The 57671-nt window shown below is 42.3% G+C and carries 50 protein-coding genes and 1 pseudogene (2 of these 51 cut by a window edge); 29 read left to right on the top strand and 22 right to left on the bottom strand.

The window, feature by feature from the left end; translation table 11 throughout:
• The 6 genes from DW205_RS02125 to DW205_RS02100 all read left to right on the top strand — a co-directional run.
• Nucleotides 1-1120, top strand: the 3' portion of a protein-coding gene (locus tag DW205_RS02125) for an ABC transporter ATP-binding protein (RefSeq protein WP_005868423.1). Its footprint begins 680 nt before the window's first position; only the last 1120 of its 1800 coding nucleotides appear in the window; the start codon falls outside the window, past its left edge; it ends in the stop codon at nucleotides 1118-1120.
• Nucleotides 1121-1238: 118 nt separating this feature from the next.
• Nucleotides 1239-1478 (top strand): hypothetical protein, encoded by a 240-nt coding sequence (locus tag DW205_RS02120; RefSeq protein ID WP_002560578.1) that lies wholly within the window; start codon nucleotides 1239-1241, stop codon nucleotides 1476-1478.
• A complete protein-coding gene (locus tag DW205_RS02115; protein ID WP_008778329.1) occupies nucleotides 1468-1851 on the top strand; it encodes an RteC domain-containing protein in 384 nt (127 codons plus the stop codon). The genes DW205_RS02120 and DW205_RS02115 overlap by 11 nt, the downstream gene beginning before the upstream one ends.
• Nucleotides 1852-1980: 129 nt before the next feature.
• The gene (locus DW205_RS02110) at nucleotides 1981-2331 is read left to right on the top strand and encodes a helix-turn-helix domain-containing protein (RefSeq protein ID WP_005868427.1); all 351 of its coding nucleotides are present in this window, start codon (nucleotides 1981-1983) and stop codon (nucleotides 2329-2331) included.
• 255 nt (nucleotides 2332-2586) lie between these two features.
• On the top strand, nucleotides 2587-3171 hold the full coding sequence (locus DW205_RS02105) for a BfmA/BtgA family mobilization protein (RefSeq protein ID WP_005868429.1): 585 nt from the start codon (nucleotides 2587-2589) through the stop codon (nucleotides 3169-3171).
• A 6-nt stretch (nucleotides 3172-3177) separates the two neighbouring features.
• The gene (locus tag DW205_RS02100) at nucleotides 3178-4113 is read left to right on the top strand and encodes a DUF5712 family protein (protein WP_005868432.1); all 936 of its coding nucleotides are present in this window, start codon (nucleotides 3178-3180) and stop codon (nucleotides 4111-4113) included.
• A gap of 185 nt (nucleotides 4114-4298) precedes the next feature.
• Here the strand turns inward: DW205_RS02100 and DW205_RS02095 are convergent, their stop codons facing one another.
• Genes DW205_RS02095 through DW205_RS02060 form a run of 8 tightly spaced genes read right to left on the bottom strand, consistent with a single transcriptional unit; the run spans nucleotide 4299 to nucleotide 13899 of the window.
• Nucleotides 4299-4736: a hypothetical protein gene (locus DW205_RS02095; RefSeq protein WP_223382230.1), complete on the bottom strand. Its 438-nt coding sequence runs from the start codon at nucleotides 4734-4736 to the stop codon at nucleotides 4299-4301.
• Nucleotides 4737-4744: 8 nt separating this feature from the next.
• The gene (locus DW205_RS02090; protein ID WP_005868436.1) at nucleotides 4745-6238 is read right to left on the bottom strand and encodes an LA2681 family HEPN domain-containing protein; all 1494 of its coding nucleotides are present in this window, start codon (nucleotides 6236-6238) and stop codon (nucleotides 4745-4747) included.
• Between the two features lie 19 nt (nucleotides 6239-6257).
• The gene (locus DW205_RS02085) at nucleotides 6258-7244 is read right to left on the bottom strand and encodes a hypothetical protein (RefSeq protein WP_008778330.1); all 987 of its coding nucleotides are present in this window, start codon (nucleotides 7242-7244) and stop codon (nucleotides 6258-6260) included.
• Nucleotides 7241-10537, bottom strand: a complete 3297-nt coding sequence (locus DW205_RS22220; RefSeq protein WP_008778331.1) for a hypothetical protein — start codon at nucleotides 10535-10537, stop codon at nucleotides 7241-7243. The genes DW205_RS02085 and DW205_RS22220 overlap by 4 nt, the downstream gene beginning before the upstream one ends.
• Nucleotides 10530-11195 carry a hypothetical protein gene (locus DW205_RS02075; protein ID WP_005862058.1) on the bottom strand — a complete coding sequence of 222 codons (666 nt, stop codon included), beginning with the start codon at nucleotides 11193-11195 and terminating at the stop codon, nucleotides 10530-10532. Before DW205_RS02075 ends, DW205_RS22220 begins: the two co-directional genes overlap by 8 nt.
• Complete coding sequence (locus tag DW205_RS02070) at nucleotides 11165-12475, bottom strand: hypothetical protein (RefSeq protein ID WP_005862059.1); 1311 nt, start codon at nucleotides 12473-12475, stop codon at nucleotides 11165-11167. The genes DW205_RS02075 and DW205_RS02070 overlap by 31 nt, the downstream gene beginning before the upstream one ends.
• 27 nt (nucleotides 12476-12502) lie before the next feature.
• A complete protein-coding gene (locus tag DW205_RS02065) occupies nucleotides 12503-13552 on the bottom strand; it encodes a DUF4917 family protein (RefSeq protein ID WP_005862060.1) in 1050 nt (349 codons plus the stop codon).
• Nucleotides 13549-13899: a hypothetical protein gene (locus tag DW205_RS02060; RefSeq protein ID WP_005862061.1), complete on the bottom strand. Its 351-nt coding sequence runs from the start codon at nucleotides 13897-13899 to the stop codon at nucleotides 13549-13551. The genes DW205_RS02065 and DW205_RS02060 overlap by 4 nt, the downstream gene beginning before the upstream one ends.
• Nucleotides 13900-14271: 372 nt before the next feature.
• Here DW205_RS02060 and DW205_RS02055 point away from each other — a divergent pair, with 372 nt between their 5' ends.
• The 3 genes from DW205_RS02055 to DW205_RS02040 all read left to right on the top strand — a co-directional run bounded on the left by DW205_RS02055 (nucleotide 14272) and on the right by DW205_RS02040 (nucleotide 18055).
• Nucleotides 14272-14889, top strand: a complete 618-nt coding sequence (locus DW205_RS02055; protein WP_005862062.1) for a hypothetical protein — start codon at nucleotides 14272-14274, stop codon at nucleotides 14887-14889.
• Nucleotides 14886-15674 (top strand): nucleotidyl transferase AbiEii/AbiGii toxin family protein, encoded by a 789-nt coding sequence (locus tag DW205_RS02050; protein ID WP_005862063.1) that lies wholly within the window; start codon nucleotides 14886-14888, stop codon nucleotides 15672-15674. The genes DW205_RS02055 and DW205_RS02050 overlap by 4 nt, the downstream gene beginning before the upstream one ends.
• A gap of 959 nt (nucleotides 15675-16633) precedes the next feature.
• Nucleotides 16634-18055, top strand: coding sequence for a PLP-dependent aminotransferase family protein (locus DW205_RS02040; protein WP_005862067.1), 1422 nt, complete (start codon nucleotides 16634-16636; stop codon nucleotides 18053-18055).
• Here DW205_RS02040 and DW205_RS02035 read toward each other — a convergent pair.
• On the bottom strand, nucleotides 18043-19239 hold the full coding sequence (locus DW205_RS02035) for a PLP-dependent aminotransferase family protein (protein ID WP_005862068.1): 1197 nt from the start codon (nucleotides 19237-19239) through the stop codon (nucleotides 18043-18045). The genes DW205_RS02040 and DW205_RS02035 overlap by 13 nt on opposite strands.
• A 117-nt stretch (nucleotides 19240-19356) precedes the next feature.
• On the opposite strand from DW205_RS02035, the pseudogene DW205_RS22780 reads away from it, so the two are divergent.
• Nucleotides 19357-19640, top strand: a pseudogene (locus DW205_RS22780) (response regulator transcription factor); the annotation flags it as partial.
• Between the two features lie 223 nt (nucleotides 19641-19863).
• Here the strand turns inward: DW205_RS22780 and DW205_RS02020 are convergent.
• Nucleotides 19864-21072: a hexokinase gene (locus tag DW205_RS02020; RefSeq protein WP_005862069.1), complete on the bottom strand. Its 1209-nt coding sequence runs from the start codon at nucleotides 21070-21072 to the stop codon at nucleotides 19864-19866.
• Between the two features lie 215 nt (nucleotides 21073-21287).
• On the opposite strand from DW205_RS02020, the gene DW205_RS22215 reads away from it, so the two are divergent.
• Nucleotides 21288-21461: a hypothetical protein gene (locus DW205_RS22215; protein WP_005856636.1), complete on the top strand. Its 174-nt coding sequence runs from the start codon at nucleotides 21288-21290 to the stop codon at nucleotides 21459-21461.
• 202 nt (nucleotides 21462-21663) lie between these two features.
• Here DW205_RS22215 and DW205_RS02015 read toward each other — a convergent pair whose 3' ends face one another.
• Nucleotides 21664-22182, bottom strand: coding sequence for a cupin domain-containing protein (locus DW205_RS02015; protein ID WP_005862070.1), 519 nt, complete (start codon nucleotides 22180-22182; stop codon nucleotides 21664-21666).
• A gap of 200 nt (nucleotides 22183-22382) precedes the next feature.
• On the opposite strand from DW205_RS02015, the gene DW205_RS02010 reads away from it, so the two are divergent.
• Complete coding sequence (locus tag DW205_RS02010) at nucleotides 22383-23000, top strand: helix-turn-helix domain-containing protein (RefSeq protein ID WP_005862072.1); 618 nt, start codon at nucleotides 22383-22385, stop codon at nucleotides 22998-23000.
• Nucleotides 23001-23006: 6 nt separating this feature from the next.
• The gene (locus DW205_RS02005) at nucleotides 23007-23282 is read left to right on the top strand and encodes a zinc ribbon domain-containing protein (protein ID WP_005862075.1); all 276 of its coding nucleotides are present in this window, start codon (nucleotides 23007-23009) and stop codon (nucleotides 23280-23282) included.
• Here the strand turns inward: DW205_RS02005 and DW205_RS02000 are convergent.
• Nucleotides 23244-24332 (bottom strand): winged helix DNA-binding domain-containing protein, encoded by a 1089-nt coding sequence (locus DW205_RS02000; RefSeq protein ID WP_008778333.1) that lies wholly within the window; start codon nucleotides 24330-24332, stop codon nucleotides 23244-23246. The genes DW205_RS02005 and DW205_RS02000 overlap by 39 nt on opposite strands.
• Before the next feature lie 111 nt (nucleotides 24333-24443).
• Between DW205_RS02000 and DW205_RS01995 the strand changes: the two genes are divergently transcribed.
• Nucleotides 24444-25043 (top strand): recombinase family protein, encoded by a 600-nt coding sequence (locus DW205_RS01995; RefSeq protein ID WP_005856646.1) that lies wholly within the window; start codon nucleotides 24444-24446, stop codon nucleotides 25041-25043.
• A 9-nt stretch (nucleotides 25044-25052) separates the two neighbouring features.
• Here the strand turns inward: DW205_RS01995 and corA are convergent, their stop codons facing one another.
• Genes corA through DW205_RS01980 form a run of 3 tightly spaced genes read right to left on the bottom strand, consistent with a single transcriptional unit; the run spans nucleotide 25053 to nucleotide 30059 of the window.
• Nucleotides 25053-26129, bottom strand: a complete 1077-nt coding sequence (gene corA / locus DW205_RS01990) for a magnesium/cobalt transporter CorA (protein WP_005862079.1) — start codon at nucleotides 26127-26129, stop codon at nucleotides 25053-25055.
• A 15-nt stretch (nucleotides 26130-26144) separates the two neighbouring features.
• Nucleotides 26145-28613, bottom strand: a complete 2469-nt coding sequence (locus DW205_RS01985) for an endonuclease MutS2 (protein ID WP_005862081.1) — start codon at nucleotides 28611-28613, stop codon at nucleotides 26145-26147.
• Between the two features lie 15 nt (nucleotides 28614-28628).
• Nucleotides 28629-30059, bottom strand: coding sequence for a DUF4136 domain-containing protein (locus DW205_RS01980; RefSeq protein ID WP_005862083.1), 1431 nt, complete (start codon nucleotides 30057-30059; stop codon nucleotides 28629-28631).
• Between the two features lie 216 nt (nucleotides 30060-30275).
• Here DW205_RS01980 and DW205_RS01975 point away from each other — a divergent pair, with 216 nt between their 5' ends.
• From DW205_RS01975 to DW205_RS01965, 3 genes are all read left to right on the top strand, one after another.
• The gene (locus tag DW205_RS01975) at nucleotides 30276-30860 is read left to right on the top strand and encodes a nucleotide exchange factor GrpE (protein ID WP_005862085.1); all 585 of its coding nucleotides are present in this window, start codon (nucleotides 30276-30278) and stop codon (nucleotides 30858-30860) included.
• 30 nt (nucleotides 30861-30890) lie between these two features.
• The gene (gene dnaJ / locus DW205_RS01970; RefSeq protein WP_005856657.1) at nucleotides 30891-32045 is read left to right on the top strand and encodes a molecular chaperone DnaJ; all 1155 of its coding nucleotides are present in this window, start codon (nucleotides 30891-30893) and stop codon (nucleotides 32043-32045) included.
• Nucleotides 32046-32185: 140 nt separating this feature from the next.
• Nucleotides 32186-32758, top strand: a complete 573-nt coding sequence (locus DW205_RS01965; RefSeq protein WP_005862087.1) for a cob(I)yrinic acid a,c-diamide adenosyltransferase — start codon at nucleotides 32186-32188, stop codon at nucleotides 32756-32758.
• On the opposite strand, the gene DW205_RS01960 is transcribed toward DW205_RS01965, so the two are convergent.
• The gene (locus tag DW205_RS01960; RefSeq protein ID WP_005862089.1) at nucleotides 32755-33600 is read right to left on the bottom strand and encodes a histidinol-phosphatase; all 846 of its coding nucleotides are present in this window, start codon (nucleotides 33598-33600) and stop codon (nucleotides 32755-32757) included. The two genes, DW205_RS01965 and DW205_RS01960, sit on opposite strands and share 4 nt — an antisense overlap.
• Nucleotides 33601-33678: 78 nt before the next feature.
• Nucleotides 33679-34869: a glycine C-acetyltransferase gene (kbl, locus tag DW205_RS01955; protein WP_005856664.1), complete on the bottom strand. Its 1191-nt coding sequence runs from the start codon at nucleotides 34867-34869 to the stop codon at nucleotides 33679-33681.
• A gap of 179 nt (nucleotides 34870-35048) precedes the next feature.
• Between kbl and DW205_RS01950 the strand changes: the two genes are divergently transcribed.
• Entirely contained in the window at nucleotides 35049-36002 is a 954-nt protein-coding gene (locus tag DW205_RS01950) for an NAD-dependent epimerase/dehydratase family protein (RefSeq protein ID WP_005862091.1), read from the top strand.
• An 87-nt stretch (nucleotides 36003-36089) separates the two neighbouring features.
• On the opposite strand, the gene trmD is transcribed toward DW205_RS01950, so the two are convergent.
• Nucleotides 36090-36764, bottom strand: a complete 675-nt coding sequence (trmD, locus tag DW205_RS01945; protein WP_008772076.1) for a tRNA (guanosine(37)-N1)-methyltransferase TrmD — start codon at nucleotides 36762-36764, stop codon at nucleotides 36090-36092.
• A gap of 254 nt (nucleotides 36765-37018) precedes the next feature.
• On the opposite strand from trmD, the gene pheT reads away from it, so the two are divergent.
• From pheT to DW205_RS01915, 6 genes are all read left to right on the top strand, one after another.
• Nucleotides 37019-39481, top strand: coding sequence for a phenylalanine--tRNA ligase subunit beta (gene pheT / locus DW205_RS01940; RefSeq protein ID WP_005862093.1), 2463 nt, complete (start codon nucleotides 37019-37021; stop codon nucleotides 39479-39481).
• A gap of 39 nt (nucleotides 39482-39520) precedes the next feature.
• Nucleotides 39521-40252, top strand: a complete 732-nt coding sequence (locus DW205_RS01935; protein WP_005856672.1) for a YebC/PmpR family DNA-binding transcriptional regulator — start codon at nucleotides 39521-39523, stop codon at nucleotides 40250-40252.
• Between the two features lie 145 nt (nucleotides 40253-40397).
• A complete protein-coding gene (locus DW205_RS01930) occupies nucleotides 40398-41162 on the top strand; it encodes a hypothetical protein (RefSeq protein ID WP_005856675.1) in 765 nt (254 codons plus the stop codon).
• A 133-nt stretch (nucleotides 41163-41295) separates the two neighbouring features.
• Complete coding sequence (locus DW205_RS01925) at nucleotides 41296-42354, top strand: DUF4621 domain-containing protein (RefSeq protein ID WP_005862095.1); 1059 nt, start codon at nucleotides 41296-41298, stop codon at nucleotides 42352-42354.
• A 36-nt stretch (nucleotides 42355-42390) separates the two neighbouring features.
• Nucleotides 42391-43797, top strand: a complete 1407-nt coding sequence (locus tag DW205_RS01920) for a DUF5723 family protein (RefSeq protein WP_005862097.1) — start codon at nucleotides 42391-42393, stop codon at nucleotides 43795-43797.
• Nucleotides 43798-43938: 141 nt separating this feature from the next.
• Nucleotides 43939-45123, top strand: coding sequence for a glycosyltransferase family 87 protein (locus tag DW205_RS01915; RefSeq protein WP_005862099.1), 1185 nt, complete (start codon nucleotides 43939-43941; stop codon nucleotides 45121-45123).
• 90 nt (nucleotides 45124-45213) lie between these two features.
• On the opposite strand, the gene DW205_RS01910 is transcribed toward DW205_RS01915, so the two are convergent.
• From DW205_RS01910 to yaaA, 3 genes are all read right to left on the bottom strand, one after another.
• On the bottom strand, nucleotides 45214-48456 hold the full coding sequence (locus DW205_RS01910; protein ID WP_121963048.1) for a S41 family peptidase: 3243 nt from the start codon (nucleotides 48454-48456) through the stop codon (nucleotides 45214-45216).
• A gap of 85 nt (nucleotides 48457-48541) precedes the next feature.
• Complete coding sequence (locus DW205_RS01905) at nucleotides 48542-49612, bottom strand: 6-bladed beta-propeller (RefSeq protein WP_005862103.1); 1071 nt, start codon at nucleotides 49610-49612, stop codon at nucleotides 48542-48544.
• A 97-nt stretch (nucleotides 49613-49709) separates the two neighbouring features.
• Complete coding sequence (gene yaaA, locus DW205_RS01900) at nucleotides 49710-50474, bottom strand: peroxide stress protein YaaA (RefSeq protein WP_005862105.1); 765 nt, start codon at nucleotides 50472-50474, stop codon at nucleotides 49710-49712.
• Between the two features lie 151 nt (nucleotides 50475-50625).
• Between yaaA and DW205_RS01895 the strand changes: the two genes are divergently transcribed.
• Nucleotides 50626-51258, top strand: a complete 633-nt coding sequence (locus DW205_RS01895) for a DUF4858 domain-containing protein (protein WP_008778334.1) — start codon at nucleotides 50626-50628, stop codon at nucleotides 51256-51258.
• A gap of 342 nt (nucleotides 51259-51600) precedes the next feature.
• Nucleotides 51601-54189 (top strand): ATP-dependent chaperone ClpB, encoded by a 2589-nt coding sequence (gene clpB, locus DW205_RS01885; RefSeq protein WP_005862109.1) that lies wholly within the window; start codon nucleotides 51601-51603, stop codon nucleotides 54187-54189.
• 122 nt (nucleotides 54190-54311) lie between these two features.
• On the opposite strand, the gene DW205_RS01880 is transcribed toward clpB, so the two are convergent.
• On the bottom strand, nucleotides 54312-55394 hold the full coding sequence (locus DW205_RS01880; protein ID WP_224202333.1) for a HAMP domain-containing sensor histidine kinase: 1083 nt from the start codon (nucleotides 55392-55394) through the stop codon (nucleotides 54312-54314).
• Nucleotides 55395-55824: 430 nt separating this feature from the next.
• On the opposite strand from DW205_RS01880, the gene DW205_RS01875 reads away from it, so the two are divergent.
• From DW205_RS01875 to DW205_RS01865, 3 genes are all read left to right on the top strand, one after another.
• The gene (locus DW205_RS01875) at nucleotides 55825-56148 is read left to right on the top strand and encodes a hypothetical protein (RefSeq protein WP_005856696.1); all 324 of its coding nucleotides are present in this window, start codon (nucleotides 55825-55827) and stop codon (nucleotides 56146-56148) included.
• A gap of 46 nt (nucleotides 56149-56194) precedes the next feature.
• Nucleotides 56195-56875: an OmpA family protein gene (locus DW205_RS01870; RefSeq protein ID WP_005856698.1), complete on the top strand. Its 681-nt coding sequence runs from the start codon at nucleotides 56195-56197 to the stop codon at nucleotides 56873-56875.
• Nucleotides 56876-56982: 107 nt separating this feature from the next.
• Nucleotides 56983-57671, top strand: the 5' portion of a protein-coding gene (locus DW205_RS01865) for an endonuclease/exonuclease/phosphatase family protein (RefSeq protein ID WP_005862111.1). 373 nt of this gene lie beyond the right edge of the window; only the first 689 of its 1062 coding nucleotides appear in the window; its start codon is at nucleotides 56983-56985; its stop codon lies beyond the right edge, outside the window.

Here is a 57671-nt window from a genome sequence, read left to right as displayed (position 1 = left end):
ATCGACTAATGCCTATCGCAAACTCAATGACGACATCAAGGAGTACCGCAAATTTGCCAACGAGGTAAACGTACAATACCAACCCACATATGTAGGTTTCCTTACCATACTCTCTTCGGCACTGCTCTTCATCATTCCCGTGGCAGTGTGGCTGTTTGTGGGGAGTGCCTCGTATGCCACTTTCGTGCCGGTGCTACTCATGTTCCTGTTTTTCGGCGTGGCTGTTTTCTTTCCCGTGCTTAAACTCTTGTGGATAGGCAGCTTTCTGAATCAGAACAACATGGGTGTACAGAAGATTGATGACATTCTCTATATGGACGAAATCGAAGAGCCTGACATTCCCCGACACCCCAAAGACGCTTCAGTGGAATTTCGCAACGTCTCTTTTGCCTACGACACCACGCCGATACTCAAAGCGATATCTTTCATCTCCCATCCCGGTACGATAACTGCATTAGTCGGTCCTTCGGGAGCCGGTAAAAGTACCGTTGCTATGCTTGCCGCCCGCTTTTGGGACGTTCAAAGCGGAGAAATCTTAATAGGAGGAGTGCCAGTCAAAGAGATTCCCACTTCGGTGTTGATGGACAACGTCGCTTTTGTCTTTCAGGATAATATGCTCTTCTTCGATACCATCGAGGAGAATATCCGTATGGGTAACAAGACTGCAACCTTTGAGGAAGTGGCACGGGCTGCCTGTGCCGCTCAATGCCATGAGTTTATAGAATCCTTGCCCAATGGTTATCAGACATTGGTAGGCGAAGGAGGCATCTACCTCTCTGGTGGTGAAGCACAACGCATAGCCTTGGCTCGCGCCATATTAAAAGACTCCCCTATTATCTTGCTGGACGAAGCCACCGCCTTTGCCGACCCCGAAAACGAAGGTAAGATTCTGGCAGCATTCTCTCATCTCATCAAAGGAAAGACGGTATTGGTCATCGCTCACCGATTGTCTACAATCACCAATGCCGACCGAATTCTGTATGTAGATAAGGGTGTGATAGCCGAGCAGGGAACACATGAGCAGCTACTTGCTCTTAAAGGAGAATACGCTCGTATGTGGGAAACCTACAACCGAGCAAAGAGGTGGACGATTGGTGGAAAAAATAACCGTAAATTATAAATACAACAAAATATAACCGGTATGAAAAAACTCATTCAAACCGCTGGCTACGGGAGAATTGTATCAACGCAATCCTCAGCAAAGCAACGCAATTTATCAATATGTAAATGTATTAATTATGAAAGACTTATCAGATTTGAGATTTTTCCGACTATTATCGGAACACTCACAGAAAGAGTTTGCCGTAAATGATTTTACGGCCGCATTGCAAGAACTTGCCAATCACTTAGTAAGTATTGCTATAAAGGAACAGGACTACGCTGTATTATTACGTTACTTCTCTTTTGGACTAAACAGGCTCAAGTCGTATCGAGTACAATTTGAGCAGGGGGAAAAACGCCTTGTCATTGCTTATTGATGAAGCGATAGGACTTGTAAATACGGAAATCCGCATACTCAATATGCAAATTAAATATCCGGTTCAATTCCAAAACCGGAAGAATAAACTTCCACTCTCGCCGCTCTACCTTACAGACGAAACCTATCTTATTGAGATTATGGAGATAGTTAGTGGATTGTTCCTATCTAAAAGAGTGGTAACGCGCAGTGGTACAGAAGCACCACTTACAGAAATCGGAAGAGCCTTTGAATACCTTTTCAATATTAAATTGGGCGATGTGCATAAGAAGCATGAAAGTGTCGTTAGTCGTAAACCATCAAAAATAACCGAATTTTTAGATACGCTTCGTAAAGCCATTAATGAAGAAAGCAAAAAGAAAGGCTATCTATAAATCAACTATTTAACAACTATTTATAGGGGTGTACCAGTGGTACACCCCTAACTTATTTTCATCCATTTGCCGAACTTTGCTTCATCAATCGATTGAAACCAATAATGTTAAACTTAAAAATGAAGCAAAATGTATATAGACAACGAAAACTTCGACAAGTGGATGGAACGGCTATCAAAAAAGCTCTCCGAAATCGGACAAGACCTAAAATCCCTTATCAATACCGACAAGATATTAGATCCTAGCGACAAGATATTGGATAATCAGGATTTAGCTTTCCTGCTGAAAGTATCTTTCCGAACCCTGCAACGCTATCGGGCAAGTGGCAAACTTCCTTACTTTATGATAAGTCATAAAACCTATTATCGTGCTGCTGATATTCGGGTATTTATTCAAGAAAATGCCGACTGTAAAACATACGAACGGTTCAAAAAGGAAAACCAACTCGATAAGCAAACTGAGGCAAACCAAGGTGGGTAATATTACCGCCTGATGAAAAGCTATCGCTCCCCATTTAGCAGAAACGGCCTCACCTTGTGGCTCGGCTCGTTTCGCTAAATGAAGCAAGAGGGAACTGGACAAGTCCTGTTCTTCCTTCTTGCCCTGCGGGGCAAAGCCTTCGGCTTTAGCGGTTTAAGTGAAACCGCTGTAATGACACCTGTAATAATCAATTTTAGTTTATTGCTTATTATCAGGTGATTAATAGAGCGAATTTCTATAAAATTGTAATTACTCATGCAAAATAACAGCAGGAAAACCATATTCACCACCGTTTCCATAGACAAGGAAACGGGCGGCTTAGTAGAAAAGATATGTAAACACTATTCGCTGAAAAAGGCGGAAGTAGTGAAACTGGCTTTTCGGTATATCGACAAGGCAAATATCAATCTCGCCGATGCCCCCGAATCGGTCAAAGCCGAACTTGCCAAAATCAACAAACGGCAGGATGCTATTATACGTTTTATCCGTAACTACGAGGAAAAGGAACTTAACCCGATGATACGGGCGACCAATTCGATAGCCGTCCGCTTCGATAGTATTGTGAAAGCATTGGAAACACTTGTTCTTTCGCAGTTGGAGAAGAACCAAGAGAAACACAATGCCGTGCTGCAAAGAATCAGTGACAAATTCGGCGAACATGCCGACGTGATAAACAGTCAGGGTAAACATATCGGCGCGTTAAAAGAGACGCAGAAAAAAGACAATGCAAAACTTTTGAAGTTGATTAGCCTTTATGCGGAGTTGGCAGCTTGCGGAGTGATGGACGGCAAGCGCAAAGAGAGCCTGAAAGCCGAGATAACGAACCTGATAAACGAATAGCAAACAATGAACATCGATTTCCCGCCACCGTCCAACGGAGTGTATAACAATGCAGGCAGCAGCCGACAGTTAGCCAACTATTGCGAGCATGAAGATTTGCAACGGATGGAGCAGGGAATCTATACCGAAGGCTTTTTCAACCTTACGGATGATAATGTCTATAAATCCCATGTGATTAAAGACATTGACGGGAATATCGGGCAACTCTTAAAGACTGATGCCAAGTTTTACGCCGTTCACGTCAGCCCGTCCGAAAAGGAACTGCAAGCGATGGGAAGCACGGAACAGGAACAAGCCGAAGCCATGAAGCGGTATATCCGCGAAGTGTTCATTCCCGAATATGCCAAGAATTTCAATAAAGGATTATCAGCCGAAAACATCAAATTTTACGGCAAAATCCATTTCGACCGAAACTGTTCCGACAACCGTCTGAATATACACTGCCATTTGATTGTGAGCCGTAAAGACCAATCGAACAAAGTCAAGATAAGCCCGCTTACCAATCATCGAAACACCCAAAAAGGCGTTATTACAGGCGGTTTTGACCGTATCGCCTTATTTGAGAACGTGGAGAAAGGTTTTGATAATCTATTCGGTTATAATCGGCAACTACCCGAAACTTTTGAATACTGCAACACTATGAAGAACGGCACTGTCACGGATAAACTATGGATGCAGGAACGGGAACTGAAAGCCCCCGAACAAGATTTTGCTGGTGAAAAGAAAAAAATTGTCTATGTTCAAACAGATGAAAATATAAAAACACAAATAAATAAAAATGTAAAAACGTTTTCAAATATTCCAACCAATACGCAAACAGATGAAAGCGGTTTATCTTCTTTATTTTCCATACTTCCATCGGCTGCGGATGTCAATCCAATGGATGAGCAACAACCGCTGAAACCCAAGAAAAAGAAGAAACGGAGACCAAGATTAAGCTGATAAAATATTAGATTTATATTGTGCCAAAAGTTATTTCCCGTCCAACTTCGGTTATTTCCCGCTCATGGCTTCCCTGCCCGTTTTGGAGGGCGGAAGCCCTGCGAGAATAACCGATTGTCCGAGAATAACTTTTGCCAGTTTAACGGCGGCATAGCCGCTTTTATTAATACAGTTTATTTTTGATACTAAAATCTAAAGATGCAAATATATATTGTGTACAACAGTTCTATGGCTGAAACAATTATAATAAGTAACGACAATATGGTGACCTGACCATATTTCTTTTCTGCTTTATTTAAATGCTCAGATAAATTTACTTCAAACATACCGTATGACTGCTTGCGAGCGATTTCTTTCATAAAATGCTCAATATAAATCAGCATTGAAAGAGAACAAAATGGCAACAACAATATCAGACTATTAAATTCTTTATTTATCTGACATAAAGCAAAATATCCTGTAATAAAAATTGTATTGAACATGAACAACTTATCATGCAACCTATCGAAATATTTTAACACATATCTTTTGGAATCGTATTCCAATTGTTCTATTTTACGTGAAAGGCGTTCCAAAGACTTCTCCGCTTCTTCGATTATTTTATCTCCATCAAGATTATCCATATTATTCATTATATCTTAGAATTATCGTTTATTATCGGCATATCTATTGTTTTGGTTAAACCCTCTAAAGGCTTTCGGGAGCTTTCTTCTTCGTAAATAAGAGATGAAAGATAGATTAATGCAGACCTCGTAAGTTTCAGAATTTTAAATGCTTTATCATAAAAATCAAGCCTTTCAATTTCATATGTTTCCGGTGATTCGTTCCAACAAATATTTTTCCCTTCAACAATTTTAAATGATTTATGCTCCATAAAATTTCTCATTATCGCTATTTCCTTCGCTTCCGGTTCTATTGGTGAATCTACTCCTTCGTCCAAATCCTTGCTCAACCAAAATAAGCCCTGCAAAGCCAAATTTTGAGAGGTAAACATTTCCTCATTTATCGGATTATTCCTATTTCCTCTTTTATGCCATATATTTCTAAAAGAAACTCGATTTTTATCAATTCCCAAGTTTAAATATATATTCATAAGATAGGCTATCTTATCAAAAATAGAATAGCAAACGCGAAAGGATATTTTTATTTTTTCAATGGAAATGGCATAGACCGGACAATCAAAAGCAGTATAAAGGACAACATCTCTGTCTGAATAATGAGGTTTGTCAGTATTTACGCCTTCATAGAACAGAAACCTTGCTGAAACAAATTCCTGCTTCATTTGATTATACATCGATTGGCATATTGGTTTTTCTTCTCTTTTCAAGACCATTGTTGGAGTATGCAGAATATCGTGTGCAACAACATTTTGGGCTATAACATCATTTAGTGGATTTAGAAATAATACATTATCAATGCACCACTGTCTATAGTCAATTTCATCCGTTGATAATCCATGAAAGAAATCGTCATATTGCTTGAAATCATTCAAGTCTTTTAATGGATACCTTGTGGCAATGTGTTCCGCCAAACTATTAAACCCTGAACGGGCTTCTTCGTAAACATCTTTTTTATCACATGCTTCCAGTAAATGCTTTCGGGCATATTGCAAAAATATAAATTGATGTACCCCGTCAAAAACTTCCCTTGCATATCGGTATAATCCAAAACCCTTATTCCCCAAAGCCATGCCAAAATTGGGATTTATCAAAAGTGCTTTATTGAAATAGTCCTGCGCTTCTGAGAAACGCCCGATATGGTCAAAAGCACATCCCAGATTAGTTAGGATTTGACAAACATTAATATCTTCTCTTTTGCCAATGAGTTGCAAAGCACAACGTAAATGATATACTTGTTTTTCAAACTCTTTGGAACTAATGGGAACTTCGTAAGAGTTTAGATATTTTAGTTGTAATACATAACTCCAACCATTTGCCAAAAAATAATGAAATGTACTTTTTTGCTCATCATTGAAACGCTGCAAATCCACGTCCACAGATAGATTTAAACCGTTTTTTATAGATACAAGGTCATTTATACTTCTGGATTTCTCAAAAATATTGGCAAAATTATTTAGTATCTCATTAGGCGAATATGTATTTATATTAGTAGGGGTTATATTCATGTTTATTTGTAGATTTATGTTATTTTACTTTTCCTATCTCGTCGATTATTCGACCTATATCGTTCCCTTCTTCCTCAATCCACTCATCAGTTTTTATGAGGTTTTGTAGTATTGCCAGTTGTTCAGAAGAATATAGGTTAGCGGTTAATGATGATAATTCTGTAGTTTTATCCCATTCGCTACGGTGATAATCTTCTGTATCTTTGATTCGTTCGGGTTTACCGTTGGGATTTAGAAGTTGTAACGAAGAGGCTTTGTCCTTAATCATTTCAACCCGATGATAAATCCGCTCATAAATTTGTAATCCCATCAAGTCCCAATCACACAGGTAATATATCGGATATTCAATTTTCGGTAAATTTTCAATCGGCAAGGTATTATTGCCGCCAACGTGCCATAATTCAACATTCCTTTTTGGGGCAATGTCAAGGGTAAGAAAATAACGATTTTCACATAGGATTATACATGTTGGATTTTTGCATGGAACACGATAAATCCACTGACCTTCGTTCTGGGGAAACTTATCTATCCCTATTATTTTTAACACAGCATCTTCCAATGCAGAACCCTTTTCAATATGTTTGGCCGATTTGAAGAACGATTTTGAAATTCCTTTTCGTCCGTCTTTTCCTGCCTCTATTTTACTTCGCATTTCGGATAATAGTGTTTGCCCACTATCGACCAAGACATTCTCACATTGCTTGATGTTCATTAGGCTCTTGATTTCAAATTCCGAAAATGGAGTGTGGGGCGTCAAAATCTGATTTTCCGACAGAAAGGAATAATACTTGTGAAATAGACCTTCTATATTTTCCCGCTCATATTCATCGTCGAATTTACTGTATGGCTCTATGGTTTTAGTTGAACCGATTTTCTTCTTAATATACCCTTCTCGTTTTAGATATTTGAAGTATGGGCGTTCCTGTACTTTCAAATTGGTTTTGCGTTCGTGGTATAATTGATACAGCGCTTTAAACTCAGGCCATGTTAATTGTTTATTTATCATATCTTCTGAATTTCATCGGCATTACTAAATATAGCAAAAGTACTCACTCGTTCTTTCCGCTTTTTACTGCCGTTGAGGATGTATAAATATTGTTCACCGTCCCTGAAATCATCAAGGGGATTGATTGACATTGATATTAGCTGATAATCTTTGGCTTCGGCAATTCGTTCAAGTAAATCGAAATTACTACCAATTCCTTCAGCCTCGTCAATAGGCATAAAACGTAATCCACTGTGTTGTCTCCCCTTTTCTTTTTTCTCAACTAAGGAAAGACGGGCAACGCATAACATGGCAGTAACGGCATAGGTCTGACCTGCGCTCCCGACATTCTTTTCTCCATCATCCGACTCCATTTCGAATTTTATATCAAAATAGTTCTTGGGATTTAATAAGTCTTCTATTTTCGCATTCTTGAATCCACCACATTTTTCAAAAGCTGTAGCCATCATGTCAGGAATATCAATTTTTTCTCTTAATGCTGCAAATAAATCTTGATGAATGCTTTCTTGTTTTATCGAATCATTAAGCTTTTCCAAAAACATATCAATCCAATCGATTGGATAAATTAAAGAAAACGGACAAGTAAGACTTAACTTAAATCCTTGTGATATTTCTTTATCCGAGCCTTTAAAATAGGCTCCAATCTCATACATTTTTGCAACATAATCGCTGACAGCATCTCTAACATCCTGAAAAATTTCCTTGAGCAAATTCAGTTTCCGATTTCCGATATGGATATGTGTGTCATTTAACTGTTTGAGAAAGTCTAACATTTGCTGTAAAGCATCTGTCTCATTTGACGTCAATTGTTTTGCGGGAATCTCATTAACAACTTCTCTTGTTAATGCCAAATAATCTTCAGACCCCATGAATCGTTGATACATTTTTTCGCTTAAAAACTCGATAACAATATCATCATATGCTTGCTTATAAGCATTCCTTGCTGAATAGAATAATTGTTCTTTTTCTTCGGGTTTGGCTACAATATTAATTTTTAAGTTTATCTGTTGGTCTGACTGTGCTTGATAATCTAACTTTGCCTGATGATAAAGGCTGTCTTCTTCTTGAATCTTAGTTTTCAGAACTTTTATTTCTTCTTTGCAACTGTGTTTTTTCTTTAGATTATCATTTAGTTCTGAGCGAAGATTTAATATGCTTGTCGTATCTAAATCCTCAGGGATTTGTATATAAGTTGAAAATAATTGTCGAAATCGAGTTGCTCTATTTTGTTTATATATAAGCAGTCTGTTTGCTTTTTCTTGAAGTTGTCTGATAGCGGTTTGAACTTCAAGAAAAGAGAAATTCTTTGAGAATTCTATTTGGCAGGCTTGTTGTATATCTTTTTTTACTTGCTCTTGCTCCGTTTCTCCCTTTATTTTCAGGATTTTGGCAGCATCAAGTTCCGATTTGGTTTGCTTAATGTCTTCTCCATTAAAATGGACTTTCAACAATTCATCTAATTGTGTGGCAGTAATATCTAAATTTTCATCAATGATATATGCTGATATTTCATCTCTACGAACAAAAGCGTTAACTGCATTCTCGCCATGTTTAGACGCCACTTTTTGCATAGCCTCTATAGTTTCTTTCTCTTCTCTTAATGAATTGATGATTTCTGCTGCATCTTTGTATTTTTCGTTGAAGTATCCCGTAATTTCGTCACTATTCTTCGTTGTGAAAAATCGTTCGGGTATGTAAGGTACAAATCTCCTAATGCTGCCCCAATCAACCCAAAAACCATTCGGATTGCTTTCTTTTTCCCCGATTTCCAAGTTGCCAAAAAAAGTTTCCGGATTTGGTATATATTGTGTATTCTTTTCAATACTTGCAGGTTTCTCAATAAGTATCATATCTAAGTTGAACAAGACACTTTCTTCCTCATGTGATAATGATGGTTTGTTCTGTATTGTCCAATATGCTAAAGATTTAGTATTGGTGACATCTGAAAAGTCCTTTAAAGTAGTAAGTCTCTTTATTTCGGTGTTGATTTCTTCTGTTCTCTTCTTGTAAAAAGCAGAGCCATCAACTGCTCCTCTCGCCCAAGGAGATTTTGTCCATTCTTCATATAACTTTTGCTTCATCAATTCATCACCCAAATTTTTCAAGTGTTCCTTTTCAGCCTTCTCACTCAATTGTTTTGAGTGCCTATCTCGTAATTTTTCGCATGTTTTATAAGCATCAAGTAATTTTTCTACTTTTTGCACTTGAATGTACTGTTCGTCGAGTTTGGGGTATTTCTGAAATGCAACGGACTCTTTAGTCAGATACGCTGTTATATTTTCTTGAGCATTTTCAATGATGGATAATTTATCTGCTAAAAGATTTACGTTTTTCCGTTGCTCCTCAGCTTCTGCTGAAAATAAACGCAAAAAGGAATTGGCTACTTTATGATTGATACTTTTTATGTCATACTGAAGCTGAATACATTTTTCTTCTGCCGTATTCTTGTTTTGATAATGAAATATGGTTTTTGTTTTCAAATAGTCTTCCTGTGCTGCATCCCGTGCTTGTTTTAAATCGAAAAGACGTTTGAACTTTTCGTATTTGATTCGCACTTTTTCTAATGTGTCTTTATTTTCTTTGTGGTCTCTTAATTCTTGTGCTATATCTGCAAGTTGTTCGTCAAAACGAACTTTGATGATATTTTCCCTATCGTCATTAAGGAAAAACTCTTTCAACCATTTCGAATTGTTTTTAAATCCTTTACTACGAGAAAATGCGCGAATGATTTGTGCAAAATTCTTTAAGTTTCCTTCTGTCTTCAGGTCAATGGGAAGGATTTTGTTTTGTTCAAGTAATTCATGATATTTATTCAAAGACAGTTTTGCAGCATAAGCCTGTTTATTTTCTTTCATCCTTTCAGGAAGATTAGTTATATCTATAATCTCGTCACCCAACATAAAATCTTTTGATATAAGAGGTGAAGAAAGAGGCTCAAATACGTCTAATCCTATATTTGCTTGAATAATAAAAGGGTCAATGGAAGTAGTTGATATGTACATCCCGATGACAATAAATTTGTCCGTATCTATTGCAATGTTTAGAAATACATATCCATATCGTTCAATGATTAACTTTCTTGCTTCCCGCTCTGAACTTGAATCTGTGGCAGATTTAAATTCCCTTTCTCCGACTAATATCAGTTGTAACACATCTGCAATAATAGATTTTCCGACACCGCTGTCACCTGCAAAATCTGTCCGAAACGGATGAAAACGATAATCTGAATTATAATGATTACGAATGCCTACTGTTGAAAGGCTATATATACGAGGAAATTTTTTATTACTCATTGCTAATCGGTGTATTGATGATGTAGTTTTCAAACATATTCAGTAAACGATTGAGAGACGGCATGATTTCAAAAGTTTCCGTGCTTTTGTCTATCATAATCCAACATAAATCGTTGAATTTTTTAAGCGCTTTGTCCATCTCATCTTCAATAGATTTTAGCTCATAATCCGTTTCTTCTGTATCTTCCGATTTTGCAAATAGCCGTAATAAGTGCGGTTTATATTCTTCATACTCCGACAATACTTGTACTTTAAAATCTTGGATTAGTATACGGCTTTCTGCTCTTGGTTCAAGAACATACATGCGAATTAATAGAAAGGCTATGATTAGATGCGATTCCGCAAGATATTCACGATTTTCTACAGGAATATTACCCCGTTGGTAGTATCCGTTTCCATCTTTGAAGAAATCAATGAAAAAGTATTCTAAATCACCTTCGCCCTCACGATTCAAATGGATATCAAACAAATTGTCATAATAAGATTTTAGTTTGTCGTAATATTTTCCGACAAAAGCAAACTGCTTACCCTGTGAAGGACATTTTTGAATATGTTTTCCACTTTTCAAAGCATAATCGACATCTGCAAATATTGATATTGCTTCTTGTGTCGTTAAAAATGCATAGCCTACATTTTCTTGTAAATAATCGTCTTCCATATTTTTATCATTGGATATTCGGGGATGCCAACTATTTCAGTTGAAATAGATATCCCGAATGAATTAATGTCACGGTAATATTTAGACATGGTTTTGTGAGCTAACTTCACACAAATACGGATATTCCCATTTTCTTTTTTGAGCACTTCATAAAAGAAAGCAGAAAAATCAACTTCTTGATATGCTTTTAGTCGATTTTCCAAATCAAGCATATAAAGGTTAATCCTTTTTTGAATTTCAATCCTTTCTTTTTCCAATAAAAAGCGATTCTCTGTTTCAGTGGCGTTGGTTACGGGAATTTTTGATTTCGCTGTTTTGAACCGACTAAGGGAAGCTCCATCAAAATTTTCTTTAACGATAATAAACCTTGGTTGCTGAGTATAACGTATCGGGATACTTGGTATGCCATCAGGGAAACGGATTTTGCCTTTTTCCAAAGTGCTTTTTTCAAGTAGTTGATTAAAGAAGCGTTTGAACCGAATGTAGAAATCGTGCCTATTGATATTTCTGATATATTCATTTAGTCGAGGTTTAACGCTGTCTATACGCTTGCTGATGATTTTCAGATTACCTCGAACTTCCTGAAAGAAGGATAGCACATTTGCCCGTTGTCTGTTCAGAAGAATATCTTCTGTAATGATATTACTCTTCAATAGCTTGTTTTGAATATCGTGCGCTCCACTAAAGGCATTATTCAACTCTTCTGTTTTGGAACGAATATCTTCCAATGTGTTAACTATTGATTTTAAAGCATTCAAATCGTAAGCATGCTCATTTGATATCTGTCGTCTGAAATCAATGACTAATCGGTCAATTTGGATATATAGGGTATTAATTTGTGTATCTACTCTTTGGCTATAGCTTTCGAATGTAGTAGAGTACCACTCTGTGAAGGATTGTTCGCTAAAGGTGTTAGAAAGGTATAAAAACTCTTTTTGTAGCTGAGTGGGATTGAATGTCTCTTCAAGAATATTTTCAATCAGTTTGCACCACTTTTTGGTAAAAGGTTTGAGACGGTATAGCCGATTCTTTTCATCGCGCCATAAAAAATACTTTTGAAAATACTTGACTATATTATTAAACTGTATTTTCTGATTGGTTTTCAAATCATATCGGATCTCCCTCAACGATTTGATGATTTCTTCTTCTGAAAACTCTTTCCCAATGTCTCCGTCCTTTTGTTTCTGATACAGATGAAACAGCACCAATCCTTCCTGCTTAAGAGGAATAAGATTTTCATATTCTTTTTCTATTTCATTGTATAGATTGAATAAGGACATAACTTTAACAATACAAAAAAGTTAACCTTATTGCCAAACATTGGTTGTTTTAGCATTATAAAGATTAACCTTACATTTAAATTTAGTTTTTATTTTCTCAATATGCATCAAATCGGCATCTGAGTATACACCGATATACACACTCCATAATTTGTCTTGTGCCTTCTTCCCTTGATTAGCCGCGATGTTTATGGCTTCTATGATATGTGTATCATTGTCGCCAAAGTTGAAACCAAATGTTATTAATGAGCCTTTTATCGAAGAAAACTTATCAAAGCAAAACGACAGGTATTTGTTATGCATAATGTGCGTAAGTTTTTCATTTGCATTGCCTGCTGTCACAAAAATGGGATATTCTTTCTTTTCCATTCTTGCTTTAATGTTATCTAATAAGTAGTCACCGTTATATTCTTCTTTGATTATATCTATTCCTGTATCAAATAGAGGAAGCGCACCATGCAAATAAAATACGGATTGGCTATCCTTATTTTTACCCCAACGAAGTTCAGAATATTCCGGTTCATAATCCGGAACATACTCATCTCCTAATGGGTTTTCGACTTCTCTTCCAAAGCCATCTCCTGCATTTTTACAAGTGTTGCGCATTAATACCCAATAAAGAAGCAAGTCATAATTCGACGAAAAAACATATCCGTCATTAACTAAGTAATCTTCTAAAAAAGTACAGCAAGCGGCATTTTTTTCTTCAGGTATCTTAAACACATGTTCAGGGTGCATTGCTTTAACAGCATCAATCAAGCTATTTTTCAGGGTTTCACTTGTATGCTTGATTTTATCAATCAGTTCTTTGTCTGCATTGAAAACTTGAGCAACATTAGCGAAAAGGTCTAATTGCTGCATGATTATCTCAAAGTTCTTTGTATTTATGCTGTTGAATAGCTGTTTCAATAATTCATCTTCCGAGTTTTCTATAAATGCACTAAGCGCATTATATGAGAATATTTTGGCATCATAAGCCATACTGAATCCATTTCCCAACAGCAAATGCTTAGCCCTTCCTTTTTTGCGTAGGGATTGAACAACCTCTTGATAGGTTTGAAGTTCTTCAACTTTCATACTTCAACTTTTTTCCAATGATGTTTGGGAACAAAACAAGGCAATTTACTCAAAATAATATCCTGAGGTAAGCCCCACATGATTTCATATGTATTTTCTCCAACTTGGGAATTAGCTTCCTTTGCTTCTAATTCCATATCTATGGGGACATTCACAAATATAGTATAGTAAGGACTGGTAGATTGGTCATAACTTTTAAGTTTTGGGTCTATGGCAACAAGCTTGTCAAATAACCCTTCAACATTTAACTTCTTATCTACACTAATAGGAATTGAACAATAAGAATTGCCCTTGCTGTCCACAAGGTGACTTTTAATAATGCTATCTGCTAACTTAATCTTTATCATGATATTTTCTTTAAGATTTCTACTTCAAACTTTCGTTAATGGCAAAGTTAGCAAATCTTTTAACATTGTCACTAACTTTTTCATTTTAAGAATGAAATCTATGGTATTAATACTAGGAATTAGTTGTTTTGCTTCACCATTCACAATAAACAAGCTGTTTTTATTCGAATAAAGTTGCTTATGACATCTCTGTTACCACTACTTCAGCAGTTGCAAAATAGCAGGGCAAAGTCTTTTTTGTTTTATCGACAAAACAAAAACAGCTTATTTTCGTCTTATCGACAGAACAAGAATACCCCTAACTAATCCTGATATTTTGTTTTGTTTCTAAAATGCATTATATTTGCAGCATAATAGAAACAAAATCAAGAAATGACATTTTTGGAATTTAAGAATCAGCTATTCGATTTGGCATGCTTCAATATCTATCAGGTATATGCATGGCAATCGGATTTTGACCGTAATAGCCTTACTCGCTGGGTGAAGAAAGGATATCTTATCCGGTTACGGCAGGGATACTTTGCTTTCTCTGAATATAAGAGCAAACCGGATTATTTCCTTTATTTTGCCAACAGGATTTACCGTCCGTCCTATATCAGCTTGCATACAGCATTGTCGTTCTATGGGATGATACCGGAAGCGGTGGTACAGATTACCAGTGTGACAACCCTAAAAACAGCATCTTTCGTCAATGACTTCGGCGAATACTCTTATAAGAACGTCAAAGAAAACCTGATGTTCGGGTACGAGTTGAAGCCAATGGCAGACAATCATACCATACAGTTTGCCACACCCGAGAAGGCATTACTTGATTTGCTGTATCTTTATCCGTTCTATGATAGTGAGCAGGAATTGGAAGAATTGCGCTTGGATGAAGATTACCTGCACGATGATTTAAACAAGGATTTACTGATGGACTACTGCGACATGTTTCAAAGCAAGGCACTTGATCATCGTGTAAAGTTACTTCTTAAAACTTACGATTTATGATACAGATTGAACAGATAAGAAATTATTTTCCGGTTCAAATCCGTGGAAATTCGGGGTTCGATAAGCACATACTAAAAGAGTATTTACAGTTGATGATTCTGGATTACCTTTCTTCTACGCCAAACATCCAAAAGATGGCTTTTATCGGTGGGACAAACCTGCGTTTAGTAAAAGGGATAGACCGGTTTTCTGAAGATTTGGATTTTGACTGCAAAAACCTGTCGAAAGACGAGTTTATTGAAATGACAAACGGCGTAATTCAGTTTCTGGAACGTTCAGGATTACGCGTGGAGGCAAAAGATAAAAAAAATCCAAAGCTAACAGCCTTCCGGCGTAATATTCATTTTCCTGAACTGTTATTCGATTTGGGATTGAGCGGACATAAGGAAGAACGCTTTTTGATAAAGGTCGAAAGCCAATACCAAGGAATTGCTTATCCCCCTGTTATCACAAATATCAAAGGGTACGGATTCTTTTTCCCGTTTCCCGTTCCTTCTGATGGTGTATTGTGCAGTATGAAAATTGCCGCCATGTTAGCCCGCGCCAAAGGACGTGATTTTTACGACCTGATGTTTTTGCTTTCGCAGTCAAAACCCGATTACGATTTTCTTTCAAAGCGTTGCGGAGTACATAATTTGCAGGAGTTCAAACAGGCAGCAGGCGAATTGCTGAAAACAGTCGATTTGAAGAAGAAGCAAAAGGATTTTGAGCACTTGCTTTTCAATAAAGCGAATAGTGAGAAGATTTTGAGGTTTGGGGATTTCGTTAATTCGCTTACAGAATAATTCGATGCGAAATGCACATTTCGGAAATGACCGTTTCGGAACAATGGAAAGGCAAATTAAACAGCCGTAAATTTTACCGCCATAAAAATTACCTTCTATTTCTGTTATGCCCTATTTTTGCTGCACAAGAGAAGTAAAAAGACTAATTATTTCAACTTTTCGGTCAAACAATGGATTAATTTAATATTCTTTCTTAACTTTGCAGTAACAATCGTGTTAAATCACGGGCAAAACGATGAGAAATAATCGTGTGCTAAATCGTGTGGATTTTCCGATGAAAGAAAAGATAAGTCGGTGATTGTCAATGGTGATACGTAAAGCGTTCACTTTCTGGTGGAAACAAATGCATATTACCCCTAATTTTGTAGATTTAAAGAAAGTACTTATCTTTGCTTTCAGTATTCTCCATGAGCAAACTATCGCAAAAGCACGTAGCAAATTAGTGGGTTAAATCATGGGATATGCTTGAAGCTAAAAATATAAAGTTTTAAATATCAGCGTGGTAACTCTGTAAGGAGAATCCCAGGCGGATCACATAAGAACAAAGCCAAACGGCGACAAAAAAGAGACAAGTCCTACAATATCAACGTATTGTAGGACTTTTTTTATTGTTTCAGTCTTGCTTAAAAGACAAAAAAGGGGCACGAAAAGACACGGTTGAGTATCCAAATCGTACCCCCTTCCCCAAAAAACGATTAGGGGGTACGATTGTCGGAAATCACTATCCATGCAGAAGGTTTCAATCTCTGTATTGATTTTAGATATTATCATCTGAAACCTGTTTTACTGTGATTTTTTTATTAATGGTGTTTAAATTCAGTTGTTTACTCGAATACCTTTCTTTTATTTAAGAATAGCAAAGCAATACAAAAGTCATTCTGTAAAAGTAATTCAAAGTCCAAAACAGATACAGACACGATTTTTGTATATTTGCAGGATACAGATAACACCTGACAAGTATGAAAAAAGAAATCCTATATCAAGAAATAGCGAGAACTATTGCCTGTCAAATTAAGAAAGGCGTGTGGAAAGCTGGTGAGAAACTACCTTCTTTACGCACTATTAGCAATGAAAATGGTGTAAGTCTTAATACTGCAATTCAGGCATATTATGAATTGGAAAAAGACGGATTTATAATATCACGCCCAAAATCAGGGTATATTGTCAATTACAAACCCATACGCCTATCTGTTCCAGCGACAACACAACCGTCTGTAAAGCCTGAGAGCAAAGAGGTGATAGATTTGATTGCTGACGTATACAGCTCGTTAGAAATAGGAGATAAATCGATCACTCGATTTTCATTAGGAATGCCCGAAGATATTTTATTACCAATTGCAAAACTTAATAAAGAACTTATAAGAGCTATGCAGGCACTTCCGGGTAATGGAACCCGGTATGATGAAACACAGGGAAACATGCGATTACGTAAATCTATAGCTCGTTTTACGTATAGTTGGAAGGGAAACTTGACAGAAGATGATATAGTGACAACTGCTGGAGTTACTAATGCGGTTGCTTTAGCTTTATCTGTAATTACTAAGGTAGGAGATACTATTGCGGTTGAAAGTCCGGTCTATTTTGGAATGTTACAATTAGCCAATAGTATGGGGTTGCGTATATTGGAATTACCTACCAATCCAGTAACAGGGATTGATCCAGATGCGCTGAAAAAAGTTTTACCACAAATTAAAGCTTGCCTGCTTATAAGCAACTTTAATAACCCATTGGGAAGTTGTATGCCTGATGAACATAAAAGGGTAGTTGTTGATATGCTGGCCGGATATGATATACCTTTGATCGAGGATGATTTATATGGTGATTTATTTTTTGGAAATTCACGTCCTAAGCCCTGCAAGGCTTTTGACAAGAAGGGGCTTGTTTTATGGTGTGGTGCGGTATCTAAAACATTAGCGCCGGGGTATCGGGTAGGATGGATTGCTCCCGGCAAATTTAAACATGCTATTATTTGCCAAAAGAATATTCACCTTATTTCTACGCCTGCGCTTAATCAAGAAGCGGTTGCCAATTTCATGGAGAATGACAGATACGAAAACCATTTACGTAAACTGCGACAAGAATTATACGCAAACAGTATTCATTTTGCCCATTCCATCATGGATTACTTCCCCGAGAATACAAAAATTGTTACTCCACAAGGAGGATTTATGCTTTGGGTGGAATTAGACAAACAGATTGATACAACAGAACTTTATTATCGGGCTATGCAGCGAAAAATAAGCATAGCCCCCGGACGTATGTTTACATTACAAGAGCAATATACCAATTGTATGCGTTTAAGCTATGGACAACGATGGACTCCACTTCTTGAAGAACGTTTAAAACAATTGGGGGATATAATTAAAAATCACTTTAACTGATGTATGTATTCCTTTAGTACTTCCCCTATTACTTGAAGTCCTTTCATGATTCTATCTTCTGGCATATTAGAGTAATTTATTCTAAATGTATTTTCTTTGTGCTCAACAGGATAAAATGAACCGCCGGGTACAAAGGCTATTTTCTGTTCAATGCATTTTTGCAGGATGTCACGCGCTGAAATATTTTCGGGTAATTCAATCCAAGTAAATAACCCGCCTTGAGGATGAGTATATTTTATGTCATTAGGAAAATAGCGTTCAATACATTCTAATGCTATATCTCTGCGTTTTCTGTAGACTTCTACTATTTTGCTAATATGCTCATCGATATCATATCGTTTTAGATATTCGGCAATAGTCATTTGAGCTATTGTGTTACACTGCAAATCAGTGCCCTGCTTAACTAACACATACTTGCGGATAATATCTTTATCACCTGCAATCCACCCAATCCGAAAGCCCGGACAAAAGATTTTAGAAAAACTACCAGTACATAAGATATTACCTACCTTATCAAAAGACTTTATAGAGGGTAAAGACTCTCCTTCAAACCTTAATTCTCCATAAGGGTTATCTTCAATAACAGGAATATCATATAAAGCAGATAGTTCAGCCAGTTTTTTTCGTCTTTCCAAACTCCATGTTTTTCCAGTGGGATTTTGAAAGGTTGGTATTACATATATTAGTTTTATATTTTGAGTATTATTCAGTACCTCTTCCAAAGTAGCCATATCCATGCCTTCTTCATCTGTTGGAATTTCAATGAAGCTACTCCCATATGATTTGAATGCGCTAATTGCTGCTAAATAGGTGGGGCTTTCACACAATACGATATCACCATCGTCTAGAAATACTTTTCCGGATAAATCTAATCCTTGTTGCGAACCGTGAGTTATAAGAATATTATCCTTATCAAACGATGTCCCTAAGCGTTCATTCATTCGTTTGGCAATCCATTCACGTAAAGGATAATACCCTTCAGTAGTCGTATATTGAAGAGCTTTTGCTCCTGCTTCTTGCAAAACGACCTGATTCATTTTGTTAATTTCATCTATGGGGAATAGCTCAGGGGCAGGTAGTCCACCAGCAAATGAAATAACATCTTCCCGTTCTGTAACTTTGAGTATTTCTCTTATTTCCGAAGCCTTTATATAAGACATTCTCTTGGCAAATTTCAACTTCATAATCATTAAATATATTTGAAAACTAAAATAATGCAAAGTAAAGCATAATAGATAAATGAGAACAGATACAATTTGCACAATATCAGCGGGTACAGATTTTCGGAACCAAGTATTATCCCGATTGTATCGCCTACCGAAAGAATCAAACGGACAGTTATCAATAGAAAGACAGGACTGATACTTGCGTCGAAGTTATTCTAGCCGAACCTCAATTAACCAAGCGTGAGAAAGAAATACTAATATTAATTCGGCAAGGTTTTCTGAGCAAAGAGATCGCTTATAAGCTAAATCTTAGTATTTATACGGTAAATAATCACCGAAAGAATATATTGGCAAAGCTAAATGTAGATAATGCGATCGAAGCTATCAATAAGGCGGAAAATTTCGGTATTCTCTATTGATTACGATATCCAATCCAAACCACTAGCTAATATTGATATGATTGCGGTTATATTTCATCCTCTGGGGCTGAATCCATTTGTGCGATGCGCTATGAGTGAATTATACAATCATTTTTCTGCGGAAAAAGTAGTGCGGGTATCGTATGTAAAGAATACCCGCACTTTCTATTTATTTTGAAAAACGTAATTTTATAGTTCAAGATTCACTTCATTCATATTGATTTCAAGAGAGCGCCGCTATACCTGTTCCTATCAAGTTTGCGTTATTCATATTGTTGATATGGATTTCGACATCCGCTAATGCGGATTCATTAAGGAGTTCTTGTAATTTCTCCAGAACAAGAATGTTATAGTTTTTATCTTTTCTATTCTCGCTCCAAAATAGACTGCCTTCGGCTACTAGACAGATTTTTTGTATATCTTTATTATATGATCTCAGTAACTGAATAAGGCCCAGTAGCGATGCGGCGACTAATTGTGCTGATCTGTTGTAGATCCAATGAGCTACATCTACATATACGTCCTTGTGAATATCCGGATAGTTCATGATAGCGGTCAATTTTTGGGCATCGAATTTATTCTCAAACTCATCCAAAGGGAAAGTTGCTTTCAATATATCGCCTAGATACATACCCGAAACCGCTTTCTCAAACCGCTGTTTTCCAAGGCTGCCTGAAATGGCGTCAACCGTATCATCGACTGTCGTGAGGAATGGAGGATGGAAGTTACCCGACTCTAGGTTGACAGGGACTAAGCCTTGTATATTATAGCTCGGATCTAATTTCTTTATTTTATCCGCCGGAATGAAAGTGGCCATGTTGGTGCCTGTTCCTACGATCAGACCGATATAGGCGTCATAGCTATTGTCGGTTAGGCCGGCAAACAAGCTGGCGATAGTATCATTTAATACTTTAATACCTGTAAATTTGATTTTACAATGTTCGTTTAGGTAGTCGAGAAGTGGTTTACCTACTAATTGCCCTACCATTTCTTTAATGTCGACTCCTTTTGTCCAACGTAACAATTTGGCGTCTCCACTGAGTACGGATTCTGCTGGATAAGAAAAACAATAGCCGATTGGCATTTCCTCATCCCGTTTTATCCCGACAATCATATCGGCTAATTCTTTAAATAGCTCCTCACGAGTATATCCCGGTGATTTCATGATCGACATGTCTTTTTTCCACCCGTTGTTGGGATGGATGGTTGGTGATCCTTGTCCAAGATCGACGGTCGCTACTCTATAGTTGGTTCCTCCTAAATCGAGAACCAATGCTTTTCCATTAATATCAGAGGTTTTGGGAGAGATAAAAGTCGGTATGCATTGTATCTCCGCATTTTCATGTTTTAATCCCTCTTCAACCTTTTCCCGAAATGAACTGGCTATCTCTTTGAGTTGGTCATTTTCTAACCAGAAAATATTTTTCTCCATAAGATTGATTTTTTGATTTTGAAATATCCTTGTTAGTGAATAACAATTTAGAAAGGGATTTGACTATCCTTATTGGTTGATTAAGTTAAGGGGATAAATTTCGGATACTGTAAAATTTGTTGTGTTAAATTTAAATTTTGTATAAACAAAAGGGTGACGATGTCTGTTTAAAACACCAAACAGATGATTTTATTTATTAATCTAAATTAAGATATATGATACCGAAAGTGGAGATAGAAGCAGGCAAGGCGGATTTAATCCGTGAGATTTTAGGCGTTAATGATTTGCAGGACATTAACTTACTTGATGAGTACCGTGATATATTTATAAAATCACAAAAGTCTGCGTATGAGAATGAATCTGTTAATGATATTAATTGTACGGATTGAATTTTGTGAGAAAAATGTCTTATATACAGGGCATAGGATGAGAATATATTATTCAATATTCTGTTTACTAGCATATTACAGTTTCTTTGTATTTCTTTCTTAGGAAACTACAGTTTCCCGCTAGGATAGAAACTGCAGTTTCTTCTAGGGGAAACCGGAGTGTCTTTTAGGCTCGGTTTGTGTAAACGATAAGGAAAATCTACTACTTATCATTTACGACCTTCCCATATTCCTCATCACTTACCGGCTCAAGCCAAGTGTTTTTATTGGTTTGGGGATTACATTCTACGGCGATATGCGAAAACCAACTGTCCGGTGAGGCGCCGTGCCAATGCTCTATGTTTGGTGCGATTTCGACAACATCCCCGGGTAGTAAACGACGGGCGCTTTTACCTCGTTCTTGATAATAACCCACACCACCTACGGCGATGAGTATCTGCCCTCCTGTATGCGTGTGCCAGTTGTTTCGGCAGTTAGGTTCAAACGTTACGTTAAACATTGGTACGTTTAAATCCTTATTGCTTGTTAATGGCACCAGCCAAGACTTCCCCGAGAAATATTGTTCAAACCCGGTGTTTTCATTTCCTGTAGGGAATTCACTAATTTTTGGAATTTCAGTTTTCATTTCTTGTGCGTTTATATTGCCAATGGAGATTAATGTGATCAACATGGCAATGGTTATTTTCTTTATATTCATATTTGTTTTCTTGATTTTATTCATATTACAAAATTATTTAAGATATTCCATTGCTTTTGTATACCAATTACTGATAAGTGTAACAGAATTACTGATTTTACAATCTATAGAATCTTGAAGTTGATGGCTTTTAAATAAATATAGGGGAAATCTCAAATTGGCGAGATTGGACAATTGTTAGTCTGTTGGGATTATGTATTTTTGTCATCATAAGAATCTATAGGATGAAGCCTGATACGGAAAACATATATCAACGGAAAATTAATCAAGTAATTGATTATATCAATGCGAATTTGCATCTCCCTTTACGACTGGATATAATAGCCGGGCAGGTAAACGTGTCCGAGCGGCAGCTACTACGTATTATGAAAGGAGCCTTGAATGAGTCATTATATGCTTATGTGGCGAGGCAACGTGTAGAGCGAGCAGTTTTATATATGCATACGGAAGATATGAGTCTGGCAGATCTAGCGAGTCGGGTAGGCTATGATAACCCCCAATCTTTCTCGAAAGCGTTCAAGAAACAATTCAGCGTATCTCCGAAAGCTTATATGGATAAGTTGCGAGCACGTCTGAGAGAAGAGACCGAGAAGTGGAGTAATGCTTCGGTCGGGAAGGAGATTATTCCATCAGGGATGTTCGGTACGATTCGTTTGCAGAAAGGAAAATATGCGGTTTATACCTTAAAAGGTAGTTATGCGGGATTACAAGAACTATATAATACTATAAATATAGATTTCAATTATACCAAACGGCATGGAATGGCGTTTGAGGAATATGTGAGTTATTCGGAAGAGGATGACGATACGCAAGTGACAAAGATTTATATACCAATAAAATAAATTAGTATGGAAACAAAATTTTGCCAAAGCTGCGGTATGCCGCTGCAAAAGAATGAGGAGTTTGGAACGAACCATGACGGAAGCAAGAATGAGGAATATTGTTGCTATTGTTATAAGGACGGGGCCTTCACGATGGACTGTACGATGGATCAGATGATCGATCATTGTGCCCAGTTTGTCGATGAGTTCAATAAAGATGCGGACTTTCATTATACGAAAGAGGAGGCCGTAGCGAATATGAAATTATTTTTCCCGACATTGAAGCGCTGGGCGGTACAATAAGCCTCTATAAAAAGCGTCTATCTGCGCTTCGGCCTGCTGGATTAATTTCACTGGAATGCGGGGCTTCTTCTCGAAAAAGTCCATTTCTATTTGAATGGTGTTTTTCTTAATGGAGCGGCTCCAATTACCTATTATCTTTCCGTTATATAAGATAACCGGGTAGAAGGTGCCGAATCGGTTGAACGCTTTTGGATGATGTTCTAGCGGCAATACGTCCGTGCGGTTTTTGTAACTGATCAAGTATTCATCGAAGGCGGGGAGGAGACGCAGTACAGGTTCGCTCTCATTTTTTCCTTTCCATGATTGGTGGATGAAATATTCACGGGAATCGAACGTCTCGGTCATTAACTCCGCCTTGATCAGATTGATAGCGAGCCTACACTCGGTAGCGGTTAGCCCGGACCACCAAACAAAATCCTGTAACTGGGCAGGGGAGTGGCTTTGAAAATATCTGGATGCCAATCTCGCCAGAGCCTCTTCCCTGCAAAGTTCACGAGTAGGAGGGACACGTTCGTCCAATAAGGCGTAAGTCGTTTTCTTTCCTTTATCGATCCCGCTACAGACGATGCCTTCCACCTCACCCCATGTAAGGAAAAGGTTTACATGATCTATGGTGGGCAAAATCCCGGATTTTTGCAATTCCGCCGTTACTTCTTGTTTGGTCAGGCTTTTGTATCCTTCCAATATCTTTCCGATCTGATCTAGGCATCTTGTGAACAGCGTTTTTTCTATCTTCCCGAAATGTCCCTTGGCGTACGACATAACGGCAGCCTTGATACGCTCGGAAGATAGCATAAGCATCCAACGGATATCCTCGGCGGCCACGAAATGCCAAGTAGGACGCATCACATGGGTACGTAGAATATCACCTTTGTACAAAGCCTCATTTACCGTTTCAAGGGAAGAGGATCTCAAGCGAATACCGATCGCCCATTTGGCCATCTCATACTCCTGCGCCTGGATAGCGCCCATCCAAGAGACCAATTCTTTCGGGGACTCGAATCGGGATTGTTCCAATTGTTGGCTAGCTACTCGTATATGTGTTATCATAATATATGAATATAAACGCAAATGTACGAAATAAAGCGTTAAACATCCCATAATCTTGAAGATATACTCATTCTTTTTGTACCTTCACGCTAGAAACAATTAGTGAAATTTATGACGATAGCGTATTTAAATGTGGCTACGGACCGGCAACACTTGGATATTCAAAGGGAAGAGATCTCTTCTTTTGCCGCGGCCAAAGATATCCATGTGGATAAATGGGTCATGGAAGTATCCGGAGAGAAAGCGAAACAGCCGGGACCAAAGTTAAAACTTGTTCTCGAACGCTTGAAGAAAGGGGATGCCTTGATCGTATCGGATATTACCCGTTTGTGTCTTACCTTATATGAGTTGATGGGGATACTTACCGTTTGCATGGAGAAGGACGTGACGGTCTATTGTATAAACGACCGTTATATATTCGATGACCGGATGGATCGCCAATTGATGATTAATGTCTTCAAGCAAGTAGACGAGATTGATCACAGTCTGGTTTCCATACGTACAAAAGACGCCTTGGAACAGGTGAAAAGTACGGGAAAGCGGTTGGGACGTCCTAAAGGCTCGGAATCCAAGTTGTTCTTCTTGGATGCCCATAAGGGGGAGATCATGAACATGTTGGAGCGGGGAGAATCGGTAGGATCGATTTGCGAGCATTTCAACGTCTCTAAGAATACTTTTTATAAGTATAGGAAGAAATTCTTCAGATCGTAAGGATTGGTTTTAATACCAATCCTTTCGTTTCATATATAGCCAAGTCAATACTCCGGTAACTATCATGACGGCCCAAGCTATGAAATAACCGTAACGCCAATCCAATTCCGGCATTATCTTGAAGTTCATACCCCATACGCCCACCAAGAATGTCAAAGGGATGAAAAGGGTGGAGACAATCGTCAGCCGTTTCATGATGGCGTTCATCCTAAGATCGTTATTGGATATATAAAGATCGACAAGGGAAGAGGTGATTTCCCGGCAGCTTTCCGTTGTTTGGATAACGAATTGGAGTTGGTCTTGCAGGTCATTATAGATCGGCAGGATATCCGGGGTGATAATCCCGTTCTCTGTTCGTAATAGTTTTGAGAATTGATCTTTCAGCGGTAGGCTATTCTTACGGATAATCATGTACTCATGGCGGTGTTGTTGGATTAGGGAACCCATATTACCCTGATCGTTCTTAGGATCGAGCAAAGTCTCTTCTATATCCTCTAGTATCTCTTCTACCTTTGAGGCGGATTCTACTAAATTCGCTATGATCGTGTTTAGAAGGAAAGCGAGCAGCAATCCACTGCCTTTTTTCCGGATGTTCAGCATGTTGGATAGTAGCGCTTTATGAGCGGCCTCGAATACAGGGTTGTTGCTTTCCGTAAAAGTGATAACCGTATTGTTCGCTACCAGTATACTGATGTGCTCAGACCGCATCTCGTTATTGACATCGTAATAGCAGGAGTTTAATACGATAAGCATTCGTCCTTTGTATTCCTCTACCTTGACCACGTGTTGGGGAGTCAAGATATCCTTAGCGTCCAGATTATGCAGTCCGAAATCTTTTACGATACGGGTAATGGCATCCGCATTGGTCAATCCGCTAACCTCGAACCAATTGATCTGATCCGAGTCGGATAGTTTGCTGAAAGAGGTGTCGGTTATCCGCACCTCTTTCGTATGCAAAGATTGTTCGTTGTATTGCGTGAGACGGATGCCGGTTGCTGTCTCATGTTCGCCGGCGTAATAATACTTATCCGATAAATGCCGGTTGGATATATGTCTTCTCCTGTGTGTATATTCATTCCGTCTCATAATAAGGATCTCTTTTTAATCGAATTCAACAACGGTGATGCCGGCGCCTCCGAACTGCACATGCTCGTCTTGAAAACGACGGACACCGGGAACCGTGCGCAGATAATCCCGGATTAGCTGACGTAAGATACCCGTACCGGTTCCATGCAAGATACGAACCTTGCCTGCCCCGACTTGAATGGCGTCGTCGATAAAATAGGTCACGCTTTGCAATGCCTCATCGCCCCTCATTCCTCTCACATCGATTTCTTGCTTAAAGTTTATCTTCTTCTCATGCATATTGTCAGTGGTCTGGGAGCTGACGAACGTGCTTTTCTGGATTTCCCGTTTGATCTGGCCTTTGCTTACCTTTTCCAACTGCTCCAGCTTAACCGTGCTTTTGATCATCCCGAATGCTACTACGGCCTGCTTTCCTTGTAGTTCCATAACGGTTCCGGCGGAAACCTGCCCTTTAAGGCGTACATTGTCGCCGACCTCTATCACCTCTTTATTAAATATCGGCTGGGCCGTCACTTTTTGTTTCTGTTTCTTCCGTTCGTTCCGTTCCTTGAGCTTCGCCATCTTGCGTGCGATCTTATCGTCTTCTTCTTCGGTGGCCATTACGGAGTTCTTGAACTCTTCCAAGGCTTTGCGAGCCAGTTTGGTCTGTTCTTTTTCCGCTTGGGCCTCCTTGATCTCACGAACGGTATTCTCGATCTTGGCGTTAGCCTCCGCTAGAATACGTTGGGCCTCGGCCTTTGCCTCCCGGATGATCTCTTTCCGTTGCTTGTTTACGGCTTCCAAGTCTTGTTCATAACGGGAAGTGACATCTTCCAGTTTTTTCTCCTGCTGACGGATATTCTGCCGTTTGCTTTCCCAGTACCGTTTATCGCGTACGATATCTTGCAGGTACTTGTCCATATTGATATAATCCGCTCCGACGTTCGCGGAAGCGTCGGCTATCACGTCCTCGGGCAGACCGATCTTGCGTGCGATCTCTACGGCGAACGAGCTACCCGGGTTTCCGATAGAAAGCTTGAACAAGGGCTGCATCAAATGGCGGTCGTACAATATGGCACCGTTTACGATACCCTCCGTATCCTCGGCGAAATGCTTCAAATTCTGGTAGTGGGTCGTGATTACCCCAAAGCTATGATTCCGGTTGAAGCGATCCAATAAAGCCTCGGCGATAGCGCCGCCAATCTGGGGTTCCGTACCGCTACCGAACTCATCGATTAGGATAATGGTCCGCTCGTTACAATTCTTCACGAAATACTTCATGTTGGTAAGGTGGGAACTGTAGGTACTTAAATCATTCTCGATGCTTTGCTCATCGCCTATATCGATGAATATATGCTCGAAGATCCCGGTTCTTGATCGCTCATGCAAAGGAATCAATAAACCACATTGCAACATGTATTGAAGTAATCCGACCGTTTTCAGGCAAACGGATTTACCACCGGCGTTCGGACCGGATATGATCAAGATCCGTTTTCCCTCGGTCAGCTCGATATCGAGGGGAACTACCTGCTTGCCCTGTTTCTGTAAAGACAGGAATAAGAGCGGATGCACGGCACGTACCCAATCCATTTGTCGCTTATCCTCCACGATCGGCTTGATCGCCTTGACTTGCTCCGCGAATAACGCTTTCGCACGAATGAAGTCAATGTCGGCAAGAAACTCGTAAGATTGTAGGATATCCGGGGCTAAAGGACGGATCACGTTCGTGAATTCCGTCAGTATCTTAATGATTTCCCGGCGTTCTTCCCCTTCCAGTTCCCGGATGCGGTTATTCGCTTCCACGACCACCTCCGGCTCTATAAAGACCGTCTTGCCACTGGCGGACTCATCATGTACGATACCTTTTATCTTTCGTTTGAAGGCCGGGGCTACCGGGATCATCAAACGACCGTCGCGCATGGTCGGTGTCACGTCCTTATCGACAACCCCGTCTGATTGTGCCGCACGGAGGATGGATTGCAGGCTGCGGGATATACCGCTCATCGTGATCGTTATCTCCCTGCGGATTTGCGATAGGGTGGAGGAAGCACTGTCCTTGACCTTGCCGAATTTATCGAGGATGCTATCGATCTTTCCAATCAATTGGGGGAAGACAAAGATATCTCCCGCCAATTCAGTTAAGGCCGGATACTTGATTTCCTCATCGTCCATAGGCTTGAAGAAGCGTACGATGTCATTGATCGTTTGCAAGGAACGTTTGAGGTCGAACAACTCCCGTTCATCCAGCCAAGTACCTTCCGGCCGAATCCGTTTCAAGGAATAGCGCACGTCGAAGAAATAACTGGCGGGGAATTCCGTGTCTCCGTGTAGGATACGGATAAACTCATCGGTTTGTTCCAATCGCTTGGATACGACCTCGAAATCGGCGGAGAATCCCATCTCCGCTACCCGCTCTTCCCCGAGCGGGCTTAAACATTTTTCTGTGATTAAGTGACGGATCTTATCAAAGCCCGTCTTTTGTTCAAAATTTTGTGGATATATCACGTGTTTGTAAAATCTTTATTTGATCTCTACCGTCACTTCAGAGCGAATGGTAGGACGGATAATTACTTCTAATTTTGTCTTGCCACGCTTTATATTAAATGTACAGGCGTTGTTGCCGGACGGATTAATATAAGGGGCGAAATAGTATAAATAAGAGAACGCCGGCAAGTAATCGGAGCTTTGCGACGCATCCGCTATTTGGGGATATTTGAATACGTCCCAAAACATGCAATATTTGAAACCGTTCGCGTCCGTAAACATCGTCTTCGGATCACGATATTGCATCGTGTTCGTGATAAAGCGTTTGTAGGCGGATGAGAACTCCTCTGCCGAATGATCCATCTTATGGCGGCCGATCTTTTCTATAATGTCACGAGGACGGATGCCTGCCGCATAAGCGGGAGAGTTACGATCTACGTCAACCACTTGATCCAATTTATCGATATCGTAGCTGATCCCCGTATAATTATAGGTCTTCTTGCTCACCTTGAACGGTACGTTACGTCCGTATTTCGTGTATGGGTATTGCATACACATCAACGGGACATGCACCCGGGCGTATTCGTCTAAACGATAAGAGTCTTCCAGCAACTCGTTCGCCTCACATTCCCAGAGTACACGTCCGGGGATATCTTTTTGATCGATGATACGGATACCGAATTGCAACAGATATTCGGCTTCCGCTTCGGCGGCGGCGTAATTCAAGAACGGGAATTTCTCCATCTTACTGTGCGAGAAGTTGTACCGGTAAGTCGGTTCTTTTTCTACCAATACTTTATTCGCTCCCAGATAGTTCGGGTTCTTATCGAAAAAATAGAAAGTCTGTATCAATAAATCCGGCTTCGCGATATCAACCGTAAGTCCTTTTTTGGTCAACTCGTTCTCGATGCATTCGTTGATGACCGTTTCCAGTTTACGGTTATTCTCGTCGATGGTCGAGAAGGCGAATGTCTTGAAGTTACCGAAATCTACGCCGTCGGATGTGACGGTAGTCTTGAACGGGCATACGAATTCTTGCTCATTGGTTGTCTCCAAGCTATACATCGCATAGGCGGACGCCAGCTGGTCTTCCGTGATGGCGTTACTTTTCTTGCAGTCCTTCTTTACCAATACTTGTTTAGAAGGAGAGGAAAGGTTGCTGATAGTCAATAGGACATCGTTTCTTCCGGCGGGATTCAGCAGTTGTGGGATCTCATCGACAGATATTTCCGTCACAGGTACACCGTTGATCTCCTCGATCACGTCGTATTTCTTAATACCTGCTTGCTCGGCGGATGAATAAGGGATGACGCTTTTAATGACCGGCTTGTTGTTTCCCCAGTTCTTGCTCTGGCTGATATCGTATGTGAAGCCTAGTCGGCAGATGGATGTATTCCTGTTTTGGGCGGAAACCGTACAGACCGCCAATACTAATAGTAACGTTGATAAAATCACACTTCTCATCATATTCTGGAATTTTATTTACTCTAAAAATACCTGTTTCGTTTAAAACATAGGCAAAGGTAAAGATATTTTTGATGTGGTGGAATAGTTGGCAATATATTTGCTGCTATAATAGTGTATGAACTTGATATGGATGCTGTGTATATACTTTTTAAGGGTATTTATGTGGTACCGTATTTCGCTTACAATTAGTTAGTAATGAAAAAAATCAGATAGATTATGAGCAAGATGAATCCAAACGAGAAAAAAGAAAACGCTTCAAAAAACGAAAACGTGAATAATGAGGAAGCGACAAATTTGCAGGAAGAACAGTCAAATGCGGCAGATGAAACTGCCGGCTCTGACAATGTGTCGGGCGAGGTGGAAGCCTTGCAAAAGAAATATAACGAATTGAACGATTCCCACCTGCGCTTGATGGCGGAGTTTGACAATTACCGTAAACGTACGATGCGTGAGAAGGCCGATTTGATCAAGACTGGCGGCGAGGGTGCGTTAAAGAACCTTCTTCCTATTATCGACGATTTCGAGCGTGCTTTGCAGAACGTCCGCACGGCTGAGGATGTAGAGGCCGTTAAAGAAGGCGTGGACTTGATTTTCGGTAAGTTCATGGGCTATCTGTCTCAGCAGGGCGTAAAGCCGATCGAGGCCATAGGCAAGCCGTTCAACACGGAGGAGTTTGAGGCTATCGCTACGATTCCCGCTCCGGAACCGGACATGAAGGGCAAGGTATTGGATTGCGTACAAACTGGATATACCTTATTTGACAAGGTAATACGTCACGCTAAAGTAGTAGTGGGAGAATAATCGGAAAATCGGCAAATAACAAATACAAGGATGGCTAAAAGGGATTACTATGAAGTGCTGGGCGTTGAGAAGAATGCATCGGCGGATGAGATAAAGAAAGCGTACCGTAAGAAGGCGATACAATTCCACCCGGATAAGAACCCGGGCGATAAGCAAGCGGAGGAGAACTTTAAGGAGGCGGCAGAGGCATACGACGTGTTGAGCGATCCGCAAAAGCGTCAGCGTTATGACCAATTCGGCCATGCGGGTGTCGGCGGGGCTTCACAAGGTGGCGGCTTCGGTGGTGGTATGTCCATGGAGGATATCTTCTCCCAGTTCGGTGACATCTTTGGTGGACATTTTGGCGGTTTTGGTGGCTTCGGTGGTTTCGGCGGTTCTCGTGGAGGACGCCGGGTGAACCGTGGATCGGACTTGCGTGTGAAGGTGAAGCTGAACCTGAAAGAGATCGCTAACGGCGTGGAAAAAAAGATCAAGGTGAAGAAGTATGTGCCTTGTTCGCATTGTCACGGTAGCGGGGCGGAAGGCTCGGAGGGTGTGAAAACGTGTGATACGTGTAAAGGTAGCGGTGTCGTTACCCGTATCGCCAACACGATCCTTGGGCAGATGCAGACGCAGACGACTTGTCCTACTTGTGGTGGCGAGGGCAAGATCGTTGTCAAGAAATGTACGGAGTGTAACGGTGAGGGCGTCGTTCGCGACGATGAGATTATCACGATCAATATCCCTGCCGGTGTAGCCGAGGGCATGCAGCTCTCCATGAATGGTAAAGGCAACGCCGCACGACATGGTGGAATCAACGGCGACTTATTGATCCTTATCGAGGAGGAACCGCATCCGGAGTTGATTCGTGATGAGAACGATCTGTTATACAACCTGCTATTGAGTGTTCCGCAAGCAGCCTTGGGAGCCACGGTAGAGGTCCCGACCATCGACGGAAAGGCGAAATTGAAGATCGAGCCGGGTACACAGCCGGGTAAGGTGCTTCGTTTGCGTAATAAAGGACTTCCTTCCATCAATAGTTATGGTACGGGCGATTTGTTGGTGAACGTGAGTGTATATATCCCCGAGACTTTGTCGTCTACGGAGAAAGAGACGCTGAACGGATTGGAGAATTCACCGAACTTCCAGCCTAATAAGACGATGAAAGAGAAAATCTTCAGTAAGTTTAAGCACTTCTTTGATTAACAAATAGAAAAGACTATTGTGTTCGTGTGAGAGCACTATAGTATTCGTGGATAAATACAGTAGTGTTTGGAAATGAATACTATAGTGTTTATCGCCGGAATACGGTAGTCTTTTTTCATAAGTCCTAAAATGAGTATCCTATGAGAATATATACCCGTGGAGGAGATAAAGGAAAAACCGGCATACATGGCGGTGAGCGTGTCGATAAGGATGACATCCGTATTGAGGCGAATGGGACGTTGGATGAGTTGAACGCCGAGATCGGCATTGTCCGTACGTTGCTGCCTCCCGATCATGAATGGCAGGTGTTGCTGGGTAGGATACAGCGTGAGATGATGGCCGTGATGTCTCATGTGGCGACACCATCGGCGATCCGTGATAAGAATCCGAATCCGCTTCCCGATGATTTGACCGTCTTTTGTGAGTCCCATATCGATGATCTATCCGCCCAGATGGAGGATAACGGGTATTTTATCCTTCCGGGAGGCACACCTGTTTCGGCGCACCTCCAATTGGCCCGTACGATCACCCGCAGGGCCGAACGCCGCTTGTGGACATTGAATCGGAAAGACCCGGTTCCTGCCGGGATCATGGCGTTCGTGAATCGTTTATCGGATCTGTTCTTTACGATGGCACGTTATGACATGTTTCGTCAAGGGAACGCCGAGGAACGTTGGCAATCCTTCCTGTATAAGCGGAAAAATAAATCCTAGAGGGCGATATCTTGCCATTTGCCTTTCACGAGCTCACGGGTGGACTTGAAGCCGGCTTGCTTCAGCAACTTGAAAGCCTCCTTGCGACCGTCGTTCACCAAATCCGGATAATGGCAATCGGAGTTCACCATGACAGGGATATTCATTTCCCGCATCCGTGATAGGTATTCCACACGGGGGTAAAGCTCTTTTTTCTTGGTCCAGTTCTTGGTGTTGACCTCTACCATCAATCCTTTCTCCTGAACCAGATCCAGACAAGCCTCAAAAGGCTTCCGATACCAATCCTCCTCAAAATTGAAGATCTCGTATTTCTGTCCGTTCATATAGATCTTGTCCATATGCCCGACGATATCGATGCCTCCGGCCTCTATCATTTTCATCGTGGTATCGAAGAAACGCTTGACAAGCAACCGGACATCTCCCTCGAAATGACGCTCCACGGAGTGGGCGTATTCCCTGAATGAGCCGTCTATACAGACCATGTTCTCTTCGACCAGACGCTCTGATACGGGCAAGAAATGGATGGAACCGATCCGGTAGTCCAAAGGCAACTCTTGGAAATAGGGGATCGAGGCGTTATAGGTCTCGTCCAGATAATCAATCTCCAGACCGGCATATATTTCTAGTTGATCGCTGTATTTCTGTTTCAGTCGGTTTATCTCTTGCAGATACTCCGGCATATCGTCTTTAGACATATTCCAGAAGGTCTCGAACGGAAGCGGCGAGTGGGAGGAAAAACCGTACGCACGGAACCCGTGTGTTATGGCGAATCTCACGAAATCCTCCGGAATACTTCTTCCATCACAAAAAGTACAATGACTATGGTAGTTACTGAGTTGCATGATTGTTCTTAGTGATTAAAAAGCCACATCCAGATCATCTTGCCCGGATGTGGCCTTGTATGATGAATGAGAGAGGTGTTATTTGATAACGCCTAGCTCTTTTCCTACCTTGATAAACGCGGCGATAGCCTTGTCCAGATGCTCAGTCTCGTGGCCGGCGGACAATTGTACACGGATACGAGCTTGTCCCTTCGGTACTACCGGGTAATAAAAACCGGTTACGTAAATACCCTCTTCCTGCATCTTGGCGGCAAAATCTTGAGACAACTTAGCGTCGTACAACATAACGGCACAGATAGCGGATTGAGTCGGCTTGATATCGAAACCGGCTGCCAGCATCTTGTCGCGGAAGTAACTTACGTTGTTCATTAATTTCGTATGTAAAGCGTCGCTCTCCTTCAACATCTTGAACATCTCCAAGCTTGCGCCTACGATGGCCGGAGCCACGGAGTTAGAGAACAAGTAGGGGCGAGAACGCTGACGTAACATATCGATAATCTCCTTCTTTCCGGTCGTGAAGCCACCCATGGCACCACCGAACGCCTTACCCAGCGTACCCGTGAAGATATCTACACGTCCGTAAACATCAAACTGCTCGGCTACGCCATGACCCGTCGGGCCTACGACACCGGCAGAGTGAGACTCGTCCACCATAACCAATGCGTCATATTTCTCGGCAAGCTCGCAAATCTTGTCCATCGGAGCGACATTGCCGTCCATGGAGAACACGCCGTCCGTGGCGATGATACGGTGACGTTGGGCCTGCGCCTCTTGTAGGCAACGCTCCAAGTCCGCCATATCGGCGTTAGCGTAGCGGTAACGTTTAGCCTTGCATAAACGAACGCCGTCGATGATAGAGGCGTGGTTCAAGGCATCCGAGATGATAGCGTCTTCCTCGCCAAACAACGGCTCGAACAAACCACCGTTAGCGTCGAAACATGCGGCGTAAAGGATCGTGTCCTCAGTCTTGAAATAGTCGGAGATGGCTGCTTCCAATTGCTTGTGCAAATCCTGCGTTCCACAGATGAAACGAACGGACGACATACCATAACCGTGTGTATCCATGGCTTCTTTCGCGGCCTTGATCAGTCGTTGGTTATCGGACAGGCCAAGATAGTTGTTGGCGCAGAAGTTCAAAACATCACTTCCGGCATTTACTTTGATGTCGGCTCTCTGTGGCGTAGTAATGATACGCTCGTTCTTGTATAAACCAGCGGCTTTGATGCCTTCAAGTTCATTTGTCAAGAATTCTTTAAGTTTTCCGTACATAAAAACTTCGTTTTTTATTAGTATTTAGATGTGAGTAGTAGCTTCGTTGTCAAAGCGACAGACAAAGGTCTGTTTTTTTTTTGAATTTTAATACTAAAAAAGAGAAGAAATTCATGTCTAAACTGTTTTATTCTCTATACCTTTGCCGACGGAAAAAAACTTAAATCTCATTAAACGCGATGAAGAATGTATTAGTAATTGGTTCTACCGGTCAGATCGGATCAGAGTTAACCATGAAATTAAGAAGTATCTACGGTGGGAACATAGTAGCGGGTTATATCCCGGGTGCGGAACCTAAAGGCGAGTTGTTAGAATCGGGACCTTCCGCTATCGTGGATATCACGAACGAGCAGCAGATCGCTGAGACGGTATCAAAATATAATATTGATACGATCTACAACTTGGCGGCTCTTTTGTCGGCTGTAGCAGAGGCTAAACCTCAGTTGGCGTGGAAGATCGGAATGGGGGGCTTGTTCAATGTGCTTGAGGTGGCCCGTGAGATGCACTGCGCCGTATTTACGCCGAGCTCTATTGGCGTTTTCGGTAACAATACCCCGAAAGACAAGACTCCTCAAGATACGATCCGTAATCCTCGTACGATGTACGGCGTGACGAAGGTATCCGGTGAGTTGTTAAGTGATTATTATAATATCCGTTTCGGCGTGGACACACGTTCGGTTCGGTTCCCCGGATTGATCTCTTATGTGACACCTCCGGGTGGTGGTACGACGGATTACGCTGTCGATATTTACTATTCGGCCGCTAAGGGCGAGAAATTCGTTTGCCCGATCGCAGCCGGTACTTTCATGGATATGATGTACATGCCGGACGGCTTGCGTGCCGCTATCGAGATTATGGAGGCGGATTCTACGAAGTTCGTTCATCGCAACTCTTTCAACATTGCGTCGATGAGTTTCGATCCGGAGATCATCTTTAATAATATCAAGAAATATATGCCGGACTTCCAAATGGAGTATGAGGTAGATCCTTTGCGTCAGGCTATAGCCGAGTCGTGGCCGAACTCCTTGGATGACACTTGCGCCCGCCAAGAGTGGGGCTGGAAGCCGGAGTATGATTTGGATGCCATGACAAAAGACATGTTAGCTAAATTGAAAGAACGTTTCAATAAATAAGAGTGATGTTGTAGCCATGATTGTTTGTGGATAGAGGGGCCGGGGTATCATCGGGGGGATGATCCCCGGCCTTGTTTTTTAACGCTGCTATTTCAATAAATCCGGCCGGAGGCGTGCCGTACGCTCTTGTGCTTGTTGCAAGCGCCATTCTTCGATCTTGCGCTGGTGCCCGGATAATAGTACCTCGGGTACTTTCCAACCTTTGTAATCGGCGGGACGTGTATAAACAGGCGGGGCCAGTAAGTCATCTTGGAAGGAGTCGGAGAGGGCGCTTTGCTCGTCGCCGATCGCTCCCGGTATCAAGCGTACCACGGCGTCGGTTATGATAGCGGCGGCCAGCTCTCCTCCGGTAAGGACATAGTCTCCTACGGATATCTCTTTCGTTATCAAATGCTCACGGATACGATAGTCGATCCCTTTATAGTGCCCGCAGAGGATAATCATATTATTTAGTAAAGACATACTGTTGGCCATGGGCTGGTTGAGTGTCTCGCCATCCGGGGAGGTATAGATTACCTCGTCATATTCCCGTTCGCTTTTCAACGCTGAGATCGCCCGGTCTATCGGTTCGATCTGCATCACCATTCCGGCCTCTCCTCCGAACGGATAATCATCCACCCGCCTCCATTTATTAGTGGTGTAATCCCGTAGGTTATGTAAATGAATCTCCGCTAATCCTTTATCTTGCGCCCTCTTGACGATAGAGCAATTAATCATCCCCTCGATCATCTCGGGAAGTACGGTAAGTATATCTATACGCATAAAAAATAGTTGTAACGTTAAAACCTCCCGCAAAGGTACATCTTTATTCTGACTCATCGTAAAGTGAGTCTCTATTATCTATGATTCGCGATAGAAAATTAAGAATGAATGAAACGCATGCGTTGGCGCAGTTAAGAGTTCGTAGAAGTTCATGAGGATATTTTTGTATCGTTTGAATTATTATTCGTACTTTTGTCCGTCAATTCGGCGGCTATCAATAGAGGCCGTCTCTTTAGAGAATAAATTTTATAGCGATGAATATATCTTACAATTGGCTGAAAGAGTATCTTGATTTCGATCTGGAGCCAGAAGAAGTTGCTGCGGCGCTTACCTCTATCGGTTTGGAAACCGGTGGAGTAGAGGAAGTTCAAACCATTAAGGGCGGACTTGAGGGACTGGTTATCGGTGAAGTGTTAACTTGTGAGGAACACCCGAATTCTGACCATTTACATATTACGACCGTAAATGTAGGTGGCGAGGCTCCTTTACAAATCGTATGCGGTGCCCCGAACGTGGCTGCCGGACAGAAAGTGGTCGTAGCCGTGAACGGTACGAAACTGTACGACGGTGACGAATGCTTTACCATCAAGAGATCCAAGATCCGTGGCGTTGAGTCCAACGGTATGATTTGCGCCGAGGACGAGATCGGTATCGGTACCGACCATAACGGTATTATCGTACTTCCCGCCGATGCTGTTGTAGGTACGTTAGCTAAAGATTATTATAATGTAAAGAGCGACTACGTGCTGGAGGTGGATATCACCCCGAACCGTGTAGACGCTACTTCCCATTTCGGTGTCGCCCGTGACTTGGCCGCTTATTTGAAGCAAAACGGCAAGCCCGCCGAATTGAGACGTCCTTCGGTAGACGCTTTCAAGATCGATGACGAGACACCGGGCGTAGAGGTCGTGGTAGAGAATACGGAGGCTTGTCCCCGTTATTCCGGTGTTACGATCAAGGGCGTTACGGTGAAGGAGAGCCCGGAGTGGTTACAAAACCGCTTGCGTGTGATCGGCCTTCGTCCCATCAATAACGTAGTGGATATAACGAACTTTATCCTGCATGAGTTAGGGCAGCCTTTACACTCTTTTGACGCGGGTAAGATCAAAGGAAATAAAGTGATTGTCAAGGCGGCCGAGGCTGGTACGAAATTCGTCACGTTGGATGGCGTGGAGCGTACGTTGACCGATCGTGACTTGATGATTTGTAACGTCGAGGAACCTATGTGTATCGGTGGCGTGTTCGGCGGTTTGGATTCCGGCGTGACGGAGGAGACCACCGACGTATTCTTGGAATCCGCTTGTTTTCATCCGACGTGGATTCGCAAGACCGCTCGTCGTTTTGGCTTGAATACGGACGCTTCTTTCCGCTTCGAGCGTGGTTTGGATCCGAACAATACGATGTATGTATTGAAACGTGCCGCCTTGTTGATACAAGAGTTGGCGGGAGGTAAGATCACGGGTGCCGTACAGGATGTTTATCCTACCGTGGCGGAACCGTATACGGTTGAGGTGACTTACGAGAAGATCAATACGTTGATCGGTAAGGATATTCCGGTAGAAACCGTGAAAAGTATCTTGGCAAGCCTTGAGATGGAGATCGTATCCGAGACTGCCGAGGGCTTGACTTTGCATGTTCCCGTATATCGTATCGATGTGCAGCGTGATGTAGACGTGATCGAGGACATTCTTCGTATCTACGGATATAATAACGTGGAGTTCAGTGATAACGTGAAGTCCAATTTAAGTTACCAGACTCCTACGGATCGTAGCTGGAAATTGCAGAACTTGATCTCGGAGCAACTTTGCGGTTGTGGTTTCAACGAGATCATGAACAATTCCTTGACACGCTCCGCTTATTATACGGATCTGTCTGTTTATCCGGAAGCGCATTGTGTCATGTTGATGAACCCGTTAAGCGCTGATTTGAACTGCATGCGTCAGACCTTGTTGTTCGGAGGCTTGGAGAGCATCGAGCATAACATGAAGCGTAAGAATGGCAATGTCCGTTTCTATGAGTTCGGTAATTGCTATGATTATAATATCGATAACAAGAAGGAAGATGAGACCTTGGCGCAGTTCAGCGAGGATTACCGTCTAGGCATCTGGGTAGCCGGCAACCGGGTGGAGAACAACTGGGCGCATCCGGACGAGAAATCTTCCGTTTATGAGTTGAAGGCTTACGTAGAGAATATCTTAGCTCGCTTGGGCGTGGATATGAAACGGGTTATTTTCGGTAACTTGACGAATGATATCTATTCTTCGGGCCTAAGTATCACGACCGGTTCCGGACGTCAATTGGGTACGATGGGTATCGTAAGCAAGAAACTTCGTAAGATGCTGGATATCGATATGGAGGTTTATTACGCTGAGTTGTCGTGGACCCAATTGATGAAGGAGATCAAGAAGGCGAAAGTAACCTTCTCCGAGATTTCCAAGTTCCCGGCCGTTAAACGTGACTTGGCGTTGTTGCTTGATAAGAGCGTACAGTTTAGCGAGGTCGAGAAAATCGCTAAGGATAGCGATCGCAAGCTATTGAAGGAAGTATCTCTGTTCGACGTTTACGAGGGCAAGAACCTTCCGGCGGGCAAGAAGTCGTATGCCGTAAGCTTCTTCATGCAAGATGAGAGCAAGACTTTGAACGATAAGCAGATCGACGCTATCATGAAGAAGATCCAGACGAATCTGGAACAAAAGCTAGGTGCTCAATTGAGATAAGAATTTAATTACATAAAATAAAGATAAACTGATAAACATATGGGAAGAGCGTTTGAGTTTCGTAAAGCGAGAAAGTTTAAGCGTTGGGGCAATATGGCCCGTGTATTCACGAAGTTAGGTAAGGAAATCACGATCGCGGCAAAACAAGGTGGGCCGGAGCCTGAGAATAATCCTCGTTTACGTGTGTTGATGCAGAACGCCAAAAAGGAGAATATGCCGAAGGAGAACGTGGAGCGTGCCATTAAACGTGCCGTATCCAAGGATTTCACGGATTATAAGGAGATGAACTATGAGGGATATGGTCCTTTCGGTATCGCTATCTTCGTTGAGACCGCTACGGATAATACGACTCGTACGGTAGCCAACGTTCGTAGTTATTTCAATAAGAACGGTGGTTCTCTGGGAACATCCGGTAGCTTGGAGTTCTTGTTCGATCATAAATGCGTATTCCATATCGCTAAAAAAGAGGATCTTTCTTTAGAAGACCTAGAGTTGGAGTTGATCGACTTCGGTGTAGATGAGGTTGAGGAAGACGAGGACGAGGTTGTTCTTTATGGTGAGTTCGCGCAGAATTCGGCGATCCAGAAATATTTGGAGGAGAATGGTTTCGAGATCTTGAGTAGTGAGTTCGTACGTATTCCGAACGATTTGAAGGAGGTTACTCCGGAACAGCGTGAGTCTATCGAGAAGATTATCGAGAAATTAGAGGAAGACGAAGACGTTCAAAACGTATTCCATAATATGAAGGAAGACGATTCTGAGGAGGAATAACGTACGCTTTACGTAAAATAGTATACTTTATCCGTAAAAAAGCGACATCGAGGCAAATTCGATGTCGCTTTTTCTTTTTTACAACGAATGTTTCATGTTTTTTATTTATTTTTGTGAGTCTAGGGTGAATAACAATTTAACTTATATGGTGAAAATGAAAAGACTATTTCTTCTTTGTGCGTTCGTGAGCATGTTTGCGACGTGTAATTTTATCTCAGCTCAAAAGGAGTTAGGGATTTTCAATTCTGTTTCGGCAGGAGTGGGTGTTGGTTTGACGGGTGTAGATGTGGAAGTCGCTACTCCTATTACGCCTTATCTGGCGTTGAGAGGTGGTCTTACCTTTATGCCGGGTTTCAGCATTAATACGGACGTGGATGTAGATGTTAACGATCCGCGAGCGGGTGTGTATAATGATACATACTCCATGGATGTCAAAGGTAGCTTGAAACGTACTTCCGGACAGTTGTTGGTGAATGTTTACCCGTTTCCTCACGCTTCTTCGTTCTTCGTTGCGGCCGGCGCCTATTTCGGTGGTTCTTCCTTGGTGAAGATAGAAGGACATAGTGATAAGCTGAAAGACCTGATCGCCCAAGGAGAAAGTGCGGGCATAGTTATCGGTGATTATACGATTCCGGTGGATAATAACGGTAATGTATCCGGTGGATTGAAAGTGTCCGGTTTTCGTCCTTATCTAGGTCTTGGATTCGGTCGTGCGGTTCCTAAGAAACGGGTTGGCGTGATGTTTGAGCTGGGTGTGCAATTCCATGGCAAACCGGAGGTGTATACGGATTCAGGGGATGTAAAGGACTTGTTGAATGAGATAGACGAGGATGATACCTTTACGAAGATCATGGATAAGCTAACGGTTTATCCGGTCATGAAGATTCGTATTTGCGGAAGAATATTTTGATTGTCAAAGATAGTATAAGCTAAGAGTGGCGTTAATAATACGATGCCACTCTTTTTTTTATGGCTAAACTTTCATTTATTTTGTTTATTTTTGTGCGCTGTTAGGGTCATAATTTTGATAAAAATAACTTTATATGAAAAACAAACATTTGGTGATGCTATTGCTATCATCTTGCTGTTTAGCGGCATGTGTGGATAGTAAGTATGATTTAAGCGATGTCAATACGGACGATGCGGTAATGGGTGAGTCTTGGGTAGCTCCCCTCGGTACGGGTTATGTAACGTCGGATGACGTTGTGAATGTAGAGAAAGTCCCTTCCATTCGGGAAGTCGACGGGGCTTACGTCATGATCTATGATGGAGAGATGAAGATTAAGGGGAAAAGCTTACGGGCCGCCTCTGATAAAGTGGAGATCGCCTCGGAAGATATAACGACTGGGGATATCGATGGCTTGTTCGATGGCGATTTCGTTTTGGCGTTAACGAACCCCCACATTACGTTAAAGTCGAATGTAAAGAATGCCTCTTTGGATTGTAGCTTGTCTATCGAGGCTGAGAACGCAAGTAAAAAGGAGGCTACTTCCTCTGATTTTACCTTGTCAACGGTGTCTCCTAATATTTGGATCGGCCCTCTTGATCCGAAGACGGATGCTTTTAAGTTTGTCAAGAACGAGAAGTTACCGGGAATCGTACAGATTGTTCCTCAAAAAATACATTTGTCTTTGTCCGCTGATAGCAAACAATGGGCGAACGCTCCTGCGGATGCCTTGAGTGAGTTACGTTATGCGGTAGAGCTTCCGTTGACTCCGGCACCGGAATTTAGCGCCGTATCCGTCGAGCGGATCGAGGACGCTTTTGATGAGGATTTCGTAGACTATATTTTCTCGGACGGAAGCGCGAGGATCTATGGAGAGGTTACGAACGAGATGCCGTTCGATATGTCTATCGAGATGGTGATCATGGATGAGAACAATGTACCGGTAGATATCCAATTTCCGGCGCAAGAGGTAAAAGGACAATCCGGAGAGGTTGTCTTCGAGATCACGAAGGAGGATATGCCGAAAATGAAGGACGCACGTCATATAGACCTGAATTTACATTTAACGGGTAGAGATCAAAGCGAGGCTTTGAAGAAAGGCCAGAAAACGACCTTCAACTTGAAACTCAAGAAAGAAGGCGGAATTTCTATTTGATCCCAGTACTAACCATTTAAATTACGAAAAAGAAAGATGAATACTATATATAATATGTATAAGAGAGGTCTGTGCGCTTTATGTTTATTGACCACTGTGGGGATGTCGGTATCCGCCCAGCAAATACGAACTTCTTACTTCATGCAATCCTCTACGGCACGCACGACAATGAATCCGGCGTATCGTCCCGAGAGAGGCTATGTCTCCATTCCGGTATTAGGCGCGGTTGGCGCTTCGTATGGTACGAACGGAATAGCTGTGGATAATTTTATTTATCCGAAGAATGGTGAGACCGTTACGTTCATGGATAACTCCGTGAATACCGAGTCTTTCCTGAATGGCTTGAAGGATGAGAATCAGGTAAACATGGATTTTGGCACGCAGGTTCTATCCGGTGGCTGGTACGCCGGCAAGGGATTCTGGACGGTTGATGTTTCTATCAAGGGCTTGGCGAATATTCGTGCTCCGAAGACATTGTTCGAGTTCATGAAAAAGGGTAATGGATCTCAGAGTACCTATGATATTCGTAATATCAGGGCGTACGCCGAGGCTTATTTGGAGACAGGTGTAGGATATTCTCGTCCTATCACGGATAAGTTGACAGTCGGAGGTAAGGTTAAATTGTTATGGGGCGTAGGTTCTATGGACGCTACGATCGATCAGATGCATGCTGAGATGGGAGAGACTAGCTGGAAAGTTACCTCTACCGGTACATTGCAGACGAATATGAAAGGCTTGGTTCCGGAAATGGAAGTAGACGAGCAAGGCCGTGATTATTATAATAGCTTTGATTTCGATTCTCCGGGTCTTAGCGGTTTCGGTATGGGAGTGGACTTGGGTGCTACGTACCAATTGACCGAGAATATCATGTTATCCGCCGCTGTCCTTGATTTAGGTTTTATCAGCTGGAGCAAGGGAGGTAGCACGCTAGGTAAGTTGGATGGAACTTTCGACTTTAACGGCTTTGATCTGGCTATTGGCGAGAATAACGGTGATATACCGAGCATGGGCGATCAGTTTGACGCTATCAAGGAAGATTTCGAGAACTTGCTTCATTTCAAGAAAGAGGGTGAGTCCGGAAGCACTACCCGTCTTCGTTCGACAATCAATATCGGTGGCGAGTACCGTTTACTGGAAAACAAGTTAGGTATCGGTTTATTGTCGAGCACTCGTCTTTATTCCCCGAAAGCCTATACGGAACTGACATTGTCCGGTAATTACCGTCCGGTGAAATGGTTTGAGGCTACGCTGAGCTACTCATTTATCCATAGTAAGTTCAAGACGTATGGTATCGCCTTGAATTTCTCACCGTCTTGGATCAATTTCTTTATCGGATCGGATTATATGTTGACAAAGGTAACTCCACAATGCTTACCGGTCAGCGGTAACGCCATGAATCTTTACATGGGAGTAAGTGTTCCTTTGAAATCATTCGCTAATTAATAGGGAATACTCAGAATAGAGTCTGTATCATAAAGGAAAAGGCTGTCCGGGTTATATACCCAGACAGTCTTTTCTTTTTTATTAGGCTCGTTTTATTAGGTTTTTTATCTTTGTGGACTGATTGAAAGGAAGAAATTGGATATGAGATTAAAGACTTTAGCCACCCATCCGGTATGGAGAGAGCCCCGGACTGTATTCGGGGTATGGATGCTAACAGGTGTTATTTTTGCTATTGTCAAGTTGTTGATCGGGAAATATAATAATTATAAGATATTTGAAGGAGTCTACTGGCATGCTATCGAAGGCTTAACCTTATATGGGGATCATTATCCGGAATATTATGATTCAAACCATTATGGAGTCTTATTCAGTCTTATCATAGCTCCTTTCGCCCTGTTACCGGAATGGCTGGGTATGATCTTATGGATAGCGGGGAATACCGCCCTATTATTTTATGCGATTAGCCGATTGCCATTGTCGAGTACCCCCAAAATCATTATTTATTGGTATTCGTATTGTGAGTTGATGACGGCTCAAGGAGTACAGCAATTCAATATATCAGTAGCGGCCTTTATCTTATTATCATTTGTCTTGATACTGGAGAAAAAGGATTTCTGGGCGGCAGGCATTATTATGCTCGGAACATTTATCAAGATTTATCCAATCGTGGGATTGGCGTTCTTTTTCTTCTCAAGGCAGAAAGTGAGATTATTAGTCTCTTGTCTTTTCTGGGGATTGGTTTGCTTTGTGATCCCGGTGCTTTATACACCGGGGTTTGAGTATGTGATCTCTCAGTATATAGATTGGTTTGAGCGATTGAAGGTGAAAAATATGTTGAATATGTTCGCTGATCCGCAAAATATATCATTATTAGGAGTGGTTCGAAAGATATCCGGGAATGCGGAGTATAGCGATATGTGGCTTATCATACCGGGCTTGATTTTATTCTGCATTCCATATTTGAGGATCTCTCAATATAAATATCTGGCTTTTCGCTTTATGCTGTTGGCTAATGTTTTATTGTTTGTCGTATTATTCAGTACGGGAAGCGAGGCGAGTGGGTATATCATAGCGATGATAGGAGCCGCTATCTGGTATATATGCAGTGTATCGCCCCATAAGAAATATACTTATTGGCTTTGGATAGCTACCTTGGTGATTGTTGGCTTATCCACTACAGAGCTGGTTCCATCTATTGTCCGGAATGGACTGATCCGTCCGTATGTGATAAAAGCTTGGCCTTGCATTGTGGTGTGGCTGACCATTTGCTATGAGATGTGTTTCTTGGATTTTAGTCATTCTCCCTATAAGCATATCACGACTTAGGCAGAGTGAATATCGCCTGTTTTTTAATAGAAGGTTACATAATAAAACGAGACTACTCCCGACAAGCGATGAGAGTAGTCTCGTTTTAAACTACTTTTTATCGATCTCTTTCAGTAATTCTTGTACCGCTGTTCTCAATTGCGTATCTTCCCCTTTGACAACAGTTTCCGGAGAATTAGCGACTTTAACATCCGGTTCCAGCTGTGTGTTCTCTAAGTAACTACCGTCCGACAGGCGATAACCGGTAATAGGTGTGCCGAATACCAGCGTCGGATCTTGCAGGGTTTCCCAAGAGACGGTAGTCATTGTCCCCGGTACGGGCATACCAACTAAACGTCCGATGTGTTGATGCTTATAAACCCACGGGGTTCCATGTGCGTTACTATAATTAGCCTCGCATTGGAGCATGATGGAAGGTTTATTCCAGCGGCGGCTAGGCATATCGCAAGCCTCCCGGCCACGTGTCACTTGGGTGAGGTATTTCTCTCCGCTGAACAAGATCTCGATATCCTCATGCAAACGTCCACCACCATTAAAGCGGGTATCAATGACGATGCCCTCCCGGTCGTTATACTTACCTAGGATATCGGAGTAGACAGAGCGGAAACTAGGATCTCCCATGGATTGGATATGGACGTATCCCAATCGTCCGTTCGACCATTTATCCACGTCGGCGGCACGTTGCTTCACCCAGCGGGTATAAAGCAAGTTATTTAACTCACCGTTACTGATAGGCAAGACTACCTCTTCCCAACGTTCTTTGGTTTGTGGATCGTAGAGGGAAACCAAGGTCTTCTTTTTGGCCTTATTGTTTAATAGCTTGGAGTAATCCATATCCGGGGTTATTTCTTGTCCGTCTATTTTCTCCATGACGGTACCGGCTTTTACCTTGGAACGTGCGTGATCGAATGGGCCTTTTTCCACTACCTCAGCGATTAATAAACCTTTGCCGCTATGGTTCCAATCGAAAAGTAGGCCTAGGTTGGCGGTAATATTGCCGCTTGTTTGCGGACGGAAGCGTCCTCCGGTATGAGATACGTTGAGTTCTCCCAGATATTCGCTTAGCAACTCCGCGAAGTCATAGTTGTTATTGATATGTGGCAAGAACTTACGGTAGGCGGCGGTCATAACGTCCCAATTTACGCCGTGCATGTTCACGTTGTAGAACCGTTTTTGCTCTTGTTTATAGACATGGTCGAACATATACTCACGTTCGGCGGCCAAGTCCATTTTTAAGTTCGCTTGGTAATGAATCGGTGTTAGTTTCTCCGATCCCATATCCATTTTTTGCATGGAATTGCTACCCAACAAGAACAGGTTCTTACCTTCCTTATCCATTTCCATGTTCGCCCATCCGGTATTCATCTTGTGGAGTAGCTTGGTCTCTTTCTTGCGCAAGTCCATTTTCCACAGGTCGTATTTGTCTTCGAAAGCCGAGAAATAATATAAGGTCTCGCCATTCTTTGAGATGACGGCACTACCCATTTCGGAGGAATTAGGAGTAAGACGTAGGATACGATCTTGGATGCCTTTCAGTTCCACTACGATATCCTTGGGCTTTTCGTCTTTCTTTTCATCGGCTTTATCTTCTTTTTTCTTGTCGTCGGTTTTGTCCCCGGTTACCTCTTTCTGCTCCTTTTCCAGTTCCTTTTGCAACTCATAATCCTCTTTGCTCAAGCGGAATTTATCATAAGCGTCTTGATTCATGAATACCAGCATGGCATCATTCAAGGAGCCCCATGAAGCATGCGCACGCATTCCATAACGCTCGGTGGTGAATAAGATGGCGTTTCCATCCAGTACCCATTGTGGGGAGGTGCTGGTGTAACCGCTATTGGTCAGGTTGGTGATCTCCCCGCCTTGCGCACTAACCAAGCCGATATCCGAATAAGGATCGTGCTTGTTTCCGATAAACCGGAGCGTGAACCATTTACCGTCCGGCGACCATGAGTAATCGAAACCGCCGGCTGTACTATACCATGTGGAGCCATCCGTGACTTGGCGTACTTTCTTCGTCTCAAGGTTGACTACCATCAGCCGCATACGATCTTCTATGAAAGCGAGTTCCTTACCATCCGGTGAGAATTGAGGATAATTACGCTCTACGGTCTTAGAAGGCAGGAGAACTTCCTCTTCGATAATCGTTGCGTTCGGGAAATTAGCTTCTTCCTTACGGGCGATCTTAGCCAAGTAAAGTTGCCAATTACCACCACGCTCGCTGGCGTAAGCCAAGGTACGGTTATCCGGCGAGAAGCATACGCCTGTTTCGGCGGCCGGGGTATTGGTGATTTGTTTGGTCGTGTTGTAATCGGCCGAGGTGACGAATACCTCGCCTCTTAGGGTTAAGGCGATCTGCTTGCCATCGGGGGATACGGTGGCAGAGGTAGCTCCTTTGCTGGAATTCAGATCGCTGATTTGCTCTTGATCGTCACGGATCAAATCAATCAGCACTTTCTGCGGATTGACTCCCGGACGTTGTGTATAGATCTCGCCATCGTATGTGTAGCATAATGTATTGTCGCTACTTGTAGAGAGGAAACGTACGGGATGTGTCTTGAACTTAGTAACCGCCGTTATAGATTGTGGGGTGTTGAGAGGGAATGAATATACATTGAAAGAACCTCCGTTGCGTTCGCTCAGAAAGTAAACCGTCTGTCCATCCGGGGTAAATACGGCGTTGCGGTCTTCTCCCGCATGGTCGGTCAAATTGGTATGTTTTCCAGTTTGCGTATCGTACATCCATATATCCCGGGTGACGGACGAGGTATGATGTTTACGCCATTCATCCTCGAAGCCCTTACGGTCTTGGTATAAGAATGTCTTTCCGGATTTATCGAAGCAAACCATCTCGGCGGGTGTTCCCAATACTTGCTCCGTACGTCCGCCACCGATCGGCACTTTATAGAGTTCCGTCATGGCCGAGGTCGGGAATAAGGCGCTCTGGGCGGGATCTTGTATGGATGCGGAGAAGAGTACGTATTTGCCGTCGGGAGTAAAGGCCGATGGAATCTCGGAGGCGGAATGAGTGGTGAGGCACTGTGCCGTTCCACCGTTGGAGGGCATTACGAATAAATCGAAATTGCCGTTACGATCGCTGGCGAAAGCGATTTGTTTTCCGTCCGGAGACCAGATTGGCGTGCATTCATACGATGCTTGGGTGGTAAGTTGTGTCGCTGTTCCTCCTTTGGCCGGTACTTTATAGATATCTCCTTTGTAACAAAACGCGATCTCTGTTCCATCAGGAGAAATTTGTACATCACGCATCCACAAAGGGGTTACAGCGTAGCTGGTAGTCGCAAAGCCCAAGGCAATGCAGGTTAAAAGTTTTTTCATGTACTTAATGCTTTTTTAGAATGGTACGAAGATACATATTATTTTGTACCCATCAGTCTGCTCTCTATTGAAATATTAACTGGATTTACCCTTTCAATTTCACGATAAATAACACGAGGCTTTCCCCTTGGGCCTGTGCGGGGAAAGTATTTCGCAGATCCTCTCCGGATTTGCTGAAACAATAGGAATGGCAATAGGGATCGATAGGGTCCATTCGTCGCACATTTCCGGTTTGATAAAAATTATCTTTTAATCCTTCTTTTACCTGCCAGCATTCTTCCTTCTCCGTATCATAACAGAAGGTGTAATTTCTGGACTCATCCTCTGCGTTATAGTAAGTAGATACCCAGAAACGGCTACCCATGCGGATCGGTAGCAAAGGGAGTGTATTCTTTCCGGCAAGGTTCTCCAAGGCTTGGCTTTGCCGCTTTTGCTTAATATATAAAGTGTCCCGTAATAAGTTCCCGGGTTGATAGGAGGGGGCGTAGGCATAAACCGTTCCGCTTCCGGGCTCCACGGCTACTTCCGGGGCGAGACAACCGATCGGGCATGCGGAACGTTCCAGATCGACCGGACGGATCGTATGAGATTGTAATTTATGGAAAGAGGAATCGTATTCAACGATCTGTTTCTCAATCGTAGCGGTTTGCCCTGCCGTATCCCCATGAACACATTCCTCGGTGGTAAATATCCGGTTATTGTGCATGGATATGGATAGCATATGCCTATTCTCCGGAAGGTCGCATTTCAGTTTCTTGCGGGTAAGGAGATCACCATTGAATGAGTAATAGAAAATATCGTCCGTGTTTCCAAGTACGATCAGCTGCTGGTTGGCCGGGTTCACTACATACCCCGCTACCCGTATGTCATCCGGATGGGTGATGCGACAGATAAATTCTCCCTTGCGATTGAAACGGTAAAGCGTCTCATTGCTGATAAGGAATAGGTTGTCTCCCTCTTGACGGATATACTTGGCCTCCTTGATCGAATGCGTCCCTGAGTCCTGTAATGGAATGGCGATTACCTCATCCGCGATGTCAGACAAGGCTCCGGTAGGGTTGCTCCGGATCGATTCATTCGAGATTAACAGGTTATAGGCTTGCTTTCCGCAAACCAATAGAACAAGTAGTAATAAATATGTAAAGGTTCTTTTCATATCACCGCTAAATTAAAGAAGGATAAACCTTTTTATGATTTTTACGAATTGTTCTTATAAAACGTAGATCATCTGATTTTATTGGATAAGCCTAGAATTATTCTTGTAGAAATACCCAATTATCCCCCTCGGACATGGATTCTTTATAGGAAAAGCCTTCCCATGTGAATGCTTTTAATGCCTCCGGGTCAGAAATCCGGTTCTTTATGAGATAGCTGCTCATTTGTCCCCGGCACATCTTGGCATAGATCACGATCGTCTCCGCTTTGCCGTTCTTCCAGATCTTGAACTCGGGCGTGATGATCCGGACGGATCGCTCCACCTCCTTCCACTGGAAAGAGGGTTGGATATCCAAGCTGGCTAGATTCAGTAGGATTCCGTCTCCCTGTCGGACGTCATGGATTAATGTATTTGTTTGCCTGTCCTTCCAGAAGGTGTACATATTCCCGTCGCCTAGTTCTGGGATTTTTACGTCGAACTCCATCCGGTAAGGCTTGATAAGGTCTAATGGGCGAAGTAACCCGTAGCATCCCGATACGAAACGCATATGTTCTTGCGAGAAAAGAAAATCCTCCTCCGTGAAGTCTTTCGGGCTGATATTCTTGAATACGACACCGGTATAGGCGAGTATCGCTTGCAAGGGCTGGTTGTTTTCCGCATGAAAATCTTGGTATCTGCGGTAACATTCCGCCGCCAGTTTCGGGCTGAGCTTGAGGATACGACTTAATTCGTCAATGGGAAATTGGGTCATATTCAGGGCGATCTCGTTCGCCTCTTGCTGGAAACGTGGAGTCGTGCCTTGCGGCGCTTTTATCTTGGATGTCCCGGTCATTGTCTTAGCCGGAGATAATAATATCAACATATCTATATTGGATTTGGATTGATCGCATAAAGGTAATCCATATTAAGATTCAAATAGGGTATAAGCATCCCAATAAATCTTAAAGTATCTCGACTCGAATGGGGGATTTAATGGAGGAATGAGTCTTGGTGATAGAAATGTAATGAGGATTATGAAGATGAGAGACGTGAAGATGCGACCTATATTCCTTTTGATAGTATTCATCCTACCTACGATGGCCCATGCGCAGTGGACGGAACAGGATTCTTTGCGCCTGCAAGAATTTTTATCCGGCAAGGAGGAGATACGTTTGAATCCTGAGTTTCAGAAGGCGATAGAAAGCGGGACTTTTCTACGACCCGATCAACCGGGAACCCATATGTTATCCTCACCAAGTGAGTTGCCGATTACGAAAGACTTCTCGGAATATGTACAGTTAGATACTTTACGTAGGTTGACCAATTATGATTCGATTACCCCAGTCCTATTCATGCTGCTGAATTTTAAGTCACCTTCCCGTTCATTGGCCATACAGAAGCAAGCGCACACGATTAGGCTCCCTAAGAATCAGGATTGGAAAGAGTTTAAGGTAGGTAAGGTTCCTATGGCTGCCAACGTAAAACTGACTAATATATACTCGGATGTCGTGAAGGATGGCCAGCGAAGGGGAGGGGTACTTGCTACCATAAGAGTCTATTTCGACGCAGAGGATTTACTAGAGACTATTTTCTGGAAAAGTGCCCGTGACAAGAAGAGAAACAGGAAACGGGAGAATACGTGGAAGTATTATAATGACTATCCGTAAATTGTTGGATTTATAGGATATAACCACTCGAAAAAAACACGTACGTGAATTTCAAAAAACATGTACGTGTTTCCGGAAAAACTCGTACGTGTTTTTTTTTGAGAACATTGACTGTTTTTACCTAGATACTGTGCGTTTACTATCAAAACCTTTTTCTCTCTCTTTTGTTCTTTCTGAAAAGATACGTCCTAATGACATCCGAAATGGACGGTTTGACGGGGAGTTCTCTATTCTGTTTTATAATATTAAGACAAAATGTCATATTTTCGTTTTGGTATTTCTTTTGTAAGGATATAAGTGTAAAATAAATTAGAAAAGAATATAAGAAAGGAGCTTAAATATATGAATTTAAACAATTTTACAATCAAGGCGCAGGAAGCTGTTCAACAAGCCGTACAGTTGGTTACCAAAAATAACCAACAGGTTATCGAACCTGTTCACTTGTTGAAAGCTGTCATTATGACGGGTGAGAGTGTTACTAATTTTATCTTTCAGAAATTAGGGGTAAACGCTCAAAACCTGAATATGGTACTGGATCGCCAAATCGAATCTTATCCTAAGGTTTCGGGAGGCGAACCCTATCTCTCTAGCGAGTCGAACGCTGTCTTACAGAAGGCGATCGATTATTCCTCTAAAATGGGGGATCAATATGTATCGTTGGAGCCGATCATCTTGGCGTTGTTCACGGAAAAGAGCACCGCTTCACAGATATTGAAAGACGCCGGCGTGACAGAGAAAGAGTTACGTCAAGCAATCGAGGAATTGCGTAAAGGGAATAAGGTGACAAGCCAATCCGCCGAGGATACGTACGATGCCTTAGGAAAATACGCCATCAATTTGAACGAGCGTGCCCGTAGCGGTAAACTGGACCCCGTGATCGGACGTGACGAGGAGATCCGCCGTGTCTTGCAGATCTTGAGCCGCCGTACGAAGAACAATCCGATCTTGATCGGTGAGCCGGGTGTAGGTAAGACTGCTATCGCTGAGGGGTTGGCCCATCGTATCGTTCGGGGTGACGTTCCCGAGAACTTGAAGTCTAAACAGATCTTCTCGTTGGATATGGGCGCATTGATCGCCGGAGCTAAATATAAAGGCGAGTTCGAGGAACGTTTGAAAGCGGTGGTGAACGAGGTTACGAAATCCGAGGGTGAGATCATCCTCTTTATCGATGAGATCCATACCTTGGTAGGAGCCGGTAAAGGCGAAGGCGCCATGGATGCAGCTAACATCTTGAAACCGGCCTTGGCTCGTGGTGAGCTACGTTCGATCGGTGCCACGACGTTGGATGAGTATCAGAAGTATTTTGAGAAGGATAAGGCGCTTGAGCGTCGGTTCCAGACCGTTATCGTAGATGAGCCGAGTGAGTTGGATACGATCTCCATCCTTCGTGGTTTGAAGGAGAAATACGAGAATCACCATAAGGTACGTATCAAGGATGATGCGATTATCTCTTCCGTGCAGTTGTCTACCCGTTATATCACGGATCGTTTCTTGCCGGATAAGGCGATCGATTTGATGGATGAAGCCGCCGCCCGTCTGCGTTTGCAGATCGATTCCGTACCGGAGTCGTTGGATGAGGTTTCCCGGCGTATCAAACAGTTAGAGATCGAGCGTGAGGCGATCAAGCGTGAGAACGACAAGTCGAAATTAGAGCTACTGAATAAGGAGATCGCCGACTTGAAGGAGGAGGAGACTAAGCAAAAGGCTCAGTGGCAGAGCGAGAAGGAGCAGATCAATAAGATCCAGCAAAATAAGATCGATATCGAGAACCTAAAGTTTGAGGCTGACAAGGCGGAGCGTGAGGGTGATTACGGCAAGGTCGCTGAGATCCGTTACGGTAAGATCAAGCAAAAGGAAGAGGAGATCAGGGAGGTACAGGCTAAGTTGAAGACGATGCAAGGTGCCGCGGCTATGATCAAGGAGGAAGTGGATAGCGACGATATCGCCGATGTGGTATCCCGTTGGACTGGAATTCCAGTCAGCAAGATGATGCAGAGCGAGAAAGATAAGTTATTACGTCTGGAGTCCGAGCTTCATACCCGTGTGATCGGTCAGGAAGAGGCGATCAACGCTATCGCCGATGCGGTTCGTCGTAGTCGTGCCGGCTTACAGGATCCGAAACGACCGATCGGTTCTTTCATCTTCCTCGGTACTACCGGTGTGGGTAAGACGGAGTTGGCCAAGGCGTTGGCCGAGTATCTGTTCGATGACGAGAATATGATGACCCGTATCGATATGAGTGAGTATCAAGAGAAATTCAGCGCGACTCGTTTGATCGGTGCGCCTCCGGGATATGTGGGTTACGATGAGGGTGGACAGTTGACGGAGGCGATTCGTCGGAAACCTTACTCAGTTGTCTTGTTCGATGAGATCGAAAAGGCGCATCCGGATGTATTCAACATCTTGTTGCAAGTCTTGGATGATGGACGGCTGACGGATAACAAAGGCCGTGTTGTCAACTTCAAGAACACGATCATTATCATGACAAGTAACCTAGGTTCTTCTTTGATTCGTGAGAACTTCGAGAAGATGACACCCGCCACGCATGACAAGGTGGTAGACGAGACGAAGATCCAAGTACTGGAACTGTTGAAGAAGACGATCCGTCCGGAGTTCTTGAACCGTATCGACGATATCATCATGTTTACTCCGCTGAACGAGGAGGAGATTCGCAAGATCGTATCCTTGCAGTTGAACAGCGTGAAGAAGATGTTGGCTACGAACGGTGTCGCCTTGGACTTCACGAACGAGGCCTTGGACTTTATCGCCGACAAGGGCTTCGATCCTCAATTCGGTGCCCGTCCGGTAAAACGTGTCATTCAGAAGTATGTCTTGAACGAGTTGTCAAAGGCTTTGCTGGGTGGAACGGTAGACCGTAACCGCCCGATCGTGATCGATAGGAAAGACGATGGTCTGGAATTTAAGAACTAAAGTAGACTTGAACGCTTGACGTTAAGCGTGGTGTTTCTATAAAATAATGAAGGTGGAATGATCCTATGTGAATCATTCCGCCTTTTTATTTTTCACTAATAGGTAGATACGGCTTGGTGCGATTATTTCCGGGTGGGAACCGTGCACCAAAATGTAGATCCTTTTCCAACGCTTGACTCCACGCCGATCTCTCCACCTAAATGTTTAATGATTAATTCACAGATAGACAGCCCGAGCCCCGTACCTTGGGTGAAGGAATCTAATTTAGCGAATCGATCGAAAACACGGGAGATATTTTCTTCAGCTATCCCTTTTCCCGTATCGGTAACAAAGAAATAAATATCGTCTTTCCTTATTTCATATCCGATCGTTATCATTCCCTCGAAAGTGTATTTGCAAGCATTATTGATGAAATTAGCCAGTACTTGGGATAAACGGTTTCTCTCAGTATGGATAATGTAGCTTTCCGCAGGCAGTTCCGTGCGGAATTCTACTCCTTCCTTGATCTTGAATCGGTAACTCCGCCATAGGGTTTGTATAAGCTCGTTAATCTCCACTTCCGTATAAAGGAAATCCAATATACCGGCTTCTATTTTTGACATATCGAGTATGTCATTGATTAAATTAAGGAGTAGCTCATTGTTTGCGTGAATGATTTTAGCGAATTCTTTGATCTCCTCTTTATCCTCACTTTCGCTGATAAGGGTCGAGAAACCTACGATCGCATTCAATGGGGTCCGTATCTCATGGCTCATATTGGCGAGGAAAGCACTTGTCAACCGGTTTGATTCTTCCGCCTTCTCACGTAAGCGGATCACTTCTTCGGCCATATTTCGTTCGGTGTCAAGAATGTCTTTCTTATGCCGATGTTCCCTCATCGAAAGGAGGATAAGTAGAAAGGCGATAAGAGCTATCGCCACTACCTCGAATGGGGACTCTATCATGAAACTCGGGACTACTACGAGGCTCATTTGCTTAAAGGTAGAAATAGGGTAAAGTTTGGGGTTGATTGTTGACGTGGAATGGCCGTATGCTTGATCGGTTTTAGACAGGAATGATTTGTAGGCACCTTTCATGGAATGTTTAAGATCGCTTGGCGTGATTGGACTGATTACATATGAGGTCTTGAATAAGTAAGCCTTGATAGGCCCGATTTTGCTCCGGAGAGCTCGGGTACTTGTGGTACTTTGTATTTTAGGTTCCATTGTAATCATAATTTAATACATTTACTGAGTTCTAAAAGAGCTTAGGTTTTATAGGAAGCAAAGGTAATAAAAATACTTGATTATCATATAGACCTATTATTTTTTATAGCTTCCGGGCAATTTACTGTTCCGCATGATATTTTCTTTGAAAGAATATATTTCCAACCGAGTACCCCAAAGAGACTTCCAATATCTTTATGGATCACAAAAAACACTAAAGCCAGTCTTATTTGTGTTAAAATCAAAATACACCCCATCATTTATTTACATATAGTCATTTGATACTCAAGTTCTTTTAGAACTATGTTCAAGTAAGGGCATTTGCTTTTGTTAAGTCACGTCCGTAAATAAGCTTAATTGTTTTTGGGATATAAAATCAAAATATTTCCGTACATTTGCCGCTATTCAAACCAATTAAACAAGATTAATTATGAGCACGAACAATGACGAGCTACTTTATGACGAGGATGATTCCGTAAAATTTATCCAGAATTATCTTCCCCAAGAACTGAAAGGAAAGTTCAGTAATGACGATATCAACTATATCGTAGACTTGATCTACGACTTCTATGAATCTAATGGCATGCTAGATGATGATGGCGACGATGAGATCGAGATCGATGAGGAAGAGGTTGTAAATTATGTAATTAAGAACGCCCAGAAAGACGGCGTAGGCAAATTCGAACCGGAGGAAATCACTTTTATAGTACAAGGAGAACTTGAATATTGCGATTCGATCAACATGTTTGATTGATATTTGTTATATATATAAAGTTGTTTAAGTGAAATTGTAGAAGATGATGAGGAACATTAAATTATTATCTGTTTTACTGCTATGTATGGCAGTGGTGTTTACGAGTTGCGGAACGTGGAATAACACGGCGAAGGGTACGGCGATCGGTGTAGGCGGTGGTGCCGCTGTCGGAGCTGGTGTTGGTGCCTTGGCCGGAAATACCGCATTGGGTGCCGTGATCGGTGCGGCCGTAGGTGGTACAGCCGGTGCGTTAATCGGTAAGAAAATGGATAAGCAGAAGAAGGAGCTGGAAGCTACCCTGCCTGAGGACACGAAGATCGAGAGCGTGAACAATGGTGAGGCCTTGAAGGTTACTTTTGACTCCGGTATCTTGTTTGCCACGAACTCGAGTACGTTGAGCGACGCTTCCAAGAGTGCCTTGCGTAACTTCGCTACCAGTTTGAAGGCCAATCCGGATACGGATATCCGAATCATCGGCTTTACGGATAACACCGGTAAGGTGGATTATAACCAGACCTTGTCCGAGAAACGTGCGAAGAGCGTTTACGATTACCTGATGATGCAGGGGGTAAGCACGGATCGTATGGTTTATGAAGGCAAAGGTATACATGATCCTGTGGCTAGCAATGACACTCCCGAGGGTCGTTCGTTGAACCGTCGTGTTGAGATCGTGATCTTGGCTAATCAGAAGATGATCCAAGAGGCTCAACAAGGAACGCTTCGATAAGTTTTTTTAAGCTATCCCTGCCGGAAGCGGACAGGTTATAGTGTATGAATTGGGGGACTGTCTTTTCCGGATAGTCCCTTTTTTGTTTAAATCGCAGGATAGGAAGGATGAAGAAGTTGATATATACTTTATTTGTGTTGATTACGATCGCTTTTGCCGTGGCGGCCATAGCCGGATTCGCTACCGGACGTATGAATCCGGAAGGGAAGGAGTGGATCTCGTTTCCCGGATTGGTGTTATTACCGGTATTGGCGGTCAATCTATGTCTTTTCTTGATGTGGTGTGTCTTTAGGAGTCATTGGTGCTGGGTACCTTTGGTGGCGTTATTGTTGAACTGGGAGTTTTTGATATCGATGTTCCAGATACGGGTCTTCCCTAAAGAGATTCCGATAGGGAAAGAAGCGGTTAAGGTGATTACCTATAACGTGAATAATTTCAATACGGACGGAAAGAAACAGCTTCCTAATATAGCGGATTGGCTGAGAAAGGAGGACCCGGATATCGTTTGCCTCCAAGAATGCCCCGTTGAATCGGCCCTGCGGATGGATTCTCTCGCCAAGACCTTATCGTTCCTACCGTATTATTGCTCTACCCGTTCGGCTACGAAAGCGGCGGGCAACGCTATTTTCAGTAAATATCCGATCCTTCGTTTTGAGTCTATCCTATACCCGGAGTCTAGCAATAAATCCTTGTTTGCCGTCATGGATATCCAAGGGGATAGTGTTCGTGTATTTAATAACCATTTCCAAACGACTAGCGTGAATGCCGTAAAGCCTCGTCTTTACCAAGCCCATGC

Origin of the sequence: Parabacteroides sp. AM17-47, from assembly GCF_003434625.1 — a bacterium.
GTDB lineage: Bacteria > Bacteroidota > Bacteroidia > Bacteroidales > Tannerellaceae > Parabacteroides > Parabacteroides distasonis.
The sequence above is the reverse complement of the archived record's forward strand: the minus strand, read 5'-3'. Positions and strand labels throughout refer to the sequence as shown.

Bases quoted from the DNA above. Each gene is read 5' to 3' on its own strand.
- DW205_RS02120 (WP_002560578.1), top strand. From the start codon at position 1,239: ATGAAAGACTTATCAGATTTGAGATTTTTCCGACTATTATCGGAACAC.
- DW205_RS02110 (WP_005868427.1), top strand. From the start codon at position 1,981: ATGTATATAGACAACGAAAACTTCGACAAGTGGATGGAACGGCTATCA.
- DW205_RS02105 (WP_005868429.1), top strand. From the start codon at position 2,587: ATGCAAAATAACAGCAGGAAAACCATATTCACCACCGTTTCCATAGAC.
- DW205_RS02100 (WP_005868432.1), top strand. From the start codon at position 3,178: ATGAACATCGATTTCCCGCCACCGTCCAACGGAGTGTATAACAATGCA.
- DW205_RS02095 (WP_223382230.1), bottom strand. From the start codon at position 4,736: ATGGATAATCTTGATGGAGATAAAATAATCGAAGAAGCGGAGAAGTCT.
- DW205_RS02090 (WP_005868436.1), bottom strand. From the start codon at position 6,238: ATGAATATAACCCCTACTAATATAAATACATATTCGCCTAATGAGATA.
- DW205_RS02085 (WP_008778330.1), bottom strand. From the start codon at position 7,244: ATGATAAATAAACAATTAACATGGCCTGAGTTTAAAGCGCTGTATCAA.
- DW205_RS22220 (WP_008778331.1), bottom strand. From the start codon at position 10,537: ATGAGTAATAAAAAATTTCCTCGTATATATAGCCTTTCAACAGTAGGC.
- DW205_RS02075 (WP_005862058.1), bottom strand. From the start codon at position 11,195: ATGGAAGACGATTATTTACAAGAAAATGTAGGCTATGCATTTTTAACG.
- DW205_RS02070 (WP_005862059.1), bottom strand. From the start codon at position 12,475: ATGTCCTTATTCAATCTATACAATGAAATAGAAAAAGAATATGAAAAT.
- DW205_RS02065 (WP_005862060.1), bottom strand. From the start codon at position 13,552: ATGAAAGTTGAAGAACTTCAAACCTATCAAGAGGTTGTTCAATCCCTA.
- DW205_RS02060 (WP_005862061.1), bottom strand. From the start codon at position 13,899: ATGATAAAGATTAAGTTAGCAGATAGCATTATTAAAAGTCACCTTGTG.
- DW205_RS02055 (WP_005862062.1), top strand. From the start codon at position 14,272: ATGACATTTTTGGAATTTAAGAATCAGCTATTCGATTTGGCATGCTTC.
- DW205_RS02050 (WP_005862063.1), top strand. From the start codon at position 14,886: ATGATACAGATTGAACAGATAAGAAATTATTTTCCGGTTCAAATCCGT.
- DW205_RS02040 (WP_005862067.1), top strand. From the start codon at position 16,634: ATGAAAAAAGAAATCCTATATCAAGAAATAGCGAGAACTATTGCCTGT.
- DW205_RS02035 (WP_005862068.1), bottom strand. From the start codon at position 19,239: ATGAAGTTGAAATTTGCCAAGAGAATGTCTTATATAAAGGCTTCGGAA.
- DW205_RS02020 (WP_005862069.1), bottom strand. From the start codon at position 21,072: ATGGAGAAAAATATTTTCTGGTTAGAAAATGACCAACTCAAAGAGATA.
- DW205_RS22215 (WP_005856636.1), top strand. From the start codon at position 21,288: ATGATACCGAAAGTGGAGATAGAAGCAGGCAAGGCGGATTTAATCCGT.
- DW205_RS02015 (WP_005862070.1), bottom strand. From the start codon at position 22,182: ATGAATAAAATCAAGAAAACAAATATGAATATAAAGAAAATAACCATT.
- DW205_RS02010 (WP_005862072.1), top strand. From the start codon at position 22,383: ATGAAGCCTGATACGGAAAACATATATCAACGGAAAATTAATCAAGTA.
- DW205_RS02005 (WP_005862075.1), top strand. From the start codon at position 23,007: ATGGAAACAAAATTTTGCCAAAGCTGCGGTATGCCGCTGCAAAAGAAT.
- DW205_RS02000 (WP_008778333.1), bottom strand. From the start codon at position 24,332: ATGATAACACATATACGAGTAGCTAGCCAACAATTGGAACAATCCCGA.
- DW205_RS01995 (WP_005856646.1), top strand. From the start codon at position 24,444: ATGACGATAGCGTATTTAAATGTGGCTACGGACCGGCAACACTTGGAT.
- corA (WP_005862079.1), bottom strand. From the start codon at position 26,129: ATGAGACGGAATGAATATACACACAGGAGAAGACATATATCCAACCGG.
- DW205_RS01980 (WP_005862083.1), bottom strand. From the start codon at position 30,059: ATGATGAGAAGTGTGATTTTATCAACGTTACTATTAGTATTGGCGGTC.
- DW205_RS01975 (WP_005862085.1), top strand. From the start codon at position 30,276: ATGAGCAAGATGAATCCAAACGAGAAAAAAGAAAACGCTTCAAAAAAC.
- dnaJ (WP_005856657.1), top strand. From the start codon at position 30,891: ATGGCTAAAAGGGATTACTATGAAGTGCTGGGCGTTGAGAAGAATGCA.
- DW205_RS01965 (WP_005862087.1), top strand. From the start codon at position 32,186: ATGAGAATATATACCCGTGGAGGAGATAAAGGAAAAACCGGCATACAT.
- DW205_RS01960 (WP_005862089.1), bottom strand. From the start codon at position 33,600: ATGCAACTCAGTAACTACCATAGTCATTGTACTTTTTGTGATGGAAGA.
- kbl (WP_005856664.1), bottom strand. From the start codon at position 34,869: ATGTACGGAAAACTTAAAGAATTCTTGACAAATGAACTTGAAGGCATC.
- DW205_RS01950 (WP_005862091.1), top strand. From the start codon at position 35,049: ATGAAGAATGTATTAGTAATTGGTTCTACCGGTCAGATCGGATCAGAG.
- trmD (WP_008772076.1), bottom strand. From the start codon at position 36,764: ATGCGTATAGATATACTTACCGTACTTCCCGAGATGATCGAGGGGATG.
- pheT (WP_005862093.1), top strand. From the start codon at position 37,019: ATGAATATATCTTACAATTGGCTGAAAGAGTATCTTGATTTCGATCTG.
- DW205_RS01935 (WP_005856672.1), top strand. From the start codon at position 39,521: ATGGGAAGAGCGTTTGAGTTTCGTAAAGCGAGAAAGTTTAAGCGTTGG.
- DW205_RS01930 (WP_005856675.1), top strand. From the start codon at position 40,398: ATGGTGAAAATGAAAAGACTATTTCTTCTTTGTGCGTTCGTGAGCATG.
- DW205_RS01925 (WP_005862095.1), top strand. From the start codon at position 41,296: ATGAAAAACAAACATTTGGTGATGCTATTGCTATCATCTTGCTGTTTA.
- DW205_RS01920 (WP_005862097.1), top strand. From the start codon at position 42,391: ATGAATACTATATATAATATGTATAAGAGAGGTCTGTGCGCTTTATGT.
- DW205_RS01915 (WP_005862099.1), top strand. From the start codon at position 43,939: ATGAGATTAAAGACTTTAGCCACCCATCCGGTATGGAGAGAGCCCCGG.
- DW205_RS01910 (WP_121963048.1), bottom strand. From the start codon at position 48,456: ATGAAAAAACTTTTAACCTGCATTGCCTTGGGCTTTGCGACTACCAGC.
- DW205_RS01905 (WP_005862103.1), bottom strand. From the start codon at position 49,612: ATGAAAAGAACCTTTACATATTTATTACTACTTGTTCTATTGGTTTGC.
- yaaA (WP_005862105.1), bottom strand. From the start codon at position 50,474: ATGTTGATATTATTATCTCCGGCTAAGACAATGACCGGGACATCCAAG.
- DW205_RS01895 (WP_008778334.1), top strand. From the start codon at position 50,626: ATGAAGATGAGAGACGTGAAGATGCGACCTATATTCCTTTTGATAGTA.
- clpB (WP_005862109.1), top strand. From the start codon at position 51,601: ATGAATTTAAACAATTTTACAATCAAGGCGCAGGAAGCTGTTCAACAA.
- DW205_RS01880 (WP_224202333.1), bottom strand. From the start codon at position 55,394: ATGGAACCTAAAATACAAAGTACCACAAGTACCCGAGCTCTCCGGAGC.
- DW205_RS01875 (WP_005856696.1), top strand. From the start codon at position 55,825: ATGAGCACGAACAATGACGAGCTACTTTATGACGAGGATGATTCCGTA.
- DW205_RS01870 (WP_005856698.1), top strand. From the start codon at position 56,195: ATGAGGAACATTAAATTATTATCTGTTTTACTGCTATGTATGGCAGTG.